Annotated in this window: 53 protein-coding genes and 1 tRNA gene (2 of these 54 only partly in view); 6 read left to right on the forward strand and 48 right to left on the reverse strand. The window is 44.6% G+C overall.

The window, feature by feature from the left end; translation table 11 throughout:
* Nucleotides 1-455, forward strand: the 3' portion of a protein-coding gene (locus E2R65_RS10010) for a rhomboid family intramembrane serine protease (RefSeq protein ID WP_308472293.1). Its footprint begins 151 nt before the window's first position; the window shows 455 of its 606 coding nt (coding positions 152-606); its start codon lies off the left edge, out of view; it ends in the stop codon at nucleotides 453-455.
* On the opposite strand, the gene E2R65_RS10015 is transcribed toward E2R65_RS10010, so the two are convergent.
* The gene (locus E2R65_RS10015) at nucleotides 452-1441 is read right to left on the reverse strand and encodes a hypothetical protein (protein ID WP_134336353.1); all 990 of its coding nucleotides are present in this window, start codon (nucleotides 1439-1441) and stop codon (nucleotides 452-454) included. The two genes, E2R65_RS10010 and E2R65_RS10015, sit on opposite strands and share 4 nt — an antisense overlap.
* Before the next feature lie 55 nt (nucleotides 1442-1496).
* On the opposite strand from E2R65_RS10015, the gene E2R65_RS10020 reads away from it, so the two are divergent.
* Nucleotides 1497-2507, forward strand: a complete 1011-nt coding sequence (locus E2R65_RS10020) for a dipeptide epimerase (protein WP_134336354.1) — start codon at nucleotides 1497-1499, stop codon at nucleotides 2505-2507.
* 70 nt (nucleotides 2508-2577) lie between these two features.
* Here the strand turns inward: E2R65_RS10020 and E2R65_RS10025 are convergent, their stop codons facing one another.
* Genes E2R65_RS10025 through E2R65_RS10035 form a run of 3 tightly spaced genes read right to left on the reverse strand, consistent with a single transcriptional unit; the run spans nucleotide 2578 to nucleotide 8616 of the window.
* A complete protein-coding gene (locus E2R65_RS10025; RefSeq protein ID WP_134336355.1) occupies nucleotides 2578-3756 on the reverse strand; it encodes a PepSY-associated TM helix domain-containing protein in 1179 nt (392 codons plus the stop codon).
* Between the two features lie 2 nt (nucleotides 3757-3758).
* Entirely contained in the window at nucleotides 3759-6224 is a 2466-nt protein-coding gene (locus tag E2R65_RS10030; RefSeq protein ID WP_134336356.1) for a TonB-dependent receptor, read from the reverse strand.
* Between the two features lie 25 nt (nucleotides 6225-6249).
* Nucleotides 6250-8616, reverse strand: a complete 2367-nt coding sequence (locus E2R65_RS10035; protein ID WP_229704633.1) for a TonB-dependent receptor — start codon at nucleotides 8614-8616, stop codon at nucleotides 6250-6252.
* A gap of 126 nt (nucleotides 8617-8742) precedes the next feature.
* Here E2R65_RS10035 and E2R65_RS10040 point away from each other — a divergent pair, with 126 nt between their 5' ends.
* Nucleotides 8743-9267: a 5' nucleotidase, NT5C type gene (locus tag E2R65_RS10040; RefSeq protein ID WP_134336357.1), complete on the forward strand. Its 525-nt coding sequence runs from the start codon at nucleotides 8743-8745 to the stop codon at nucleotides 9265-9267.
* On the opposite strand, the gene ruvC is transcribed toward E2R65_RS10040, so the two are convergent.
* From ruvC to E2R65_RS10065, 5 genes are read right to left on the reverse strand one after another with little or no spacing between them, the layout of a single operon-like run.
* Nucleotides 9268-9867, reverse strand: a complete 600-nt coding sequence (ruvC, locus tag E2R65_RS10045; RefSeq protein ID WP_134336358.1) for a crossover junction endodeoxyribonuclease RuvC — start codon at nucleotides 9865-9867, stop codon at nucleotides 9268-9270.
* A 19-nt stretch (nucleotides 9868-9886) separates the two neighbouring features.
* A complete protein-coding gene (gene aat / locus E2R65_RS10050) occupies nucleotides 9887-10525 on the reverse strand; it encodes a leucyl/phenylalanyl-tRNA--protein transferase (protein ID WP_134336359.1) in 639 nt (212 codons plus the stop codon).
* Nucleotides 10526-10535: 10 nt separating this feature from the next.
* Entirely contained in the window at nucleotides 10536-12479 is a 1944-nt protein-coding gene (locus E2R65_RS10055) for a DUF3857 domain-containing transglutaminase family protein (RefSeq protein ID WP_134336360.1), read from the reverse strand.
* Nucleotides 12479-14407: a DUF3857 domain-containing protein gene (locus tag E2R65_RS10060; protein ID WP_134336361.1), complete on the reverse strand. Its 1929-nt coding sequence runs from the start codon at nucleotides 14405-14407 to the stop codon at nucleotides 12479-12481. The genes E2R65_RS10055 and E2R65_RS10060 overlap by 1 nt, the downstream gene beginning before the upstream one ends.
* Nucleotides 14408-14459: 52 nt before the next feature.
* Entirely contained in the window at nucleotides 14460-16373 is a 1914-nt protein-coding gene (locus E2R65_RS10065; RefSeq protein WP_134336362.1) for a DUF3857 domain-containing protein, read from the reverse strand.
* A 104-nt stretch (nucleotides 16374-16477) separates the two neighbouring features.
* Here E2R65_RS10065 and E2R65_RS10070 point away from each other — a divergent pair, with 104 nt between their 5' ends.
* Both E2R65_RS10070 and E2R65_RS10075 read left to right on the forward strand, forming a co-directional pair.
* On the forward strand, nucleotides 16478-17857 hold the full coding sequence (locus E2R65_RS10070) for a DUF1800 domain-containing protein (RefSeq protein WP_134336363.1): 1380 nt from the start codon (nucleotides 16478-16480) through the stop codon (nucleotides 17855-17857).
* A 6-nt stretch (nucleotides 17858-17863) separates the two neighbouring features.
* On the forward strand, nucleotides 17864-19063 hold the full coding sequence (locus E2R65_RS10075) for a DUF1501 domain-containing protein (RefSeq protein ID WP_134336364.1): 1200 nt from the start codon (nucleotides 17864-17866) through the stop codon (nucleotides 19061-19063).
* A gap of 88 nt (nucleotides 19064-19151) precedes the next feature.
* Here E2R65_RS10075 and hisS read toward each other — a convergent pair whose 3' ends face one another.
* From hisS to E2R65_RS10170, 19 genes are all read right to left on the reverse strand, one after another.
* Nucleotides 19152-20522: a histidine--tRNA ligase gene (hisS, locus tag E2R65_RS10080; protein ID WP_134336365.1), complete on the reverse strand. Its 1371-nt coding sequence runs from the start codon at nucleotides 20520-20522 to the stop codon at nucleotides 19152-19154.
* A gap of 172 nt (nucleotides 20523-20694) precedes the next feature.
* Nucleotides 20695-21375 (reverse strand): OmpA family protein, encoded by a 681-nt coding sequence (locus tag E2R65_RS10085; RefSeq protein WP_134336366.1) that lies wholly within the window; start codon nucleotides 21373-21375, stop codon nucleotides 20695-20697.
* Between the two features lie 213 nt (nucleotides 21376-21588).
* Nucleotides 21589-22929, reverse strand: a complete 1341-nt coding sequence (locus E2R65_RS10090) for a sensor histidine kinase (RefSeq protein WP_134336367.1) — start codon at nucleotides 22927-22929, stop codon at nucleotides 21589-21591.
* A 4-nt stretch (nucleotides 22930-22933) separates the two neighbouring features.
* On the reverse strand, nucleotides 22934-23617 hold the full coding sequence (locus E2R65_RS10095) for a response regulator transcription factor (RefSeq protein ID WP_134336368.1): 684 nt from the start codon (nucleotides 23615-23617) through the stop codon (nucleotides 22934-22936).
* Nucleotides 23618-24496, reverse strand: coding sequence for a hypothetical protein (locus E2R65_RS10100; RefSeq protein ID WP_134336369.1), 879 nt, complete (start codon nucleotides 24494-24496; stop codon nucleotides 23618-23620).
* Nucleotides 24496-24798, reverse strand: a complete 303-nt coding sequence (locus tag E2R65_RS10105; RefSeq protein ID WP_134336370.1) for a hypothetical protein — start codon at nucleotides 24796-24798, stop codon at nucleotides 24496-24498. Before E2R65_RS10105 ends, E2R65_RS10100 begins: the two co-directional genes overlap by 1 nt.
* A gap of 196 nt (nucleotides 24799-24994) precedes the next feature.
* Nucleotides 24995-25945: an FAD:protein FMN transferase gene (locus tag E2R65_RS10110; RefSeq protein ID WP_134336371.1), complete on the reverse strand. Its 951-nt coding sequence runs from the start codon at nucleotides 25943-25945 to the stop codon at nucleotides 24995-24997.
* Nucleotides 25946-26102: 157 nt separating this feature from the next.
* Entirely contained in the window at nucleotides 26103-26471 is a 369-nt protein-coding gene (locus E2R65_RS10115; protein WP_134336372.1) for a type II toxin-antitoxin system VapC family toxin, read from the reverse strand.
* A gap of 11 nt (nucleotides 26472-26482) precedes the next feature.
* Nucleotides 26483-26701, reverse strand: coding sequence for a hypothetical protein (locus E2R65_RS10120; protein WP_134336373.1), 219 nt, complete (start codon nucleotides 26699-26701; stop codon nucleotides 26483-26485).
* A gap of 55 nt (nucleotides 26702-26756) precedes the next feature.
* Nucleotides 26757-27830, reverse strand: coding sequence for a peptide chain release factor 1 (gene prfA / locus E2R65_RS10125; RefSeq protein ID WP_134336374.1), 1074 nt, complete (start codon nucleotides 27828-27830; stop codon nucleotides 26757-26759).
* A gap of 292 nt (nucleotides 27831-28122) precedes the next feature.
* Nucleotides 28123-28881 (reverse strand): UDP-2,3-diacylglucosamine diphosphatase, encoded by a 759-nt coding sequence (locus E2R65_RS10130; RefSeq protein WP_134336574.1) that lies wholly within the window; start codon nucleotides 28879-28881, stop codon nucleotides 28123-28125.
* Nucleotides 28882-29035: 154 nt separating this feature from the next.
* On the reverse strand, nucleotides 29036-29593 hold the full coding sequence (locus tag E2R65_RS10135) for a DUF922 domain-containing protein (RefSeq protein WP_134336375.1): 558 nt from the start codon (nucleotides 29591-29593) through the stop codon (nucleotides 29036-29038).
* Between the two features lie 24 nt (nucleotides 29594-29617).
* Entirely contained in the window at nucleotides 29618-30559 is a 942-nt protein-coding gene (locus E2R65_RS10140) for an SPFH domain-containing protein (protein WP_134336376.1), read from the reverse strand.
* Between the two features lie 347 nt (nucleotides 30560-30906).
* Nucleotides 30907-31896, reverse strand: a complete 990-nt coding sequence (egtD, locus tag E2R65_RS10145) for an L-histidine N(alpha)-methyltransferase (RefSeq protein ID WP_134336377.1) — start codon at nucleotides 31894-31896, stop codon at nucleotides 30907-30909.
* 18 nt (nucleotides 31897-31914) lie between these two features.
* A complete protein-coding gene (gene egtB / locus E2R65_RS10150) occupies nucleotides 31915-33066 on the reverse strand; it encodes an ergothioneine biosynthesis protein EgtB (protein ID WP_134336378.1) in 1152 nt (383 codons plus the stop codon).
* 4 nt (nucleotides 33067-33070) lie between these two features.
* Nucleotides 33071-34642 carry an ABC transporter permease/substrate-binding protein gene (locus E2R65_RS10155; RefSeq protein WP_134336379.1) on the reverse strand — a complete coding sequence of 524 codons (1572 nt, stop codon included), beginning with the start codon at nucleotides 34640-34642 and terminating at the stop codon, nucleotides 33071-33073.
* Nucleotides 34635-35600, reverse strand: coding sequence for an ABC transporter ATP-binding protein (locus E2R65_RS10160; RefSeq protein WP_134336380.1), 966 nt, complete (start codon nucleotides 35598-35600; stop codon nucleotides 34635-34637). The genes E2R65_RS10155 and E2R65_RS10160 overlap by 8 nt, the downstream gene beginning before the upstream one ends.
* 8 nt (nucleotides 35601-35608) lie before the next feature.
* Nucleotides 35609-36997: a mercuric reductase gene (locus E2R65_RS10165; RefSeq protein ID WP_134336381.1), complete on the reverse strand. Its 1389-nt coding sequence runs from the start codon at nucleotides 36995-36997 to the stop codon at nucleotides 35609-35611.
* Between the two features lies 1 nt (nucleotide 36998).
* Entirely contained in the window at nucleotides 36999-37280 is a 282-nt protein-coding gene (locus E2R65_RS10170; protein ID WP_134336382.1) for a DUF427 domain-containing protein, read from the reverse strand.
* Between the two features lie 214 nt (nucleotides 37281-37494).
* On the opposite strand from E2R65_RS10170, the gene E2R65_RS10175 reads away from it, so the two are divergent.
* Nucleotides 37495-37566, forward strand: a tRNA-Glu gene (locus E2R65_RS10175).
* Here the strand turns inward: E2R65_RS10175 and E2R65_RS10180 are convergent.
* The 20 genes from E2R65_RS10180 to E2R65_RS10270 form a co-directional block, all read right to left on the reverse strand.
* Nucleotides 37529-39094 (reverse strand): recombinase family protein, encoded by a 1566-nt coding sequence (locus E2R65_RS10180; protein WP_134336575.1) that lies wholly within the window; start codon nucleotides 39092-39094, stop codon nucleotides 37529-37531. The two genes, E2R65_RS10175 and E2R65_RS10180, sit on opposite strands and share 38 nt — an antisense overlap.
* A 43-nt stretch (nucleotides 39095-39137) precedes the next feature.
* On the reverse strand, nucleotides 39138-39302 hold the full coding sequence (locus E2R65_RS19720) for a hypothetical protein (RefSeq protein ID WP_165852074.1): 165 nt from the start codon (nucleotides 39300-39302) through the stop codon (nucleotides 39138-39140).
* A 194-nt stretch (nucleotides 39303-39496) separates the two neighbouring features.
* Nucleotides 39497-40630, reverse strand: a complete 1134-nt coding sequence (locus E2R65_RS10185; protein WP_134336383.1) for a hypothetical protein — start codon at nucleotides 40628-40630, stop codon at nucleotides 39497-39499.
* Nucleotides 40631-40700: 70 nt separating this feature from the next.
* Nucleotides 40701-40883 carry a hypothetical protein gene (locus tag E2R65_RS10190; protein WP_117383595.1) on the reverse strand — a complete coding sequence of 61 codons (183 nt, stop codon included), beginning with the start codon at nucleotides 40881-40883 and terminating at the stop codon, nucleotides 40701-40703.
* A gap of 135 nt (nucleotides 40884-41018) precedes the next feature.
* Nucleotides 41019-41969 carry a hypothetical protein gene (locus tag E2R65_RS10195; RefSeq protein WP_117383594.1) on the reverse strand — a complete coding sequence of 317 codons (951 nt, stop codon included), beginning with the start codon at nucleotides 41967-41969 and terminating at the stop codon, nucleotides 41019-41021.
* A gap of 250 nt (nucleotides 41970-42219) precedes the next feature.
* Nucleotides 42220-42450: a hypothetical protein gene (locus E2R65_RS10200; RefSeq protein ID WP_117383593.1), complete on the reverse strand. Its 231-nt coding sequence runs from the start codon at nucleotides 42448-42450 to the stop codon at nucleotides 42220-42222.
* A gap of 52 nt (nucleotides 42451-42502) precedes the next feature.
* Complete coding sequence (locus E2R65_RS10205; protein ID WP_134336384.1) at nucleotides 42503-42958, reverse strand: PH domain-containing protein; 456 nt, start codon at nucleotides 42956-42958, stop codon at nucleotides 42503-42505.
* Nucleotides 42945-43538: a hypothetical protein gene (locus E2R65_RS10210; protein WP_134336385.1), complete on the reverse strand. Its 594-nt coding sequence runs from the start codon at nucleotides 43536-43538 to the stop codon at nucleotides 42945-42947. The genes E2R65_RS10205 and E2R65_RS10210 overlap by 14 nt, the downstream gene beginning before the upstream one ends.
* Nucleotides 43538-44314 (reverse strand): DUF4099 domain-containing protein, encoded by a 777-nt coding sequence (locus E2R65_RS10215; RefSeq protein ID WP_134336386.1) that lies wholly within the window; start codon nucleotides 44312-44314, stop codon nucleotides 43538-43540. Before E2R65_RS10215 ends, E2R65_RS10210 begins: the two co-directional genes overlap by 1 nt.
* A gap of 1 nt (nucleotide 44315) precedes the next feature.
* Entirely contained in the window at nucleotides 44316-45473 is a 1158-nt protein-coding gene (locus E2R65_RS10220) for an ArdC family protein (protein WP_134336387.1), read from the reverse strand.
* Nucleotides 45466-45894 (reverse strand): M23 family metallopeptidase, encoded by a 429-nt coding sequence (locus tag E2R65_RS10225; RefSeq protein ID WP_158285248.1) that lies wholly within the window; start codon nucleotides 45892-45894, stop codon nucleotides 45466-45468. The genes E2R65_RS10220 and E2R65_RS10225 overlap by 8 nt, the downstream gene beginning before the upstream one ends.
* Nucleotides 45891-46268, reverse strand: coding sequence for a hypothetical protein (locus E2R65_RS10230; RefSeq protein WP_134336389.1), 378 nt, complete (start codon nucleotides 46266-46268; stop codon nucleotides 45891-45893). Before E2R65_RS10230 ends, E2R65_RS10225 begins: the two co-directional genes overlap by 4 nt.
* Nucleotides 46269-46302: 34 nt before the next feature.
* Nucleotides 46303-48297 carry a type IV secretory system conjugative DNA transfer family protein gene (locus E2R65_RS10235; RefSeq protein ID WP_134336390.1) on the reverse strand — a complete coding sequence of 665 codons (1995 nt, stop codon included), beginning with the start codon at nucleotides 48295-48297 and terminating at the stop codon, nucleotides 46303-46305.
* A 93-nt stretch (nucleotides 48298-48390) separates the two neighbouring features.
* Nucleotides 48391-53856, reverse strand: a complete 5466-nt coding sequence (locus E2R65_RS10240) for a helicase-related protein (RefSeq protein WP_134336391.1) — start codon at nucleotides 53854-53856, stop codon at nucleotides 48391-48393.
* 1 nt (nucleotide 53857) lies between these two features.
* Nucleotides 53858-54073: a hypothetical protein gene (locus E2R65_RS10245; RefSeq protein WP_134336392.1), complete on the reverse strand. Its 216-nt coding sequence runs from the start codon at nucleotides 54071-54073 to the stop codon at nucleotides 53858-53860.
* 6 nt (nucleotides 54074-54079) lie between these two features.
* A complete protein-coding gene (locus E2R65_RS10250; RefSeq protein WP_134336393.1) occupies nucleotides 54080-54874 on the reverse strand; it encodes a DUF4138 domain-containing protein in 795 nt (264 codons plus the stop codon).
* Between the two features lie 39 nt (nucleotides 54875-54913).
* Nucleotides 54914-56065 (reverse strand): conjugative transposon protein TraM, encoded by a 1152-nt coding sequence (gene traM, locus E2R65_RS10255; protein ID WP_134336394.1) that lies wholly within the window; start codon nucleotides 56063-56065, stop codon nucleotides 54914-54916.
* A 6-nt stretch (nucleotides 56066-56071) separates the two neighbouring features.
* Complete coding sequence (locus E2R65_RS10260; protein WP_134336395.1) at nucleotides 56072-56488, reverse strand: hypothetical protein; 417 nt, start codon at nucleotides 56486-56488, stop codon at nucleotides 56072-56074.
* On the reverse strand, nucleotides 56466-57080 hold the full coding sequence (gene traK, locus E2R65_RS10265; RefSeq protein ID WP_134336396.1) for a conjugative transposon protein TraK: 615 nt from the start codon (nucleotides 57078-57080) through the stop codon (nucleotides 56466-56468). The genes E2R65_RS10260 and traK overlap by 23 nt, the downstream gene beginning before the upstream one ends.
* Nucleotides 57081-57147: 67 nt before the next feature.
* Nucleotides 57148-57671, reverse strand: the final stretch of a protein-coding gene (locus tag E2R65_RS10270) for a plasmid transfer protein (protein WP_134336397.1). It continues 634 nt past the right edge of the window; the window shows 524 of its 1158 coding nt (coding positions 635-1158); its start codon lies off the right edge, out of view — the gene reads right to left on this strand; the stop codon is at nucleotides 57148-57150.

Here is a 57671-nt window from a genome sequence, read left to right on the forward strand (position 1 = left end):
TTATTACCAGCGGGCTTATCCATAAAGACTGGAACCACCTGTTCTTCAACATGCTGTCCTACTACTTTTTTGCCTTTCAGCTGGAAGCATTGTTGGGGCACTGGCAGTTTGGGGTGCTGTATGTTTTAAGTTTGATACTGAGCGACCTGCCATCCATCCAAAAGCATAAAGAAGATATCTGGTATAACAGCCTGGGTGCATCGGGCGCTATCAGTGCCGTTATATTCAGCTTTATTATGTTTGCACCAACAGCAAGTATGGGCCTGATGTTTATCCCTATCCCCATCCCCGCATGGATCTTTGGCATCCTGTATCTGGTATATTGCCACTTTGCATCCAAACATGCCCGCGACAATGTTAATCACGACGCCCACTTGTATGGCGCCATCAGCGGTGTGGTGATCACCTTTGCGCTGCATCATGATATTATTAACGAATTTATCAGGCAGTTTTAACGCGGCAGTTCAATCGTGTTACCAGCTATTTTATCGCCGGCCCCGTCAAACAAAAAGCTTACCGGTTTCTCGGGGTTCTTGATGATCTCCAGCAGCAGGAAGCCCCAGTTTTTCCAGAAATTTTCCAGCACCTGGCCGTAGGTTTTGTTTTGCCATTCATCAAACAGGGGTTTGCTGCTGATACCGCGCAGGGGCATATCCTCTATGTAAACATCTTCGCCAACGGGTAAAATATTGTACTCGGGCAGGCGGTTAAACAGGTAGTTGCTGTAAAATACGCGGCCGCTAAATTCCTCAAACTGTATGGGGTGCAGCACATCATCCTTTATCTGCTGGTATATCTTATGATGATAGCTAAAATTGGCGTTATTATCCTGCAGGCAAAGTATCATCCCAAAATCTTTTATCCGCAGGGCGAAGGTTTGGGTGTTGATCTCATCGCGGTAGCCAAATTCTTCGGGTTTATTATCCACCTTAAAAATAAACAGGCTGTAGGGTTTAAACTCCTCAAAATGAATGGGCAGGTTGATGCTTTGCAGCATTAAATGCAGGTGGCTGAATTTATGGATAATAGCCTGCGAGATATTGAACTCCTCGCCCTGTGCATGCATCATTTTAATGCCCGACTGGATCTCGTTAAAAATAATGCCGTACAAAAGCTTGCTGGTCCACCGGAAAAGTTTTAGCTCGTTTAACGCCTTTACGCCTGCATAACCGCCTGCAAAAGCGGCGGCTATTTCGTTCTCCAGCGGCTCCAAAAACTCGTCGTTAATGGCTGCCGAGCAGGGGATCTTGAGATCTTTATAGGTGGCAATGCTTTCATCCAGCAGTTTAAAGGGCTGGTCTTCCAGGCCGTAAAGGCTCATGAGCCATTGCGGAAAAACCTGGATCTTTTCTTCTTCGCTTTGTAAAACATTGCCCGTTAAAAAACAGTTACGGTTACTAAAGTTAAATCGTTCGAACGGTGCATAAATTTGTGCCGGCATGGCCGCAAAGATAAGCAGGAATTTAACTTAATGTTTTAGCTTTGATATTATTGACATGCAGCTTACTTACCAACCCTTTCAGCTACTGCTTAAGCATACGTTCACCATTGCCAAATTTTCGCGTACCAGTACGCCGTTAATGCTGGTGCAGCTAACGCACGCGGGGCAAACCGGCTACGGCGAAGCATCTATGGTGCCCTACATGGGCGAAAGCCACCAAAGCGCAGCAGCTTTTTTAAGTAAGGTAGATGTAAGGCAGTTTAAATACCCGTTTAATTTTGCAGCCATCACCCACTACCTGGATAGCCTTGCCCCCGGCCAGCCGGCCATTAAAGCTGCCATAGATATTGCCCTGCATGATCTGGATGGCAAATTACAGGGCCGGCCCTGCTGGCAGCTTTTGGGCAGCGATGCTGCAAAAATGCCCGTAACCAGTTACACTATCGGTATAGATACAAAAGACGTTATGCTGCAAAAGGTAAAAGAAGCCGAAGGGTTAAAAGTGATCAAAGTAAAGCTTGGCCGCGATAGTGATAAGGAGTTGATAGAAACCATCCGCTCGGTTAGCGCGGTGCCGCTTTATGTGGATGCCAACCAGGGCTGGACCGACCGCCAACAAAGCCTGGACCTAATCTACTGGCTGCAGGAGCAAGGCGTACAACTGATAGAGCAGCCGATGCCAAAGGCAGATACCGATGGCAACGCCTGGATCACCGAACACAGCCCTATCCCCATCATAGGCGACGAGGCCGTACAACGCCTGGCCGATGTAGATGCAGCCAAAGGCGTTTATCACGGCATCAATATTAAGCTCATGAAATCTGCCGGGATGTACGAGGCCAAACAAATGATAAATAGGGCGCGGGAACTGGGCCTCAAAATATTGATAGGCTGCATGAGCGAAACCAGCTGCGCCACCCTGGCTGCCGCCGCCCTGGCCCCACAATGCGATTGGGCCGACCTGGACGGGCCTTTGTTAACAACCAATAACCCTTACCCAATGCCGCTAATGGCAGATGGTAAATGGGTGTTGCCTGCTGATGCCGGCCTGGGATTAACTGTTTAGTTGAGCAAACAAAAACGGCCGCCGGCAGGATCTCTCGGCGGCCATACCATCATGGTGGCTTTTATACATTCTAAGAAACCTGCACCTGCCGCTTATGCGTTTTATGGTGCACCGCGCCGCGGACCCTGCTTGTTTTAGATTTTGCCTTTTTACGTTTGCCCAGCCAGATGATGAGCCCGGTAACGGGCAGGCTGGCGCAGATGAGGCTGGCTAAAAAGGCGATGATCTTAGTAGTAAAGCCGCCTATTTGCCCTACATGGATATCGTAGTTCATCTCGTTAAGTTTAAGGCCCGGGCTTTTTTTATCGTAGATGTATGATTTTAGCAGCTTGCCGCTGTATTTATCAAACTCGAAACCGGTAGCGTGCGAATAGTGCATGGATTTTGCATAGCCCCCAACGCCGATAGCGCCGGAAACAGCCGGATCGTTATGGATCAAAAACATTTCGGCCTCGGGCACCTGCTTTAAAGCGTGGGCAAATGCCAGGTCGACCACCGGCTGGCTGGCAAGGCCGGCTTTTTTAAGCGAGTCGGACTTGGGCTCGGTCACTTCATCTGTGTAGGTAATTTTTTTACCGATGTTAGCGGTGTTGTAAATGGCCCTGCTTACGGGCTCGAATGCGATGGCCAGGCCGGTTACCGATAGTATGATGGCGATGGAAGTAGCATAAAAGCCCAGCACGTTATGCAGGTCATAATTAACCCTTCGCCAGCGGCCGCCCCATTTAATGGTAAAGCTGCGTTTGCGGTCGCTTTTACGTTTGGGCCACCACAGGATAAGCCCCGTTATCATGATCGCCATAAAGATTATAACCGATACGCCCACTATCCACTTGCCAATAGCCGGCGGCAGCAGCAGGTATAAATGTATATACTCTACAATAATAAAAAAGTTGGTTTGCGGCTTTTGTGTATAGGTGATAACGCCGGTGTATGGGTTTAGGTAAACATATTCCAGCCCGGCCTTACCAGAGTTGGCCAGCACGCCTGCGGGGCGGTTTTTACCGTAAAAAAAAATATAGTCGTTAGTAGCTTGGGGGTACTTTTGTTTAACTACATGAAGCAGCTCGGAGGGCTTTAAATAAGGCTTGTTTTGCACTGCCACATGGCGGTAATCATACAGCGCATCCTGTATCTCGTCCTGAAAGCAGAAGATACAGCCGGTGATACTCACTATAAACACCACAAGCCCGGAGATAAATCCGAGCCAGCGGTGGCAAAAAAGTAATACTTTTTTAAATGGGGTCATACTTATAATTTATACGATGCACTTAGTACAAACTGGCGTAAACGTTGCGGGTTAATGGTAGTATAACCTGTATAGTATTCTTTATTAGTAAGGTTATTAACGCTTAAGCCAAAACGGTATTTTGCCTTTGCATAAAACAGGTTACTATTTAATATGGTATAGGCCGGCAATTCAAAAGTACCCTGGCTTACGCTGTTAATGATTTTGTTTGCGCTGGCATAGTTACCACCAAACCCTATACCCAGGCCTTTAAGTGCCGTTTCGGGTAAACGATAGCTTGCATAAAAATTGGCCAGGTATGGTGAACCTGCCGTATTTGGGCGAAGGCCCTGTACATCTGCATCAGCTTTGGTGAATTTAGAATCATTATATGAAAAACCGGCAATGATGTTAACAGAAGCTATTGGGTTGGCAATAATTTCGGCTTCAAAACCTTTGCTCTGCTGTGTACCATCTTGCACCTGTATCGCTTGCGCCCCAGAGCCTGGCAGTGTACGTAATACATTGGTTAGGTTAATGCGGTAGTAGCTTAAGGTACCGTTTAATTTGCCATTAAATAAGGCCATTTTAACACCCCCTTCAATTTGCGTAGCATTTTGAATTTTAGGTGTAACCGTTTGGCCGGCAGCATCTGTATATGGTGTTAAGTTTTGGAAACCGTTCTGATAGTTTGCAAATAACGATAAAGCCTCTTTAATTGGTTGATAGATCAATCCGAATTTAGGAGAAAATGCAGTTTGGCTAAATGGTTCGGCTGTTTGTGTACCTGTAACGCTGTAGTTGCCTTTGTTCTCAAAACGGTCTACACGGATCCCGGCAGATGCAATTAACCTGTCGGTAATATTTACCACGTCAGACGCGTATGCGCTGTACGTATTGGTTTTGTAAATGTAAGGATAGGCCGCAGCAGGATTATAAACGTTGGCATCAACCAATATCTTGTTAAACGATCCGTAATCATAAGTAGGGTTGTTAATAGGGGCAACACCATACGCGCCGCCGTAATATATCTGGTTAGAGTTTTGGCGTTGAAAATCTAAACCAACCACAAAACGGTGGCGGGTGGTACCGATGTTAAAATCGCCGTTAATGTTTTCCTGGATCTCTATTGCATTAAGCTTGCTATGAAAGGTAGATTGGTCCATCAGGGCGACGTAGTTTGCTTCACCTGGCAGGTCTGGCGTACCCGGTGCATAAACAGCAGCCCTTGCATCAGTAACTAAATAAAAATAGGGGCTTGCACCATTAGAATAACTGTTTGAAGAAGAGAAAACAGTTTGTGATGTAAGCTTATCAGAGAATTTGTAGTTAACTGTTGCAAAATAGTTAGTGCTGCGGCTAAATGATTTGATATCATCATTTACATATGCGTTTTTGTAATTGATGTTTAAGTCGCTTACTTTACTAACACCCAATGCTTTTGGTGACGAAAGATAGTCAAAGAAGAAGAAAGGTTTAGCAGAATTACGCCCGACAAATACTTCACTTTCTAATAAGAAAGATAATTTATCATTGGCTTTAATAGCCAAACTTGGTGCAACAGCAAAATTGCGGCTTTGGCCGTAGTTTTGGAAACTGCCTTCGTAGTTGTAGGCAGAATTTAAACGTAATGCAACGTTTGTACCCAGCGGGGTGTTCAGATCAATAGTTGTGCGGCTAAGGTCATAGCTGCCCACCGTGTGGCCAACTTCTAAACCAAAACTGTCATAAGGTTTTTTGGTTACCCTGTTTATTAAACCACCAAATGAAGTTAAGGTACTGCCAAACAAGGTAGCAGAGGGGCCTTTTATCACTTCAATTTTATCGATGTTAACAGCATCAATGCCGCTGGTAATCAAGCCTGCAATGCCGTTACGTAAGCGGGTTTGGGTAACAAAACCACGTAAGGTAAAGTAACCGCCGCCATCGCCGGCACGGCCTGTTGCATCCCACATTTTTTGAATGCCGGGTGCATTTCTAAGGGCATCTTCAACATTAAAAACGTTTTGCTCCTTCAAAAGCTCGCTGGTAACCACACTGTAGCTTTGCGCATTTTCAAGGTTATTTAAGGGTATTTTAGCTACATCAACACTCATTTTACGGGTAAAGCGGTTTGCCCTGTTGGCAATTACATTCACCTCTATCAGTTGCGACTGGCTGGCGCGTACCGTAATTTGCGGTACGGTAACGGTTTGCCCGGCGGTTACGGTAACCGGCACTTCCACGCGCTCTACACCTACATAGGATATAATTATTTTATAAGAGCCTGCCGGGGCTTTAAAGGCATACTCGCCGTTGGCTTTGGTAACCGTGCCGTAGCTGGTGCCTTCCAGGCCGATAGAAACATTATCTGCCGGTTGGTTATTATTGGCAACAACCTTACCTTGTATAGTGCCTTTATTCTGGGCAAGCAGGCTTGCGGGGTTTAAAAGGGTAAGCAGTACCAAAACAGCTGCAAGTAGTTTAATTAAGGGTAGTGATCTTTTCATTATATATGATTTGATTAAGGGAATATTAAAATCTGTAGCCAAGGCTTACGCGAACGGTTGTTGGGGGTTCGGCCTGCCAGGTATAAACGGTGCGGCCTGTTGCGCTCAGGTAATCTTCGTGCCCGCCCGAATACAGGTAGGTGTTTAAAACGTTGTTTACGTTAACCGCAACGCTAACTTTTTTAAGCTGATAAGATGCACCGGCATCCAGGCGAAAATAGTTCGGCAGATCTGACGTGCCGGTACCCAGGCTCCAGGGGATGCGGTTTAACTGCCACTGATAACCGGTAGACAGGCCTAAGCCCTTTAACGTACCGCGCTGTAAACGGTAAGTAAGCCAGGTATTGGTAACGTGTTTGGCAAAACCGGGTACCGGGTTGCCTATGTTAGCCGGATCGGTATCTTTAGAGATCCTGGAATCGGTATAGGCATAATTGGCCATTAAACTTAAGCCGGGGATGATCTCGCCGCGGGCGTCAAATTCAATACCACGGGTTTTGGTTTGGCCCAATTGTACAACAAAATTGGTGTTTGGCCTGTCGGGATCTGCAACCAGCTGATTATTTTTAAGGATCTGGTAAGCAGATAAAGAAGTACTCCATTTGCCATCAAACCAATCGCGCTTTAAACCTAATTCCATATTGTTACCCGTAATTGGTTTAACATCCCCGCCGCCGAATATCGAACCGGTTTGCGGCACGAAAGATTGATCGTATAAAGCATATGCGCTGGTTGCCTTATCTATAGAATAGCTGATACCTACCCTTGGCGAAAACTTGTTTGCTGTTGTATCGTCAACTACGTGGGTATAGCGCGCAGCAATTGTTAAGCGCAACTTCTCATTAAAAAAGCCCAACTCATCCTGTATGTAGCCCGACTGGTATTTTTGCACTGATTCTGCATCCGCACCACGCTGGCTAAGTGGTGTTGTGCGGTCAAATGAAGGCAAAGTAACGGCTGCGTTGTTGGGATTATAAATATTGAAAGGTGTAACCGGATCAAGGGATGCAGATTGAAAATAATCTGCGATGTAATACTTGTAACCAACATCCAGGCCGCCTAAAATGCGGTGGTTAACTGCGCCTGTCTTCAATTCGCCGTTTACAAAAGCCTGGGCAAATTTATTTTTGTTAACCGCATCCCATAAACCCAAATTACGGGAGATATTGCCATTATCTTCAATATAATCTATCCAATAGCTGTACGCATTTTGGATGTATTTAAAATAAGCGCCCTGTACGGTAGCCTTCCATTTATTGCTGAATTTATGTTCGTAGGTTAAAAATGCGCTGTAGTCTTTTATATCTGATGAAGGTGAGTTAGCCGGTGCGTTGGTAAAATTGCGCGGCAGGCTTGCATAACCATCTGTAGAGAAAAGGTAGGCGGTGCCAAAAGCGTTCATCCGCTGCTGCTGATAAGTATATTCGGCTGTTAAGGTGTTGTTATCATCAAATTTATAACGCAGAACAGGGGCAATAGCCAGGCGGTTGGTAAAATCATACGGGCGGAAAGATTCAGAATTTTGGCCCATTAAGTTTAAACGGTATTGCAGTTTACCGTCGCCGGTTAGCTTACCGTCAAAATCGGCAGTGGCACGGTAGGTATTAAAACTGCCCGCCGTAAAACTGAACGCCTGGCTGGTTACACCTGTAGGCTTTTTAGTAACCACGTTATAAAAGCCCGATGGGTTACCATTAGCCAGCATAAAACCAGCAGGCCCTTTTACAAATTCTATCCGGTCTACAAAAGACATGTCTTCGGTCAGCGGCCCCCAGGTAGCCTCCACGTTCATCCCGTTACGGAAAGCGGCTAACCTGTCGCCGCGGGCGTTTACACGGGCATAGTTGCCCCAATGCTCCTGCATAGTTAAACCGCTTACATTGCGTGATACGCCCTCCAGCATGTTAAATATTTGCTGTTCTTTAATTTGCTCGTTGCTAATTACCTGTATGTTTTGCGGTATCTGCAGTAAAGGCTGATTAAGGCGCAGGCTTGGCGAAGGGTTGTCTATTTTAAATTTTTGCTTGTTACCGGCTATTATTACTTCCTTTAGCTCGCTGGCGTTTTCCTTCAGTATAAAGTTTAGGGTGATGACAGCGCCAGCGGTTACGGTAATGTTTTTTTCATCTTTCATCAGGCCTACCGCAGATACGCTGATGATGTAATTACCCGGTTTAACCTTAAACTGAAAGTTGCCGTAACCATCTGTCATGGTGCCTGCTGCTGTATTTTTTAACCCTACAGATACGGCTGCGGCCGGCTGCCCGTCGGATGTTTGGATATTACCCCTTACAGTGCCATTTTGTTGCGCTACAGCAACAGTTACCATAACCAAAAGCAGCAGTACACATAAAATAAGTTTGGAGCTAAAAAAGGTATTCCTTATCATCATTCTTATTAAGACCAATTATAAATAATGCCGCAAATGTACAATGCAGCTATTAGTTATGCAAGCTATTTAGAATAATTATAAACAATAAGCTGATAGAAGCTAATATTTGTGTATAATTGACACAATATGAAACGGATAGCTATTGACATGGATGAGGTTGTGGCTGATGCCATTGGCCGGTTTGCCGAGTGGTACAAGCGTGATTACGGGATAGAGTTTACCGCCAAACAGCTAAATACCACCCCATTTGAGAACTTGATAGACCCCACCCATAACGGGTTTATCAAGGCCGCCGTTTATCATGACGATTTTTTTAAAGACCTTGCCGTAATACCAGGCTGTAAAGAAGTGATCAAAGACCTTTATCAGCATTACGAGCTATTTTTTACCACAGCGGCCATGGAGTTCCCTAATTCGCTGTTGCCCAAACTGGCCTGGCTGGGTGAGCATTTCCCGTACATATTATGGACAAACATTGTTTTTTGCGGCGACAAAAGTATTATTAATGCCGATTACCTGATAGATGACAATGTAAAGCATTTTAAACGTTTTATAGGGCAGGGAATATTGTTTACAGCATCGCATAATCACGATGTGCAGTGGGATGTACGTGTAAATAACTGGCAGCAAATAAGGGAGCTGCTGCTGTAATTACTTTTTAGCCGGTGCGCTAACCCGGGCCGCATTATCCTTTACAAATGCCTCCCAGCCCGAATGGCTTTTTTTACTGGTTACCTTACCGCCCCTTGCAACCGGTATTTTTTGGAACGAATGGCAAACCGCTACGGCCAGGCCATCGGTAGCATCTAAAAATTCCGGGGTTTCGTTAAACTTCAGTATGGTTTGCAGCATGGCGGCAACCTGCTCTTTGGTGGCGCTGCCATTCCCGGTGATAGACTGCTTTATTTTACGCGGCGAATACTCTGTAATGATCACATTGCGGGATAAGGCTGCGGCCATACAAACCCCCTGCGCACGGCCCAGTTTTAACATCACCTGTATATTTTTACCATAAAAGGGCGCTTCTATCGCCAGGCAATCGGGTTTGTAGGTATCTATCAGGGCAACGGTTTTTTCAAATATGCGCTGCAGCTTTAGCATGTGGTCGTCAATCTTATCCATTTTAACCACGCCAAGGCTTATCAATTCAACCTTGGGGCCTTTCTCCAGCACCAGGCCATAACCCATTACAGAAGTGCCGGGGTCAATCCCTAAAATAATCCGCTCTGTATGGTTTGCCGGTTCTATCATTTGTTTACAAAACTAAGGTTTAGGCAATGGTTTTAGGCAGCATAGCCATATATTCTTTACGGGATACCATACCGGCACCCATGCTTTCCAGGTGTTCGGTATAAACCTGGCAGTCTATCAGTTGGTACCTGCCTGTATTGCAAAGCCATATCAGCGCCGTTTTTGAGGCGTTATTTACCAGGCTAAACATGCTTTCGCCACAAAAAATATTGCCGGCAGCTACGCCATACAAGCCGCCAACCAGGCTGCCGCCCTGCCATACTTCTATGGAGTTCGCATGCCCTTGCAGGTGTAAATTTAAATAGGCTGCTTTCATATCGGGGGTTATCCAGGTGCCATCCTGCCCGTTGCGTTGTACAGATGAACAGGCCGATACCACCTCGTTAAAGCAGGTATCCATCGTAACCGTAAACACGCCGCTCCGTAAGATCCTGTGCATAGATTTTGATATTTTTAGCTGTTGGGGATACAGCACAAACCGCTCATGCGGCGAATACCAGAGGATAGGTTCGCCCTCGCTATACCAGGGGAATATGCCATTATGGTAAGCCAGCAGCAGGCGTTGGGTACTCAGGTCGCCGCCTACGGCTAACAGCCCGTCATCTTCTGCAAGCGCCGGGTTCGGGAACAATAAACGCTCATCAAGCCGGAATATCATACCGGCAAAATTAAGCCTTACGGCGTATTACCAGCTTTTTATTTTGTGCTTTTGCTATGTTATCCAGGTATTGCTGCATCTCGGTGTATTTGGCAGCCGGTATAACCTGGTTGTTTAAAGTAAATTTAGCGGTGCTGGTTACCTGGTTCTTTACGGCATCATAAATATACTTAACATCGTAATTACCGTAAGTAAACTTAAGGCTTTGGTTGGCCGGCAGGGCATCCACTTCAAACCCTTCGGGCAGGTCGATAATAGTTTTGCAACTTTTTACCGTAGGCTGGTTAAAGTAAAAGTCTGTTTTTCTTTTCTCCAGGGCAGGCAGGGTATAACTCCATATATCAACCATCCTTGGGCGATAAAACTGCTTACTGCCGGCTATCACATCACAAAACTTATCATACTCCAGCTCAATACCTACTTCCTTCACACCATCCTTATCTACCAGGGGGGTATAAGCCATTACCGATGGCTGTTTCATATTCAGCATTCGTATCAACGCTTCTTTCTGCTCATCAAATTTATAGTTTATCAGCCCCAGGTAATCATCCCGGCATTCGCCGGTGCTTTTAATCTTTACACTGGCTTTTGCGCCGCCATCGGCATTCAGTGTAACATGTACCTCGCCGTTAAATTCATTATCTTCGGCCTTACTTGCGGGCGTGTTTACCAGTTTGCCGCCGGCATCGGTAATTAACAATGCACGGCGGTTTTCTGTAAAGGGGCTAAGTTTACCAAAGGCCTGCGTGCTGCTTGTACATTCCAGCCAGGTGGTATCGCCCTTTAGCGGCACGCACAGTATAGCGTGGTTAAAACCATATCGGGTAAAGCCGGGCTCGGCAGGTTCAGCATTTGCGCCTGCGTTAATTATAGCATAATTTGCGGGTATATCTACCGCTTTCAGCAAAGCATACATGTAGTTGGAAAGTGCCTTGCAATCGCCATATTTTTTCTGATCTACAAAATCTGCCGTAAATGGTTTCATGCCGCCAATACCCAGCTGCACACTTACATACCGCATGTTTTGCTGCATATATTCGTACAAAAATTTCGCCTTTTCTTTATCGGTTTTTAAACCGGCGGTCATTGCTTTAATTTCTGCAGCCCTTGCCGGGCTAAGTGTACATACATCGGCATTGAGCCCCTGTATCCATCTGCCAAAATTTTGCCAGGTGCTAAAATCTCCTTCCAGGCCATAAAACTCAAACTTGTTGGCTGCAAAATATATCCGTGGCATTACCCGCCATAATTGTGCACCTGTTTCCAGTTTTACAGCCTTAAGGTTTGCTACATGCCAGCTATAATTAGCTGTATTGCCATTACTGATGGTTTGGGGGCTGATGGCAATATTTTTAGAAAGATACCTGAACCCCGAACCCGTTTTTACGGCTACGTGGCAGTAAGAATCCTGTATGGATTGTTCCTCATCCTGTATATACCACGACTCGATATTCATCGAACTGCGATAGTTGGTTTCGTAAGTTATTTCAACGGTTGACGGGTAAGCGGCTATACTGTGTATAATTGCCAGGATCCGTTCATCGGTAATGATAGAACCGCTCGACACCGCAGACCTTTCATACATATCGCTTTTATGGTATTTTTTGATCACAACACCTGCAGCATTATAGATCTTCATCTCAAAAGAACCTATGGAATTATATTTTTTGCTGTAGCCTAAAATACGCCGCGCCTCATCATTCGCCTTCTCGTTTAAAACGGTAACTATCGAGTGTTCTTTTACAGAGATATCCCCCGGCCCGTCAACCGTAATATCTTTCATTTGGTAGCGCACAACAGCGTTGGCCCCCTCTTTTAACGAATCGGGGATGCCGGCAGCAATGTAAACACTTTTAGGGATAACAGGTTCCTGCGCACAGGCAGGGCCTGTAACGGCGCAGATAAAGGCCAGCATAAACAGCAGGCGCCAGGCAGTAGTATATCGTATATCCATTATGCTTTTTTAAGAACAATCTGCTCATTCAGCATCTCATACATTTTCTTAAAAAACGCATGAAAATCCTCATAATTCTCTTTAAAATAAATGCTTTGTTTTTGGTCGATTACAAAACGCACCACAATTACGCCGTTCTGTTCTGCCGTCATCCGCCTAAAAACAATGCTTTTGTCGGGCATGGTTAAGTTTATACTTGCAGGCAAAGCATCCACCTTGTAACCTGCGGGCATTTTAAAATTACAAATGATAGCATAATTACTGCGGTAACCAAAATCAATATCGGTAAAACGGCTTTCGCTTAAAAAGGGATTTGTTTTTACCCCGCTTAACATGTTGGGGTTAAAATAAATGTAATTATCATCAGAGCCCGTAAGTTCAAGTTCAAAGGCAACCTTATGGGTTAACGGCAGGGTATCTGTTTCCATACCCTCAAAATTGAGGGAAGAGATCTTCAGGTTATTATCGTTATTGATCAGATAATCGATAAATTTTTTTTCGCCGTCTGTTTTATAACGGCCAGCTTCATTTACCCTGTTGTAGCCAAAATTACTAACCTGCGCAGCCCCGGTCATTTTACCGGTTGCGGCAATAGCGCCATCTATCATCACTACCTGCCTTACCGGCTGGGTATTCTGAAGAAAAACTGTACTGTATTCCTTCTTATCCTTATCCATATAAAACCCAAACGAGTTTAACAGATTTGCCGGGATCTGGTTATAAATGTTGTATTTGTTAGAAGCATCAAGCACGTAAAACCGCGTACTGTCTACAGGTACATAGGCCGCGGTGCTGTTAAACTGGTAATAGTTGGGGTAAGCAGGGTTTACCCGGCCATTTTTACGTGTGCTGGTGATCATGGGGTAAACACTTATCCCCGATTTTTTTAGCAGATGATATACTATCATATTTATTTCGCCGGAGTTGCCTATTTTTTTATCCCATGCTTTGCTAATGCCGTCATCGCAATATTTACTGTAAACCCCGGTCCATTTCATTGCGCTTTTTACCTCGTTAAAAATATAAGCTATTTTGTCATCAGTATTGGCCATACTTTTAGCCTTGGCAATCAGCGCTTCTTCGCCTGCAATTTTATGATTTAACTGCAGGCCAAATGAGGTAGACTCCATCAATGTTTCGCCCACCTTTTGCCAGGTATCCGAAAAGCTGATAATTCGGCCGCCAAACGGCCTGATCGTCATCAATTGAAACAGGATGCGCTGGCAGTTGTCTTCCAGCGAGCTCATAAAGGGCTCATCCGGTATTGACGGTACATTGGCAAGCGCTTTAGTAACAGAGCCATCCCGGTTTTCTTTATTAACGGCATACGGCTGGTGTATAGATTCGAGGTTTTTATAATACAGTACGTCTGGCGTGTTGGTTGTTAATTCGCTGTAGCGTGTGGGGATGCTGGTTTGGAAATACCAATCAGGAAAATTGCCGATATTTTTACTTACAACGGAGTATTTATATTCAATCACCGAGCCGGGTTTAACATTAGGAAATGAAAAAACGGTGGCAGACTGGCTGCGGTCTATCGTTTCGTTAAAGATCTGCTTTTTATCAACCTTAACAATTTCGGGGCTGCCATTTACCAGGTTTATTGTTTCTGCCTGTAAGCCCGATAAGTATTCAGACCGGTCGCTGCCATAATAGGTTATGCGTATGTTTGCGTAGCCTTTGCCATTGTCGTTAAAAATTTTAACCCGTTTGTGTATTTCATTTACAATATCGTAGTTAGCGTTAAAGTAAACATTGCTTTTGTTGAACAGCACTTCGGCGTTAGCTCCCTTCTCAAAGTCGCAATCTTTTAATTCCAGGTCGGCAATATCAATTTTCCCGAAGGGTTGTGTGGTGGGTGATGCTGTTTGCGCCTTAACAGAAAGGATAATAGCACATAATAAAGTAATAAAATATAGTTTATGCATAAAAAAGGATAGGTGATATTAATACATGCCGATATATTGAAAAAACCTGGAATCAGGATTTTTTTAATACGATTTGCTCGTTGAGCATTTCATACATCTGTTTAGTAAACTCATGAAATTCCGGGTAATCCTCTTTAAAATAGATTGATTTTTTATGATCGATAGTGTACCGAACAATTATGGCCCCATTACTTTCTACCACAGTTCTTTTAAACAAAATACTTTTATCGGGCATAATTAAGCTTACACTTTTTGGTAAAATATCTACTTTATAACCAGTCGGAATTTTGTATGAACCTATAATTGAATAATTATCGCGATAGCCAAAATCAACGTCGGTTAGGCGGCGCGTATTTAAAAACGGGTTGGCTTTAATAGATGTAAGTATATTAGGGCAAAAATAGATGTAATTATTATCAGAACCGGTTAGGTCAAGCGTAAAGCTTACTTTGGTTTTTAAGGGCAGTGTATCAATATCCATGTCCTCAAACTCAAGCGATGATATTTTTAAATTGTTATCATCATGAGTAAGGTAACTGATAAATTTGCTCTCTCCATCTTTTTTGAATTTTTCGGTAGCAGTTATTTTATTGTAACTGTAATTATCAATTTCGGCTGTACCGGTAACTTTTCCATCGGTGGTAATATCACCGTTAACCAATATTACTTGCTTTACGGGATCTGGTTGTTCAAGAAACTGAATGCGGTAATTTTCTTTTTCTTTATCTATATATAAGCCAAAAGAATTTAACAAGTTAGCAGGTATTTGGTTATAAATATTGTATTTGTTGGTAGCATCAAGTACAAAAAATTTAGTGCTATCCACGGGTACAAAGGCTACTGTGCTGTTAAACTGAGACGAGTTGGGATAGGTTGGACTAACACGGCCATTATTACGGGTGCTAACAACCATGGGATATACTTTAACGCCCGATTTTTTTAGCAAACGGCATAATATCAAGTTTACCTCGGCAGAATTACCCGTTTTTTTGTTCCATGCTACATTAATTCCTTCATTGTAAGCATATATATTATATGCGCCATTCCACATTATATTTTTTTTAACCTCATTAAATAAGTAAGCTATTTTTTGTTCGTCTGTTTTCATAGCTTTTGCTACAGCAAGCAAAGCATTTTCTTTAGACAGACTAACATCTAACTGGCCAGATAACAATGTTCTTTTTGCGAACTCTTCACCTACGTTTGGCCACGATTTTGCAAAATTTACAACCTTTTGGCCAGGTATAGTAACTGAGGATAATTGAAATAAAAGGCGCTGGCTGTTATCTTCAATAGTTGTCATGTAAGCTTCATCAGATATTGACGGTATATTGGCAAGGGCTTTTATCTGAGCATCATTTTTGCCGAGTTTATTTACAGCATAAGGCATAGTAACGGCATCCAGCGTTTTGTAGTCAGCTATATCTGATACGAGGGTTGTTATCTCGCTGTATCGGGTTGGGATGCTGGTTTGAAAATACCAATTTGGATAGTTTGCAATATTTGTATTGATCAGGTATTTAAACTCGATAACAGAGCCCGGTTTTACGTTTGGAAAAGTAAAAACAGTAGCCGAAAGCCACTTGTCTATCTTTTCAGTATATATCTGGGTTTTATCCACTTTAATATATTCAACAGCCCCATGGTTAAGGTTAATTGTTTGAGCCTGCAGATTGGTTAATATATGCGAAGCATGTATAATTTTGATATTGGCATTGTCTTTCCCTTTATCAGTAAATATTTTAATACGCTTATGTATCTCAATATTTAAATCAAATTGATTGTAGTAAACATTCCCTTTGTTGAACAGCACTTCGGCGTTAGCTCCCTTCTCAAAGTCGCAATCTTTTAATTCCAGGTCGGCAATATCAATTTTCCCGAAGGGTTGTGTGGTGGGTGGTGCTGTTTGCGCCTTAACAGAAAGGGTAATAGCACATAATAAAGTAATAAAGTATAGTTTATGCATAAAAAGGGATAGGGACCACTAATATAAACAAATGCCGTATATTATTATAAATAAAACAGCGTTTGTATTAAACTTACTTGCAGATATTACGTCTTACTTAAGCTATGAGCGATATTAATAAAATAAAGCACCTATATGCACGGGCAGGTTTTGGACTGGGCTTTGCGGATTTAAAGCAGGTGCAAAATCTTACCATCGGCCAGGCGATCGACCGGGTGTTTCAGGCATCGGCAGCGGTAAAGCCGCTTACGCCGATTGCGTCCTACCTTGATTCTAACAATGTAGCCAAGGGCGATAAGATGGCCAAGCAGCAGTTTTTGCAGGAGGAACGCCAGCAGCAGGTACAGTTAAATGTAGGCTGGATAGAAAAAATGAGCACCGACGACAGCCAGTTAAGGGAGAAGATGACGCTTTTTTGGCATAATCATTTTGCATGCCGTACGCGCAGCCCATGGTATTCGCAGCAGCTTAACAATATACACCGGGCAAATGCCCTGGGCGATTTTAAGGTAATGCTTACCCAGGTATCGCAATCGCCGGCCATGCTGCAGTTTTTAAATAATCAGCTCAATAAAAAAGATCATCCCAACGAAAACTTTGCGCGCGAACTGATGGAGCTTTTTACCGTAGGCCGGGGCAATTATACCGAGCAGGACGTAAAAGAATCGGCACGTGCCTTTACCGGCTGGGGGTATAATAACCTGGGTAATTTTGTTGCCCGCGACGGCATACATGATACCGGGCAAAAAACTTTTTTAGGCAAAACGGGCAACTTTACCGGCGATGATATTATCACTATGTTGCTGGAGCGTAAAGAGACTGCACAGTTTATTTGCACCAAACTATATAAATACCTGGTGAACGAAAAGCCCAACGCTGCAAATATAAATGCCATGGCCGATGTGTTTTATACCAGCAACTATAACATACAAAAGGTTTTAAGCTTTGTATTTAAAAGCGATTGGTTTTATAACGATAGTAATACCGGCAATTTAATTAAGGCCCCGGTAGACCTTATTGTAGGCCTTAATCGCCAGTTTTATGTAAAGTATAATAATCCAAGCGTTTTAATGCAATTTGAACGGACGCTGGGGCAGGTTTTGTTTAATCCGCCAAATGTGGCAGGCTGGCCGGGTGGGCAAAACTGGATAGATAGTTCATTGCTGATGTACCGTTTAAAAACACCATCTATTTTACTAAATAACGGCATTATAGATTTTAGCGGCAAGCCCGACCCAGAGGATGAAGTATTTTTAGCAGGAAATGCTAAACGCAGCACCACTGCCAGCGCACAGGCGCAAACGGTGGCCGGTTGGGATAAGTTTTTGGCAGATATACCCGCAGGCACCTCTAAAACGCAGATTGCACAAACATTGCTTTCGCCAAAATTAAACACCTATGTTATGGCTGTAGTTAACAGGGCCAATGATGTTAAAGGAATGGTTTCAGAACTGGTTTCAACACCCGAATACCAGCTTTATTAAACAATCATGAAAAGAAGAGACTTTTTGCGTAACTCCACACTGGCATCGGGTGCTTTCCTGATACCATCCTTTTTAAAACCGCTTGAGGCTTTGGCGTCTGGCCAGTTAACGGGATATAAAAACCTGGTGGTTATCCAGCTATCGGGCGGTAACGACGGGCTGAACACCATTGTGCCTTACGGCAATGACATTTACTACCAAAAAAGGAACACCATAGCCATTAAACAGCCGGAGATCATTAAACTGAACGATATGCAGGGGCTAAACCCCAATCTATCGGCCCTTAAAGAAATTTATGACCAGGGCTGGATGAGCATCATCAATTCGGTTGGTTATCCCAATCCCGACAGGTCGCACTTCCGGTCGATGGATATCTGGCAAACCGGCAGCGATGCCAACCAGTTTTTAACTACCGGCTGGATAGGCCGGTACCTGGATGCCAACTGCACGGTGAATAAAGACCCCTATACGGCTATCGAGGTTGACGACAATCTGTCGCTTGCCATGAAGGGCATTAAAATGAAAGGGATTGCCGTAGAAAGCCCTGCCAAACTTTACCAGGCCACGCGCGAGCCCTTTTTTAAAGAACTGGTTAACGAGCACAGCAACGCCAACTTAAGCGAAGATAATCTGGGCTACCTGTATAAAACGATGATAGAAACATCTTCATCTGCCAGCTATATCCAGCAAACCAGCAAAACCTACACCACTACCGCCGAGTACCCTAATACCGCATTTGGCAAACACTTAAAGGGCGTAGCCAAATTCATTAATTCGGGCTTAAAAACAAGGGTTTATTATGTATCGTTAAGCGGTTTTGATACGCATGCATCGCAGTTAAACCTGCAAGGCAGCCAGTTAAAGGTTTATGGCGACGGTATTGCTGCCTTTGTTAAAGACCTTAAACAAACCGGCAAACTTGATGATACCCTGGTAATGACATTTTCTGAGTTTGGCCGCAGGGTTGAACAAAACGCCAGTAACGGTACAGACCATGGCACAGCCAACAATGTGATGTTGTTTGGCGGCAAACTAAATAAAGCCGGCATCTACAACAACGCCCCCGATCTATCGCAGTTGGATAATGGCGACCTGAAGTATGAAATAGATTTTAGAAGCGTATATGCAACCCTGCTTGATAAATGGCTGGATGTAAATAACAGCAGTGTGCTAAACCGTAACTTTGCCAAGCTTAACTTTGTATAATAGCCGATAACGTAGAAATGGCTTCTGTCTCATATGATGAGCATAGAAGCCATTTTATATACAATAGGCTTAAGCTATTCGGTCATAACTATTTTAGTCTGCTTAAAATATCCTTTACAGATAGCTTTTCCTGCTGACCGCTTTCCATATTTTTAAAGGTGAGCAAGCCGCTTTGCATCTCGTCGCTGCCAATCAATACCGTGTATGGGATCTGCTTGTTATTGGCATACTCCATTTGCTTTTTAATTTTGGCGCCTGCAGGGTAAAGCTCTGCGTTGGTGTTTTGGCTGCGCAGGCTTTGCAAGAGGGGAAGGCCGTATTTTTCACCTTGCTCGTCAAAGCAGCATATCAGCACCTGGGTAGTTTGCTCTGCCGATTGCGGGAACAGGTTTAATTCTTCCAACACATCATAGATCCTGTCGGCACCAAAAGAGATCCCTGCACCGGTAAGGCCCTTTAAGCCAAACATGCCCGTAAGGTCATCATACCGGCCGCCGCCGCCGATGCTTCCCATGGCAACTTCGTTGGTTTTTACTTCAAATATAGCGCCGGTGTAGTAATTTAAACCGCGGGCAAGGGTAATATCCAGTTCCAGTTTGGCAGTCAGCGGGGTGCAGGCGGCAACATAATCAAACACGGTTTGGATCTCGTTACAGCCCTGCAGGCCAATTGCAGAAGATTGCAGGGCGCTGCGCAGGCTGGCTAACTTAGTATCGTTAGTGCCTTCTAACAGGATGATCGGTTTTATTTGATCAATATCTGCCTCGGTAAAGCCACGCTCTAATAATTCTTTTACCACACCGTCAAAGCCTATTTTATCCAGCTTATCGATGGCAACGGTCATGTCAATAATGCTATCGTTTTTATCTATAACCTGCGCAATTCCCGATAGTATTTTTCTATTGTTTATTTTGATGCTAAAATCTTTTAAACCCAGCAAACTTAAAGCTTCATCATAGATCATGATAAACTCCGCCTCGTTTAGTAACGATGGTGAACCTACCACATCTGCATCGCACTGGTAAAACTCGCGGTAACGGCCTTTTTGCGGCCTGTCTGCCCGCCATACCGGCTGCACCTGGAAACGCTTGAAAGGAAAGGTTATCTCGTTTTGGTGTTGCACCACGTAACGTGCGAATGGTACGGTAAGATCGTAACGGAGGGCTTTTTCGGAGATGGACAAAGTGGCCTGGTTAGAGTTGCGGGTAGCTAATGCCTGTTCATCCGCCTTTGCTAAAAAATCTCCGCTGTTTAATATTTTAAATATCAGCTTATCCCCTTCATCACCATATTTACCGGTTAGTGTGCTTAAGTTCTCCATCGATGGGGTTTCTATCTGCTGGTAACCGTACTTGCGGAATACGCCTTTTATGGTATCAAAAATAAAATTACGTTTGGCCATTTCGGCGGGAGAAAAATCGCGGGTACCTTTTGGTACAGATGGTTTGATGGATGCCATGCGGCAAAGGTACAAAAAAGCAGATAAGCTTAAAGGGTGAGCCTAATTCAATGAAAGGCTCAAAAGTTTCTACTCCCTCTCCTTTGGAGAGGGCCGGGGAGAGGCCAAAAAGAAAGGCCCTTGCTATACAGCAAGGGTCTTGTCCTGATTAACTATTAACTGATCTTAAGTATTAATTAGTGGCGCTTTTAGCCTGGTTTTTCATGGCATCATTTGCAACAATAACAATCTCTACCCGGCGGTTTTGGCTGCGGCCTTCAACCGTATTGTTATCACCTATCGGCTCGCTTTCGCCTTTACCGCTGGTGCTTAAACGTGAACCTGCCACGCTGTTTGCTGCTATAAAAGCTTTAACAGACTCGGCCCTGCGCACAGATAGTGTTTGGTTATAGGTATCTGTACCGGTATTATCTGTATGGCCCACAATCAGGATGTTGGTTTGCGGGTTGTTTTGTAAAGATGTTGCCAGGTTAGCCAGGTTAGTACGTGCGGCACTTTTTAAATCTGATGAATTGGTATCAAAAAGAATCCCCGAATCAAACTTCACCAGGATACCTTCACCTTCGCGGGTTACGGTTGCACCGGGTACGGTTTGTTTGATCTCGGCAGCCTGCCTATCCATATTACGGCCGATGAATGCACCTGCAGTACCACCAACGGCACCGCCAATGATAGCACCTAAAGCAGTGTTACCGGCAGCTTTACCTATTAATGCACCAACAGTACCACCGGCACCTGCGCCAATAGCCGCTCCTTTTTGAGTTTTAGTAAGTGAATCGCAGCCAGAAGCTAATACGCCTAATGATGCCAATGCAATGCTGTAAGTAGCAATTTTTATTTTAAGTGTTTTCATGTTTGAAAAAAATGGGTATATATAATATAACAGACTATTTGCAAAGTGAGTGCCAAAAGTTGAAATGATATATTATTGAAATATTAATGATATTTAAATAAGCCCACATTTACAATTAAAACATATTTTTAATACCCGCGAAAATACCGGTGTATTCACAACCATACACCCATAATACGCTATGCAATGCTGCCTTTTTTTTAGTACAGCATTTTATATGGCCGGCGGGTTGCCGGTTACCTTTAGTGGGAACATCAGGGTAAATGTGCTGCCGGTACCTTTTTCGGAATTTACCTTTATCCCGATGTTATGAAACATGGCGATAGACATCACAATGGGCAGCCCCAGCCCAAAACTATCCTGCGAAAGCGATTGCTTTAGCTTTTTGAAGCGGTTAAATATGTAGGGCAGTTCTTCTTCGGCTATGCCTATGCCCGTATCGGTGATATGAATGGCGTAATAGTTTTTTAACCACTGGCCGGTAACCGTTATTTCGCCATCGGGGCGGTTATATTTTATAGCGTTGTTGATGAGGTTAAACAGCAGGTTAAACAGTAAATACTTATTTACATGGTTCAGCATCACATCATCCTCTATCATTAGCGCCATACGGAGGTTGCGTTCCTGCAGGCGGATAGAGATCTCTTCGTAAACATCCTCGATAAGTTGTTTGGCAGCAATGCTGTCTTCCTTTAAAAATTGTTCGTTCTCTATCTGCGAGATCAACAAGAGCGTTTTAGTGATGCTTTTGAGCCGGTTCAGGATCTTTTGCATCTCCAGCAGGCGCACTTTAAGCTCGTCGGCAATGTCATCCTGCTCAAACATATTCTCGATCTTTGATTGCAGGATGGATATCGGCGTCATCAGCTCATGCGAGGCATTGGAGATAAATTCCCGCTCTTTCTGAAAGGCAGTTTCGATAGTTTCTACCATCTTGTGGATGCTGAGATCCAGGTGCTGAAAATCTGAGGTGCTGGTTTTAACCTCTTTATATACCGTTAGCTTAGGGAATTTATTATTGATGAGCTTGGTACGGATAATCATACTTAACGGCCGCAGGATATAGCTGGAAAAGATCTGATCGGCCAGGATGGTGAGCAAGATCATCCCCAGCAGTATCTGGAAGGCGATATTTTGGAGCGGGCCGGTAGTTTCGCCGATAGTTTCGGTGCTTTTACCAATCTCTAAAAGGTAGTTACGGTTGCCGGCCCTAAAAGTATGGCTTAAAATACGGTAATCAATGGTATCCCTTTCTACCACACGCTGCTCATCTTTAATAGTATCTAAATAGTAACCCGGCTCTGCCTCGGCCAAACTCACATATTCTTCTTTTAGGGGGAGGTAACTGCCATAGCTTTCACCATCTTCAATGTAGTTTTTTATGCCCCTTTCATGTACAATTTGCAGTAGCTTATCCTTTTGCTTTACCAGGCGGCTATCTGTATAGCTTTTGTTGATGTTTTCGATAATGTTGGGCAGCAGCAATATAAAAAGGGTTACAATAACCAGTTTTGATATGGCATTAAACAGCGTTAATTTGGTTTGAAGTTTCAAATACTTAAACGTTTGTTTTTATGCGGTAACCCAGGCCGCGTACAGTTTCCAGCCAGTCTGCAGGGGCATAGGCGCTTAACTTTTTGCGGATGTTTTTGATGTGGGCATCAATAAAGTTCGAGTCGTAATCGTCATTGATCAAACTGCCCCAAATGTGTTCGCTTAATTGTGCACGGGTAAGGGTGCGGTTTTTATGCAGCAGCATATAAGCTATCAGGTCAAACTCTTTTTTGGTGATAGCGTTCACCGGGTCGGTATGATGCATAATGGTACGCTCGGTAAGGTTCACTAAAAAACCTTCCAGATCTATCACGTTTTGTGCTACGCCAAATTTTCTGCGGATGATGGCCTGCATACGGCTTTGCAGCTCTAAAAGCGAAAAGGGTTTTGCCAGGTAGTCGTCGGCACCCAGGTCGAGGCCCTTTACCCTGTCATTTACTTCCGCCCGGGCGGTCAGGATGATGCAGGCAGCCTCGGGATTTGCTTTTTTAGCCTCCTTCAACAGGTCGAGCCCGTCATAATCCGGCAGGCCGAGGTCAAGCAGGATAAAATCGTAAAGGTTAACGGCAATTTTTTCTGATGCGGATGCCCCGTTATAGCAGATCTCGCAGATATAATTATTTTTTACCAGGAACAGTTCCAGCTCGTGGGCAAGTGATTTTTCATCCTCTATGATCAATACATTCATCTAATAAAACACGTAATAAAAGGTGAAATTAAAAAATGATTCGCGCCTGTTTTTCAGGGCGCCTTCCACGTTTACCGGGATAGAGTATTTATAAGAAGCCTCTAATGTGTAATGGGGCATATTATAGGCCAGCGGCAGTTTAAAACTATAGTTTAACATGTTAAACTTAGCATTTGCCCTTGCGCGCTTGCCATTTTCAAATTGCGTATTAATATTATCTATCTCTGACCGGTACTGATGGTCGACCGAGTAACGCTGTACAAAGTTTTGTGTACCAAAAATAAGGCTTACCGATGGATTTATCGACAAAAAATCCTGATCGTTAAAGATATTAAAACTGCTCTCGTAGTACTTTGAGTTGGTAATGGTGGTGAATATGTCATACGATTTACCAAAAAGGTAATCAACCGTAGCGCTGGTTTTCAGCAATTTCCAGTCGAGCGTGTTCTTCCAGTTGATATCATTAGATGCGGATGATTTAATGATGTTGGCTTCTTTGTTAAAAATAAACCGGGTATAACTTAGGGTGCCTGTAAACTTTTTAGATAGCCGGTAGTAGTAGCCCCCACCCAGGTCTATTTCATCCACAAGGGGTTTATAACCCAACACTTTTAATGCCGAGCCATATACAAAAAAGCCGGATTTGGTGTTAAAAATTATATCGGTAGACATGAATGGATACCTGATAGGGCCCGTGCGGCCAAAGAAGAGGGCGTCGCTGCCATAAGTTATACCTGCCGAAACCGAATTTTTACGTACAAGGGTATCCGTATCGGCCACTGCATAGCTATCCCGGTATGCTACCCTGCCAGGCTTTGCGGCTGAAGCATTTAAAACACTGCAGGTAATTATCAATAACAGAAAGCCAAAGTATCTCATCAGTCGTTTCTCCTTGGTATTTCGGGCGGGCGTTCCAAACCCTCGGGCCTGCGCTGGCGTTTGGGCTTTGGTTTTGCCGGGTCAACAATTTCTATTTTTTCGGGTATTGGCTGTTTTTTAGCCCTGGCAACCTCTTTTATCTTTTTCTTTTCTTCATCAGATTGCCTCTGCCTGCCTTTTGTTACAGTTGTATCGCGTTGTTGTAACGTGTAAAATGTATTAAATGTATTGTTTATGCCTAAAGAACCACCATGCAGGCCAGAATTATTTTTAGCGTATGACAAGCGTGGTGCGAATATCATGAAGAGTACAATATACAAAAACCACTTTATCATTTTGGGGGCAGGAACGCTTAATATTTGCAAAGATACGCAGGTAACTGCCTTTGCAGGTATGAATTTATTGTTATTAAAAAAAATTGCGCTAAACACGATGGGTTTTTCCCGGTGTTTAGCGCGTTAATGGTAATAGGTTTATGGTGCCGGTATAAGCAGAAACTTATAGCAGTACGCTAATATCTTTTGACGTGTAAACACGTGCATGGTCGTCAATGATGATACAGGCCATTTGGTTTAACTTATTGATTAAGTATAAGCCCGCATTTATGCCCATTGCAATAACCGGTGAAGCCATGGCATCGGCCAGTTCGGCACCGGGTGTAATAATGCTTACGCTTTTAATTTTACTCACCGGGAAACCATTCTCCGGGTCGATATCGCTGTTTACCTTTTTATTCAGGCTGGGCTCTGCTTCGCTGTTGTAGGAAGTAGCCACTGCCATGTTGCTGATATTGATACCCGCATATGGCTGGTTAGCCTGTGCAGGGTCGGCAGATGCAATGGTCCAGGGGGTATTGTCGGGCTGCAAGCCCCAGGTAAGCAGATCGCCGCCGGCATTAATAACGCCGCTGCTAACGCCTTCCATCTGTAAAATATATTTTGCCCTATCTGCTGCGTAGCCACGGCTGATGGCGCCAAAGCCGATACGCATCCCTTTATTTTTTAAGAATACGGTTTGCGCGTTAAAATCCAACACCACATTGGTGTAATTGGTAAGGCTTATTTTTTTTCTGATCTTTTTTATAACGGTAACCGGGCCGTTAGCAGAATCGTCGGTGGCATTGTTATTGGCTGCTGCGTAGGTAATATCAAAAGTACCATAGGTAAGGGCCGATATTTGCAGGGCGCGGTCAACCAAACGAAAAATCTCTGCATCCACACGTACAGGCTTTATGCCGGCATTCCGGTTAATGTTATTAAGGGCACTGTCTTCCGGAAAAGCGCTTAACAGTTTTTCAACGCGGGTAATCTCGTTAAAGGCACTGTTAATACGGGCAAGCGCCCACACCGCATCATTAGCTACGATGCTAATCCCAAACCGGTTACCTAATAACCGTGTTTCGCGGTTAAAAATGGTTGATGAACCTGATAAATTTTCTACTGCCAGCATAATTTGCGTTTTATACAGTTAAGTAAGTTATATTCAACTATTACGCAGCGTAACGCCCGAATGCAACTTTACAAACGCTAAAATAACGGGGCATTATGAAATTGACATGAAAACAGGTTTTATAGGTAAGAAATAATAATTGCCAAAGAAGAGATATCTACAATAATTGTAAACCCGGCATAAAATTAAAATCTTTAATATTATACGTAAAAAGAGGTATTTGGTGAATTATTGCAGTAGCACCTATTATGGCATCAGGAATTTGGAGACCTTGGCTTAATCTAAACTTTTCGATAAGCTCAGTTGCTAAAACAGATGTTTGAATATCAATTTGAATAGAATCATAAAACCTAAGCTTCTTTTTCATCTGTAATAATTCTGCTTTATTACCCATGCCCTGGTAAAGCTCCATTACGGTTATATCAGATATCGCAATATTATCTAAGCCTATGTTATTAAGGCTTAAGCGTGTAGCTTCATTGCCATTGAATAAATTAATCAGAATATTAGTATCGCACAAAACCATTGGCTGTAACCTTATTTACGCTTCCAGGCGGCATTACGGATATCATCGAGGGTTTTGGGCTGTTTTGCCCATATCCCAAAAAGGGACGAAGGATCAATCGATTTATCGCCCCTGGTTATAGCGCTATTTTCATCAGCCACTAATTTAACCCGCTCTATTTTAAAAGTTTTAAAGAAGGCGGTAAGCTTTTCCAGCTCGCTTTTAGTATCAATTTCAATTGTTATTTTCATATCAATTATTATTAACTCCGGCTACTATCAAATATAACTACTTATAACAACAAGCTTACGCTGCGGTACCTTCTTTCAACCGTTCGGCGTTCTCTGCAAATTGCAGGGCTTCCATAATTTCCTGCAGGTCGCCGTTCATTACGCCGGTAAGGTTATAAATAGTTAAGCCTATGCGGTGCTCGGTTAAGCGGCCCTGCGGATAGTTATAGGTACGTACCTTAGCACTCCTGTCGCCGGTGGCCACCATGGTTTTACGTTTTTTAGATGTTTCTTCCAGGTGCTTTTGCAGCTCCATTTCGTAAACCCGAGATCTTAATACGCCTAAGGCTTTATCATAATTCTTCAACTGCGATTTTTGATCCTGGCACTGGGCAACAATACCGGTTGGAATGTGTGTTAAACGTACCGCAGAATAGGTAGTGTTTACTGACTGTCCGCCCGGACCAGACGCGCAAAACAGATCCTTACGGATATCGCTCACTTGCAGGTCGATATCAAACTCATCCACCTCGGGCAATACCACTACAGATGCAGCAGAGGTATGCACACGGCCCTGGGTTTCGGTATCAGGCACGCGCTGTACCCGGTGCACCCCGCTTTCGTATTTAAAGTTACCGTAAGCATCCTCTGCATTTACGTTAAATACAATCTCTTTATAACCGCCTGCAGTACCTTCGGTATAATCAACCAGTTCGGTTTTCCAGCCGCGGCGCTCGCAATAGCGCATATACATACGGTAAAGGTCGCCTGCAAAAAGTGCAGCTTCGTCGCCGCCCGTACCACCACGGATCTCAATAATGGCATTTTTAGAATCTTCCGGATCTTTTGGTATCAGCATCAAACGGATAACTTCTTCCATCTCATCCTGTTTAACCAGCAGTTCATCCAGTTCCATTTTAGCCATTTCACGAAATTCTTCGTCTTTTTCGGTAGCTAAAATTTCTTTGTTGCTTTCAATGTTGCTCATAATGTTTTTGTAAACATTATACTCGTCAACAATCTTGGCCAGGTCTTTATATTCTTTATTCAGCTGGGCAAAACGCTTCATATCAGCCATTGCTTCGGGGCTGCTTAATTCGCCTTCTACGGTTTTCCAGCGTTGGTATATTAATTCTAATTTTTCTAACATCTTCTTATTTGAAAATCAATTGCAGTAGGTTTTGGGTTACTGCAGCCCCGCTGTGCATTACAAGCTTTTTGCCCGTGCTTTTAAACTCCGCCACACCAAAGCTTTTCATTACCATCGGGTTTAGGTTTGTTATTGCCGTGCAAAAACATGCAAAAATACGCAATTATCGGCACATAATAAATTCAGTGTATTGTAAATAGATTTTTGGGGTAAAATATCGAATGTTGAACACTCAACATCAAATATTGAAATAAGAACACTTCATCATTCAAAATTCAGTATTCTATATTCGTTATTTTGTGGCCTTTTCAAACCACTTTAATTCCAGATTCTCACCGTCAAAAACCGCGTAGGTGTTATGGTTTACCCATTCGCCCAAGTTTACATACCGGCTATTACCGGGCAGGGCTATATCTAATGGCAAGTGCCTGTGGCCGAAAATAAAGTAATCGTAATGCTTGGTTTCTAAGATCTCTTTGGAATAAACCTCCAGCCATTCCTGCTGATGCTGTATCTTCTTAACGTCTTTAGCGCCCGCAATGCGGCTCTTTCTGGACCACGCATTGGCTATGCCCACACCCAGATTGGGGTGCAGCCGCGCAAAAAGCCACTGGCAAACCCCGCTGCGAAAAAACTTTTTCAAAAATTTATACAATTTATCGCCGGGGCCAAGGCCATCCCCATGGTGCAAGTAAAACGTTTTGCCGCCACGCACAATCGCTAATTCGTTGCTGATGATGCTTGCGCCAAGTTCTTCTGTAAAATAATTAAACATCCACATATCGTGGTTGCCTTTAAACAGGTAAAGCTTTACACCGGCATCTGTTAACTGCGCCAGTTTACCTAAAAACCTAACGTAACCTTTGGGCACCACCGTTTTATACTCAAACCAAAAATCAAATACATCGCCCATCAAAAACAGTTCGGCAACATCATTTTTGATCAGATCCAGCCAGCGGATGATGCGGTCTTCCCGCTCGCGCGAGGATGCATAGCTTTTAGCGCCTAAATGGAAATCAGAAGCAAAGTATAAGTTTTTACCGGTTGGCATACGAGGGTCAAAAGTACGGGAATAATTGGCAGATGACAAACCGGTGTTTTAAGGAAATGCACCACATACACACGATGTCAGTTTTTTCGAAAACTTAACGAAGTGGCTAATGGTTTGACAGGCTTACCACGACATATTTGATATTGAAAATCAATTATAAGCTCGCATTCTCCTGCGGCATATATTGCAGGCGTTTGGCGAAATAAATGTCCCAGCTATGCTGCTGCTGGCGGTTAACCATATGCTCGGTATCTTCGTCATAATCCTGGTTAAGCTGCTTGTATTTGGCATCTATCCGGTTAAAAAGGTTCATGGCCTCGGCCGTGTAATTGGCCGTAAAACGTGTGCGTTCTATGGCGCGTAATACCTCCTGCTGCTCCAGGTAGGCAATGGTATAATGGCCCTGTTCGTGCTTTAAAATTTCGGCAAGCTGTTCGGCACTGCTTATCCGCGACCGGTCTATCCATGATTTATAATTGTTCATAAACAGGCGCACATTAGCGTGGATAATATAATCATCGCCCCTGCGGCTGGCCTGGTATTTAAAATCAATAGTGCAGTTGGTGTAGGCAATTACGCCGCGCCCATTTGGCCGCGGCGTTCCCTGAAAATCATTAACAGACAACATCCGGTGCGGTTGCGCCCAGGCAGGTGCAAGCGTAAAACATAGCAGCGCTAAGGCGCAAAAAGCGCGCAGGTATTTAAATATCATTGATGCCAAGGGTAAAGTGAAACTTTACTTTTTGACTTTGTCTGACTGTAAAAGGTTTAAGGCCATCATTTCTTTCATGGTTTGCTGCATCCCATCGGTAGAACCATCCAGGAATATCACGTTGCCGTTCGAGTTCTCTGCAAAGTGTTTGATAGATTCCGTCCACATGGTGAACAGGATAACCGAGGTATCCATATTCGCTTCCTGCATCTCTTTGGCAGCAACCGTCATACCCTTGGCCACTTCCTCGCGGAAAAGGGCAATACCCTGGCCACGCAGTTGGGCCGCCTGGCGCTCGGCCTCGGCCGAGATCTTGATGGCATTCCCCTCAGCCTCAGCGGCTTTGGTTTTGGTGATCAGCAATGCCTGCCCCTCATTTTCTGCAGCAGCTTTTAGGTTGTTGGATGCCACCACCTGGCTCATCGATTTCATAATGATGTCATCAAAGGTAATATCGTTCAGTTGCAGATCCTGCAGGTGGTAACCCCAGCCCTCTAATATTGTATCTAACTGTTCCTTAACGTGTTCTACAATATCGCGGCGCAATATCAGCACTTCGCTTTGGCGTTTGGTGGCTACAAATGCACGGATCGAACCCTCTACGGTACGGATAAGCGCTTGCATCAGGTTACGTTCATCCACAAATTTAAAGGCCACGTTTTTGATGCTTTCTTCTTGCTGATCTAATACCGAATAAAGCAGCATGGCCTTGAAATAAACATTAGCCTGATCATAAGTAACAGCTTGAAATTCAAGCTCTACAGAACGGTTCTGGATAGATATTTTAGAGTAGATCTGCTCTACCAGCGGGATCTTAAAGTTAAGCCCCGGCGTTAGGATACGGCGGTATTTACCAAAAATGGTTACCACGGCTATGGTGCCCTGTTTAACGGTTACAAAGGATGATAATAATACAATGATGAGAAAGAATGCAACCAGGTAGGCTACAATTGTTGATGACGTCATTTTAGGCTTTATATTTTTATAAATATAGGTTTAATAATAACAGGTGCAATAGGTTCTTTTATTTGCAAGATAGGGGGCGTACCTACGGCACGCTGAAAAGCAATAAATATTTGCTACAAAGCGGTAGTGCCTAAGGCACATGCTTGGTAACAGGCAGCTAATGAAATTTATCTTTCAGTACCTCTTTAACAATTAATAAACTTTAGGCGCCATTAATAAAATACAGTTACTACTGTAAGTTGTATTTTTAGCTATTACTGAAACATAAATTTGCCCCATCGGGGCTACCGCTTTGTAGAACAAGAACAGGTTTTTTCTTGCTCCGTAGGAGCTACCCTTTGCCAATCTTATTCCGCCCTCCAAATGGCATCTACAAACCATTTTTTGTTATCAAAAAATTGATTTAAAGGTTTAAATTTTGCCTGGGTTGCCAATTCATTTACTTCCTGAGCGGCGTACTTCTGAGAGATCTCCATATAAATATATTCATCTCTTTCAAAAGAAATGGTTTGGTGCCCGATATTCACTTCCTGATCGGCCAGGCTGATCAGATAGCTTTTGCAGGAACCGGTTTCCGGGTCATACATGGCGTAATGATCAAACTGCGAGGTATTAAAATCGCCGCCCAGTTCGCGGTTAATGCGTTCCAGTAAATTCAGGTTAAAGCGTTTGGTGATGCCGCCTTTATCGTTATAAGCAGCTAATACAGTTGCGGGGTTTTTCTTTAGATCAATACCGATCAGCAGCATATCGCCGGCAGACAGGTTATTGCGTAACTCCTCGCAAAAACCTTTGGCCGCTTCTACAGGCATATTACCAATATTTGATCCCAGGAACAGCACAACTTTACGCCTGTTAGAAATAGCTGCGGCTTTTTTAAGCATTTGAAAATACTCACCGTTAAGTCCCTCAATTTTTATCCCCGGCAAAGTAACCGGCAAAGTGATGTTTAGATACGATATTACATTTTCTGAGATATCTATCGGCAGGTAAGTAAAATCGGCATTATTATCTATCAGGTACTTTAATAAGCGGGTAGATTTTGTGGCATCGCCTGCACCCAGTTCGATCAGGTCAAAAGCATCCCCATCTGCAATAATGGCTTTACAGATCTCTGCCGTTTGGGTGGTGAAGATCTCCATTTCGCAATTGGTAGGATAGTATTCTTCGCAGCTCATCAATTCCTGAAAAAGCTTATCGCCCTGCGCATCATAAAAATATTTAGAGTCGAGGCGTTTTGGGGTGGATGTTAAACCCGCGATAACGTCCTGATAAAACTGATCGTCTGTAAGGGTATTATCTGTGGTTTGTTGTGCTGCTGTAGTGGTAGATGCCATGGGTATGATATTGTGATATTATTTAGCAAGACGTATGCCAGTAAATTGCCAGCGTAACTCCGGCTGAAAGAAATTGCGGTAGGTAATGCGACTATGATCCGGCGAGGTTACTTCTGATGCCCCGCGCAATACCTTTTGGCCTACCATAAACTTGCCATTATATTCGCCTATGGCGCCGGGTGCCTTGGCAAAACCCGGATAAGGCAGATAAGCACTTTCCGTCCACTCCCAGCGCAAGCCCCAGCTAAATTGGGGGGCAGCTACCTCCCATTCAAACTCGGTAGGCAAGCGCAGGCCTTTCCAGGAAGCGTAGGCATAAGCCTCATAATAGCTAATGTGGGTTACCACATCATGCAAATGCAGTGTTTGCAGGCCCTGGTAGGTGTAATTATGCCATTGCCCATCCATATTGTGCCAGTACATCGGCGCTTGTACCTGGTTGGTGTTCACCCAATCCCAGCCGGCAGCGTGCCAATGCCTAAAATCGTGATAACCGCCTGCGTTAATAAACTCCAGATATTCGGCATTGGTAACCAGGTTAGGGCTTATCTCAAATTCGTTTAAATAAACTTTGTGGCGGTTCAGCTCATTATCAAAAGCAAATCCTTCGCCTTTAAAACCAACCTCGTAAATCCCTTCGTTTATCCGGATGAAACCACCATCGCTATGTTGCGCTTTTGGCGATACGTAATGATGATCATATGCGGGGAAAAGCGGGTTGTTACCCAGGATGTATTTAATATCTGTCAATAAAAGTTCCTGGTGCTGCTCCTCGTGGTTAAAGCCCAAAACCAGTAGTTCTTCAACATCGGGGCTGATGTTTCCACAGGCCAAAAAGTTGTACATGGCATCATCCACATACTTACGGTAACGCTTAACATCAATTACGGTAGGGCGGCTTAAGTTCCCCCTGTCTGTACGGATCACGCGGTTACCTACAGTTTCGTAATAGCTGTTAAAAACGTAATTATAATTGGGGTCGAATTCCTGGTATTCGGCAAAGTAAGGCTTTAAGATAAAGGTTTCAAAAAACCAGGTAGTGTGGCCTATATGCCATTTGGGCGGGCTAACATCAACTACAGGTTGTACTACGTAATCTTCTGTTTGCAGCGGCTCGCATATTGCATCTGTTCGCTGGCGTACTTTTTTATAACAGTCGGCTAAATCCATTGTATTATTTGCTATCCAAATAGCGTTTAAGATCTGAAATTGTTTTGACACCAAGTTGTTTTGCCTGTGCCTGGCGCATCATTAAAGCATACGCATTATTAAACCCAATTGGTTTTAACCATTTAATTTTATACCGTTTTTTAAACTCGCGCTGCACATAGTTATAAGTGCTATCCTTGCTAACCTGCAGCCGGGTAACTGTTTGCGGGGCCGCTTGTAATATGGCTAAAAGCCCTGTGCCGGTATATTCGGGGTAAACGTCTATCTGGTCATTAGTCATGGCATCAAATACTATTTTGGTGCCACCAAGGCCGGTTTTAGTGGCCACGTTGTAATTGGTATAACCCTTTATCAGCATAGTGTACATACTGGCTAAAATGTACTGCTCACCAAATATTTTTGAGCCAATACGTACCACACCTTCGTTGCCGCCACGATCCGGCTTATACAATTTTTTAGCTTCCAAAAAATCTTTTGCAACCCGCTCGGGCGTTTGGTGAAGATAGTCGGTACGATAATTTAATTCGGTCATTACCGAATCATTTATTAGGCCCGATAACTTATTCAGCGTTTGCTCCAGCTCCGGGAATTTTCGCAGGGCATCTTCCCTAACAATAGGCGCAGCATAATAAGGCGGGAAGATCTTTTTATCATCGCCCAACACCAGCAGGTCATAAGCCTTCAGGCGCCCATCGGTGCTGTAGCCGCTGATCACGTCCAGCTCCTTCTCCTGCGCGGCCTTATACATTACCGCATCGTTGATCACAATAGTGTGGATCTTTAAGCCATACTTACTGATGAGGCCCAGGTTACCATCCTGCCGGCCCATAAACTCGGGCGTAAAACCAGCGGTTAATTTACTGCCATAGGCCGATGGGATAAAGTACAGGCAAGAGAGTACCAGCAATACAACAGGTGCAACCTTTACCGCGCCCTTTACTTTTTTAAAGTTAAGGTTTTGCACCAGCGATAACAGGAAATCAAACAATACAGCTAATAGAGCCGCAGGTATGGCCCCGGCCAGGATCATGTTGGTATTATTAAGCGAAATACCGCCGAAGATGAATTCGCCCAGTCCACCGGCTGCAATATAGGATGCCAGGGTAGCCACACCTACGTTAATAACCGTAGCCGTACGGATCCCGGCCAGTATCACCGGCATGGCTAAAGGCAGTTCTACCTTAAAAAGCACCTGCCACTTATTCATCCCCATAGCTACAGCCGCCTCTTTAACGGTTGCATCCACCCCGGTTATGCCGGTATAGGTATTACGGATAATGGGCAAGAGCGCGTAGAGCAGCAAAGCTACAATAGCAGGCTTGGCGCCGATACCTAAAAGCGGGATCATAAAACCAAGTAAGGCAATACTGGGGATGGTTTGCAATACGCCTGCTATACCTAACACTAAGCCCGACAATTGCTTTTTACGGGTGATATAAATACCCAATGGTAAACCTATTAATACAGCTATAAAAAGCGAGATAAAGGTTAGCCCGATATGCTGCATGGTTTGTACCAGCAGCTTATCGCTTTGCTGCTGCATAAACTCCCATAAGGTTTGCTGATGCTCATTCATGCGGCTGGTGGTTTTTATAATGCGAGTAAGCGCTCATTAACTGGCTGAACGTTACCGAGCGCACCTCCTTACTTTGCTGGTTAAGGATGTTGATGTTTTCGCGAGGGTAAAACTTATAACTGTCCAGCGCATCCCAGATGCCTGCCGAGGCCGGTACCTGCGAAGTATTGATCTTTTTACCGGTATCCGGCAGGTACTGCCAGATATCGGTCAGTTTAATGGTTTTTAGCTCCAGTTGCAGGTGCTGCTCTTTCAAAAAATCTTTCACAAAATCATTAGCCGGGTAAAACAGTAATTCGGCAGGGGTGCCAATCTGCACAATCCTGCCTTTATCCATCAGGGCTATACGGTCGGCCAGTTCAAAAGCCTCCTGCACATCGTGCGTTACTATGATGATGGTTTTACGTTTTAGTTCATCCAGTTCTTTAAACTCGTGATGTATTTTAGTGCGGGTAACATTATCCAGCGCGCCAAAGGGCTCGTCCATCAGCAGTACGGGCGGGTCGGCAATTAAAGCCCTTGCCAGGCCAATGCGCTGCTGCTGGCCGCCGCTTAATTCGCCGGGGTAAGCGTTAAAATAATCTTTAAACAGGTGCAGTTTATCCAATAATTCTTTAATACGCTTGTCGGTTTTGGCTTTATCCCATTTAAGCAGGTTGGGTACAATGGCTATATTTTCGGCTACGGTATAATGCGGAAACAGGCCGTTATTTTGCAGCACATAACCAATGCTTCGGCGCAAGGCTTCCGGCTCCTGCTCCATCACATTTTTGCCGTTGATGGATATGGTGCCACTATCGGGCTCTATCAGCCTGTTCAGCATTTTAAGGGTGGTGGTTTTGCCACAACCGCTGGTACCCAGCAAGGCCAGTGTTTCGCCAGCGTTTACTTCAAAAGAAATATCATTAACAGCCTTGGTTGTGCCAAATGTTTTTACAAGCCGCTCAACTTTTATCATAAAAACACTTAATCCTCCAGGGTCATAAATAAATTATTGAGCGATTCTGAATAGGTTGGATGCGCAAATACGCAATACCTGATCCTATTATACGTAATACCGCCTTCCATAGCCATTTGCAATACACTCATGATCTCGCCACCTTCTGTACCCACAATGGCAACACCCAGTATCTTTTTTGTTTTAGCATCTACCACGGCCTTCATCAGCCCGCGGGTATCGCCGGTTTCTATGGCCCGGGCCACATGCGCCATCGGCAGCGTAGCCACCTTATAATTCAGGCCCTGCGCTTTGGCCTCTGCTTCGGTAATGCCTACGCGGCCCAGTTCGGGATCAGTAAACATGCAGTACGGTACCGGGCGGTTGCGCGTGCTCAGGTTTTGCTTTTCTATCAGGTTGCGGTAAACAATGGTATAATCGTTGTAAGAAATATGCGTAAATGCCGGGCCGCCTTTAACATCGCCCAGAGCATAAATGCCTTTTACATTAGTTTCCAGTTTGGCATTAACCTGTATAAAGCCTTTGTCATCAGTTTTCACACCGGTTTTATCTAACCCCAAAGTATCGGTTTGTGGCGCACGGCCAACCGCTATGAGCACATGGCTGCATTTTATTTTTTCTTCGGCATCGCCCACCTTAACTGTGGCGGTTATTTTACCTTTTTCCTTTTGCTTAAAACGGGCAGCCTTTGCGTTGGTATGTATAGTGATGTTTTCCTGCTGCAGAATTTTAGTTATCTCGGCAGATATATCCTCGTCTTCGCGTGCAAGTATATTTGCAGATCTTTCTATAATGGTTACCTTGCTGCCAAAGCGGGCAAACATCTGCCCAAATTCTAACCCGATGTAATTACCGCCAAGTATCATTAAGTGTTCGGGCACTTTTTCCAGCTCAAGTACACTGGTAGAAGTAAGGTAATCTATGCCATCCAATCCCTCAATATCATGCGGAATAATAGGTTTGCCACCCGTATTTATAAAAATAAGGTCGGCTTTAAATTGCTGCACACCATCCTTTGGCGTTTGCACGGCAATAGTTTTGATACCTGTAAACGAGGCATCACCAAAAAGTACATCCAGGTTTTTGGTTTCCTGCGCGGCCTTCAGGCTCCCGTTACGCGATTTAAGCAAAATATCATCCTTATGCTTTTTGATCTGCCGCATATCCACCTTATAACCTTTTATGGTTACACCCATATCATTGCATTTGCCCGCCAGGTAAGCAACACGGGCGCTGGCAACCATTGTTTTGGTAGGTGTGCAACCATCATTGATACAAGTACCGCCATAATAGCGTTTCTCAACGATCAGTGTTTTTTTGCCTGCAACGGCTAACTTTTTTGCCAGCGGCGCGCCTGCCTGGCCGGAACCAATAATTATTGCATCGTATTGCTTCATGTTAGTCGGTTATTTTTACGCCTTTCCAAAAAGCGATATAGTTAGCTATTTGTGAAGCGGCAGCCTTAGGCTCGGGATAGTACCATGCAGCATCAGGGTTTTGTTTGCCATCCACATCAAGCGTAAAGTAAGATGCCTTACCTTTCCACGGGCAGGTAGTATGCGTACTGCTTTCCTGCAACAACTCAGGCTTTACACTATCCTTGGGGAAGTAATGATTATTTTCAACTACGATGGTGTTGCTGCTTTCGGCAATTACCTGGTTATTCCAAATGGCTTTCATAAGGTTATGTGTTTGTTTAAAGGTACTTATATATACCGCATTTATAAATAGGCAAAGCCATTTTTTGTTTGATGTAACACACGCTTTTAAGCCGGATAAAAATTCGTTGAAAAAAAACTTAAAAAATATTTTTAATTTCTGATGAAAGATATATCTTTGCATTCCCAAAATAAGGGGAACTAAATCAAAAATACTTGATTTAGGCTAACAAAAAGGCCCGTTCGTCTAGGGGTTAGGACGTTAGATTTTCATTCTAGAAACAGGGGTTCGATTCCCCTACGGGCTACTTGGGGGGAAAGGTTGTAAAAAGACAACTTTTCCCCTCTTTTTTTGCCTTGTAAATTGCTGTTTATCAGCAAGATAAGAGAAAGTGGTTCACTCAAATAAGCGGTTCGATGTTGGGTTCCGTCAAAACATAGATTTTTGGGGTACATCGAACCAATAATTTTCCTCTTTTCCTCAACTGGCTGATTTTTATAGTGTTGCAGGATATTTGAATATCGGGCTATTACTACGTCTAAAAGCATCTCAATAGACTTTAACTCATTTGATTTAGCCGGAAGGTCCGCCAGTTTACTTTCTAATAGCCTTAATTCTTCATTACATTCGGCTTTTATCGCTTTAAAATCATCGGCATCAATCTCTTCTTTTAATAGCCTTTTCCTGGCCTTAGATAAGATTAATTCCTGCTCTTCAATCCTATTTGAGATAACTTTCTTTTCATCTAAATCATCCCTGCTGGTTGATCTGCATTCGTCCATAACCACCATTTTAAACAGTTCGCCAACACCCGGTGCTAAATTGAACTTGATCAGTTCATCCTCAAAGTATTGATTGACTGTTTCTGCCTTGAACCTGCATTTACAGGTAGTGCCGGTGCAATGGTAATAATAATAGCGTTCGTGCCTTCCTTTTGATGCGCTGCCTGTTAGCATCCGGTTACAATCCGGGCACTCTAAAAAGCCACGTAGCGGTAGCATATCCTTTGATACAACTTTGGTAGCTATAGGGCGCTTATTGCCATTTAAAATGTTTTGAACTTCATAAAAAAGTGTTTGCGATATCAGGGCCTCATGCTGAGATTTTACAAACTGCATTTCCTCGTTTTCAAATGGGGGAACTACGATGATACCCGCATACATCGGATTGCGGATGAGTTTCCAGAAATTATTGCGTTCACATTTGAGGCCTCTCTGACAAGCAATTTTGCGGACCTGTTCGGCAACAAGAATACCTTTAGACAATTCCTCAAATACCCATTTCATTAAAGCTGCTTCAGGATGTTTTGGGGCGATATACTTCCTTCCATCGGGATACACCAGGTTTTGGTAGCCTTTAGGTGCCGCGCCCATCCAGCGGCCTTCTTTCCTGGCCCTGCGCATACCACCGGAGGTGTTTAACGCTCGTCTTCCATTTTCAGCTTCAGGGATAGATAAATAAACCGCAAGCATTACCGTGCTCTCAGGAATGCTAAAATCAATCGGCTGGTCGATGGCCATCGCCTGCACATTGATCGCCCTTAAAATACCGATCATCTGGTAGGCAAATTCAATGTTCCTGCTAAACCTGTCCCATTTAATGAAAAGGATATTTTCCCGGTCTTTCTTTTTACGGTTTTTAACGACGGTCAACAATTTGTTCCATTCCGGCCTTTTGAAGTTTTTGGCAGAGTAGTCTTCCCGGAAAATACCTTTTACCTCGATGTTGTTAAATTCACAGTGGCGTAGTAAACGGTCTTCCTGTTCAGGCAGGGAGTAGCCTTTTCTTTTTTGCTCATCCGTACTTACACGGACGTATAAATAAGCAGAAGTCATAATAGTAAGAATTTGATAAAGAGAGCATTACAATACGACCGCGTTATGTGTCATTAAAGTATTGATTAACAGTCAATTTAGCCAAAATATATAAGAAATCCAAAATAATCTTCGCTTCTTTTTCGTCAGCAACTATTCCATTTTTGGCAAGCACTTTTACTGCCTGTTCGGGAGTGATATTTCTTTTATGAGGTAGGATCGGTTTCATTATCAAGCCTGTAAGGCTGCAATAATGCCGTGTTTTTTTAGATCAAATTGACAAGTGTTTCGGTACTACAGAACAATAATAATCTTTCTCAACCCTGCGGGAAATTAAGATAAGAGTATTGTTTATCAGCGGTTTCAAACCAGTAAAATCAATTCAACGAGAAAGATAATTAACCCTCGGGGTTCACCTATTAATCAGCGGTTGAACAACCCGAGAATATTCCCGAAAACACGCCGGAAAAACAATCTGATTTTATCCCAGAATGATAATGACTGCGGCACTGTTGAGCCCAAGGAAATAATGTAAGCTTGTATTTGTGTAATTGGAAGCCAATTAACTTTTAAGCCAGGCTGCCTTCTATTAATATAAATTTCAAAATCTTTTTTCAACTCTTCATAATTGCTTATCATGATATCAGCATGTCCCTTTCGCTGCATGTTTCCATTGTAAATACGGAATGAACTGCCCGAACCCTTTAAAAGCAGTGTAAGAATGTGCAATGCATAATATTGAATGTAAGCACTATGGATATAACTTGTATGAACAAAGTTATTCGACCAGCTGTTCAATGTTTTCATAAAGATCACGGGAAATGGCAATACGATCCGGGATGATGATTTTTTTTTGCATTCTTCTGCAATAAATTCCCAGGCTACCTGGGTGAATTTCTTTACCGGTATATCTTTTTTATCCACTATATCGGTATAACCAATGATCTGTCTTCCGAATATTTCTACCATCTGCCTGATTTGGAACATCACCATCGGTTTCAGGTCTCTCAGGTAAAGATCTTCGATTGTATCACGGTCTTCAATATAAAATAATTCCTTAGCTGCTGAAAATATATCGTTCGGACTCAGCACCGGTTTACGCCAGCTCGTCGGCGCAACCCGGTCAACGGATTTGCGGATCTGCACTTCATAGTTAACAAGAAGCTGTTCAAGGTCCACATCAAGGCTGCGGAGGGTATGATCATATCTTCGAACTGTTGCAGGCTTTATGTTTTCGATCAGGTGATTGCAATAATCTTTAGCGGCAAAAAGATGACAATTTAAAAATTCCCTGATTTGTTCTTTACGAATGGCTCCCACGATAAAAAGCTGAGGCACAAGCTGCTCATCTTTATATATCTTACCTTTTAAGATCCCGTCAATATATGCAACGTACCAACTCAGATGTGCCTTTGCAGCGTCGGAATAATCCGCGTCATAAAAGCTTGTCTTGAACTTTACAGCTTCCTCATAAGCTTTACTGTACGCTTCTTTAGAGTAAATTATCGGATAGTTCGTATTTGTTTCAGCTTCAAATTCAAAATCTACTTTAATCATTATTATATCGCAATATGGGATAAAGTTAAAGGCCCGTTCCCGAGCCTTTAACGCAATTACCTGAACTTACCTACAGATCAACAAGGCACTGACCGTATTCACGGGCAAATACCTGCCTGATACTTCGTTTACACCACCAGCCGTTAACTGATCTGATGATGATCGTTTCACCGGCTATAAAGTGTTCTGCTAAAGAGCCGTAAAAGGCAGTGACCATAAAGGGGTTGCCTGTAACTAAAATTTGCTTTGCCATCTTTTTGAATGGTTTTTAAGTGACCGATTTTGCGATGGATAGCGTATAAACGCTGAACGATTGGATAACAACAAATTTAATCATATCCTGCTTAGTAACCAAATACGTCGGTATTACCTAGCGGCCGGAGCCTGATCAGGTTCTGGACAATCCAAATCCTGCTGCAATTTCATCATAGTTCTTCCAATTAACATATAGTGTAAACTGATTTGGTAAACAAAGGATCTCAAACTGCCCGTCGATAAAACTTGGTGATACCATCCAGGATGATAAAATCCTGCCTTCGATCATTTCGGGATGCCCATCAATCATCAACCTGCGCTGCCCTTTGCTGTTAATGGTACCTGCCATAAATTTGCCGGCCACGTCGAAAGATATTGAGTAGGACGATAATATATCACTTTCAAAAAAAGGAAAGTGATGCAAACCGGTATAGGCGCTTAACATATCCGCTTTAAGTTGAACTTCCTGGTAATACCGGGCATGGTTTACGCCTTTCTGTATGAAAAGTTCATCGTAATGCTGCGCAAGCGAATTTTCGCCTTCCTTTTTCACCATATAACTTAACCAATGATTCATTGCAGAGATAGTTATTTTATTGGCGTTGGAACGGTAATGCCTTAATCCATCCGGCGTGATCAGATCTTCCGGCTTTAAATCAAATTCACTGGTCCAGTCAGTAGTATCAAAGTAGCTCGCTTTTATCACCTGCCTTATAGCATCGTCCGAGCTTTCATAATTTTCCAGCAAGATATTTTCAAAAGTCATCGATAGCGACCTTACCAGTACTGCAAGTTCTCTTGTGTGTATTACGGCACTATGGGCGTACGAACTTAAGCCGGCTTCAATCTTCCTGAGATCATCAGGATAATAGCTCATTGAGGAGAGCAGGCGTTGCCGGAATTTTTGAAGCCTTCTTTTATTAAAATACTCTAATGCGTCCAGTTCTGCATAGGCATCATCAGTAACCAGCGGCCCGTCTTCCGGCGTTTTTAGAAATTCCTGCGCATATTCAGATGCCTCTCCATTGGATTCCTTATGGCTTAACTTTTTCTGAAACCTGTTTTCTCTATTCTTTTTTTTCACAATGTTTACGTAAAAAAGACTTGATTTATTAGAAATTAAAGCCGCTTTAAACGGTAGTATTTTTGCATTGCCGATGCCCCGAATCGTTACTTAATCAATCAGAAAAATCACTAAAATGTGATATAATAACAAAATCCCCAGAGCGCTCGCCGCCTGGGGATTTTAACCTAAACCTTATCACAATTGTGAGCGGGTTGCCCACGATTTTAATAGCGTGCAACATACTAAAAAACGATTATATCAATAACAATTACCAGCGATTTGCATTACGATTTTTAGACCGCATATAGTCCTGGAACATTCGCTCGTGGAAACGTTTATCCGCTTCTCTTTTTGACCGCTGGTTATAACCCCATATGAAGAGCGCCCATATGCCGAAGCCTACGCCATAAAGCGGGAAAGGGTTTCTTGCTACCAATGCGCCCCAAAAAGCGAAAGTGGAGATGAAGCAGGAAGCGATAAAATAGAATATTGTTTTCATGATGTTTGATATCTAAATATACTAATTAGATTAGTAAAATCAAAGTTTTTATTCAATTAATTTCATAAATCCTGTTGTGTTTTCGTGCTTCCTGAACATAGTCCCGAATCGTGTCGATAACGTCAGATTCCGGTATGCCAACCATACAGATCACCGGATTTTCGGCATCAGTACTTTTTAAGTTCAGGTTCATCAAGCCCAAGAGCTGAAGGATAAAAGATTGCGTAATGACATAATCTTTAACGCGGTATATTTCCAGCATATCCGTTCTTTTAAAGAATATCCCCCGGCTGATCTTCACGACTTCCGGGGTAATGAGGTAAATGCTTTTTCGGATATATAGCAAACGATACCAGCCCGCAGCCAATGTCCCGATACTGAAAAATACAAATAAAGGCGACAGGTACCAGGCAAGCAGTAAAAAAAGGAGGGCCAAAAAGATGAGCGGTAGAATTTTCAGAACGGCAAAGCTTATTGCCGGTTTCAATAATATTTCATTGTTTTCCATTGTGTTTCAATTGATCTAAAAAGGTGTCGAACCGGATTGGTTTATGGGTGCGTATCCCGGAGCGGATGCCAAATGCTTTCTCAAAAACATTCAGTGAGAGGTTATCCATCGCAAATTCATGATGGCTGTTTTCGGTTTCTATACGAATATTGGGGCTGTTCCAGTACAGCCGGACCCGGCGATCAGCCAGTCCGGCAGCTACTTTAATATCGGCTAACCTTCCTAACAGGCCATTGCCAAATACGAGTGTATATTTTTTTTTCAGCCAGGCGGAGCGCATCCATTGTAACTGACCGTCATGGGGCAGGTTGCCGACGGCAACAAACGCCAGGGTATCAATCCGGGAATAGCGGTGTTTGTTAAGGGTTAAATACGCGATGGCCTCCATCGCGCTGTAAGTAATGACCACCTCCCTGGTGAGGTCATTACCGGCCATCCATACATTTGAGGTGGCAGGAATCCGGTGGAAGTCTTTATCGAAGTATTCGCTATCCGGCCCATAGCTGAATACGAGGTCGGTTACCTGAAAAAAAGCCTGGAGTTCTCCGGGAACTCCAAGCTCAGTTAAAATCGCATTCATTACCGTGAAAAACGGCTTTTACTGTCAAAACGGATGTGCTCATTCGTCGCCACGGGCCGCTGATCTTCTACATCAGCCATAGTGCTATAATAACCGGGGCTTAAAGTACCGGCTTCCTTTTCGTCCCGTTTCTCACCAAAGAGCGCATTCAGCCCTTTGTAAACCATATAAGAAAGCCCGCCGTCAATGACAATAGAAGCGATCAGGGCCAGCTTGTTAGACCGGATACCATTCAGGTCCGTACCGGAATAATTAAACTTGGTCCTGTCGGCCAGTTCTACTTCTTTGCCTTTGCGGTATTTTTCTTTCTGGGCCGGGGTAAGAAATTCATTGTTGACCATATCGGGTGCCATGATCTTTTCGGTGTCAGAAACAATAAACTCACGGGTTTCCGAATCGTATTCTACCAGGATCTCCTTTTTATTGCCCTTATTATCGGTGGTCGTTTTCAGGAAGTTCTCTACTTCGCCTTTTTCCAGTTGCCGGGCTTCGTTGTCATCCAAAAAATCCGGCGTGTCAGGTTTCCTGTAAATAGGATGGATCAACAGATCCGTTTTACCCTGTTCGTTTTGCCGGAGTGATACTTTGGCATCCATGGCTTTGATCTGAATGCCTTCTGCTTCCAGGTTTTCCAGGTGCATCAGGCCAGTCCTGCGACCTGAAAGCAGTGCTTTCAGGTCATTGACGTTCAATAAAAGCTGGCCGCCTGCCGCCAGACCGATGGTCTCCAATTCCCGGAACGGGAGATCCATTTCTTTAAAGCTGATCAGGTTCATCTTATCTTCCTATGCTATGTGAAACTTCCTCTTCCTGTACAATGAGCTGCTGCTCTGCAGGATTATTTTTAGCGTTAACTAAGGATTTAAAAAGGCCGTCATTGGGGCTGACCTTTGTTTTGCCGCCTTCCATATCTTCTACGGTGAAGGTTTTGCCTTTTTTATCCAGCACTTTATAAACGTTATTGTTGTAGGCGATCTCATCGCCCTTTTTCAGGGTCTGATCCTTTGACTTTTCTTCCTTTAACTCCACTTTCTGCCCGATATCCACCACATAATCAAATATTTTCTGGGCATCTGCAGAAGCGCGGAACAACTCAAAAGGCTCATCTTTGAGAATCTTTATCCAGTTATTTACATAAGCCGCGTGCTGCCCGAAATTATGGCCGATCTTCAGTTCGCTTCCCAGCATCAGGGAGGCAATTTCCGCACGCAGTTCCTCACGGGCATAAGCTTCAGAACCAAAACGGCCTTCCATCGGGCGGTCCAGGCGGGTTTGGTGGCCTGTCCAATGCCCGATCTCGTGCAGGGCAACAGCGTAATATTTGGTTTCATTCTCGAACTGCTCTTTTAACGGCAAGCGGATCTGGTCACTGGCTTTATTGTAGTACGCTTCGTTTCCCCCGTGGATAATGACCGCTTTACTGTCGCTGATCAATTGTTCAGCCCTTTCAATAGGGCTCCAGGTTTGCTCACCCTGCTTTTCTTTGAGGTATTCTGCCAGCGGCGGGATTCCCTTGATCTGTTCTGCATTAAACACCCAGGCATTGGTGATAACAGGCTTTTCATATTCGGTAGTGCGGGTTTGCGTTTTGCCATGCTCATCCAGGATCTTGTTACCATCCACATCCCTCATCGCCTCAATATTTGTTCTTTTGACAAAATTGATCAGGGTGGCTTTAGCACCTTTTTCCACCTCGTAACCTGCATAACCGGCTTGTTTGAGGGTCATCCACCGGGGATCAGTATGGCCCTGCATGGAAAGCCATAAGGAGTTCATGCCACGATAATTTTTGTTGGTAGTTGGATTGACAGGAATTGTAAAGGCCGGGGCGTCACTATCCGTCCAGGGTTTCTGGAATGGTGATGTTTCTGCCTGTAATTCCGCGATCAGTTTGTTTGCAATCTGTTCGTGGAGTGGTTTGAAGTTTTTACTCATGATTTCTGTTAATTAAATTTTGATAGAAAAAGTCCATCGGATCGATGTACTGTTGTTTAATGCGAATGCTGAAATGCAGGTGTTCACCCGTGACCTTACCTGTTCCGCCGGTAATGGCGATAGGCTGGCCGGCTTGTATGGATTCACCCTGCGTTACGAATAACTGACTTAGGTGACCATAGACAGAAGTCACATCACCATGGTCTAAAGCGACACTCACCCCAAGTGAACTATCATAGCCGGTATTGCTGACCACGCCATCCATGATTGCGTAAACGGTGTCTGATCTTGCCCGGAAGTCGATTCCGTTATGAAAGGCGTAGTTGCCTGTGAGTGGGTGCCTGCGATAGCCGAATGACGAGGTGATGTATAAATTTTTAAGGGGAAGGCAGATAAGGCAGAAGCAGGCCAGCATTTTCATCTGGAATAAGATTTTTGAAGTTCGATGGCTATACCTGGCTTTGCCGGTTCCAGTGCCGCATTTTTTATGCGTGGATTCTGCTGTACGATTTCCAGTGCCTGCCATTCGGCTTTAGCCGTTCCCCTGTCCTGAAGCATCGTGATCTTATACAGATCCTTATAATCGTTACCACGTATCTCCGAACCATTATCCATCAGTTCAGCAAGTATCTCTTCTTTACCTTTCAGGCGAAGCAGGGCATCAGGATGGTAGACAGCTTCCCGGCCGTCTTCAAAGGCCACATAAATTTCATTATCGTGCAGGCTTTCGTAGTTAACCAGCGCGATTTTTCCCTGTCCTCTTGCCGGATCGTTTTCCAGATCCGGACTGACCATGACGAGGGTGCCGTTTAAACTTTCATTTTTCATGTTATTTGGGTTTTGCTTTTGGTGAATTGGAAGGCAGCGAACGGAACTGAAGTACCAGGTCCTGTACTTCCTGGCTGATCTTGTTAAAGTTCTGTGTTAGTTTTTCGTTCCGCTGCCCGTTAAAATCGTAGAAGGCGGGTAGCGGGCGGTAGTTCTTTTCTTCTCCCGAGATGGCTGCCATATCCAGATTGATCCGGCAGTTGATTGCAGACGTTTCAAACTGCCCGGTAAATTTCTCCTGTGCATCTGCGGCGATAACACCCACCATTTCGCCCGCGTTGAGGGAGGCTATCTTCCCGGCCGGTATCAGCACTTCCAATTTTTCGTTGAGGGAGGTTGAGGTTTTATTGCGGTCAATGGAAAGCCCTTCTCCAATCTGCTTGGACTTACCCAGTATGCGTTCCAGCCATTCGAGTGTTTCTTTATTTCGCACAGAGCCAGACAGCACGTTCCCGATAACAGAAGTGATGGTTGCAGCGGTATCTTTTCCGTACTGCTGATTGAATTGCGGCAGTTCCTGTAAGCCCATCAATACCGCCACTTTATTGCTCCTGGCTGTAGCGATCAGGTTTTCCACCTTATGTACAAACAAAGTTGGTACCTCATCAATGATGAGTGCCGAAGGCAGGTTGCCTTTGGTGTTGATCAGCTTTGTCAGCCGGTTAATCACAATGGAATAGCAGGCCGAATTGATGTTCTGCGTATTGGGGTCGTTTGCCAGGACGAGTATGCCGGGGGTATTTTTATCTGATATTTTCAGGTTAAAATCATCGCCGGAAAACACCCAAAATGTTTCTTTGGTAGACAAGCGGCTGATAAAGATCTTCAGTGTTCCGACCTGTCCTTCGAGCTGGTCAAAGGCTTTCGCATGGTAGGCGCTCATGAACGGTGAGAGCAGCGAACGCAGTTCCGGTTCGGATACCAGTACGTTGAATATTTCCTCGTAGGTACAGTTAAGCAAGGCCAGAACATGCGGCAGGCTGGAATATTTACCGTTGGCGTATTTACTGAGAAAGTAAATGCAGGATGCCAGGAAGTTGATGGCCGACTGCGTAAAGAACTGATCGCTTCCGCCCGAGCGGTCTCCTTTCTTGAGGGCTTCCACCAGCCCTTCCGCGGTTTCCGCCGCGTCTGCCAGTGAACGTATATAATCTGCCCGCCAGGGATTGATGCGGCGGCTGTTTTCGGGGTCGTTAAGATTGAGCACATGAAAAGCATAGCCTTTCATTTTACCTTCTTGCTTTGCTTTCAGATAGTGGTAGTAAGCGATCTGCCCCAGGTCGGGAAACTTGAAGTCATACAGGCAAACTGCGAACTCTTTGGCGATCAGCTGCCGGATAAATGGGTTAACCACGGAAAAGCTTTTACCTGAACCTGGGGTTCCGATGACAATGGTACCCCGGAATACGTTACAGATATTGATCCATCCCTGACGTACTTTGCGTTGGTGGTAAAAGAGCATGGGGATGTTTACCGAATAGGGCGTTTCCACTTTTTTAACCGGCTGCATAAAGCTTTCCGCTTCGGTGTTCCACTTGTCCTTACCCAGCCCGGACTTAATCATTTTAGAGATATTGTCCATAGAAAGGCTGACCAGTATGGCCCCGATGAAAGAGCAGATCATGTAGATCAGGTCATACCATTTCGTGTATGCGCACGCAATGGGTGATGCCCTGCCCTGGCAAGCGATACTCCCGAAAAACAACAGCAAGCCAAGCACTAAGGGATAAACGATATGTTTTTGCGGGTCGAGATCCGTTTCCTTTTTTGACAGGGTTCCCACACTCACCAAGCATATTAAAGTAAATGTGGCCAGCTTGCTGTAGATCAGCCTGCTGTAAATAACGATATGGGCGAGCTTGTCCAGCGGGCTAAAAAAAACGCCCCAGAACGGGGCGTTGTGATAGACGAAGATCGCGGCTTCTAAAAGTATAGAAATATAAATACCACATTGCAGGAAGCCATGCAGCTTCTGCTGTTCGCGTGTTTCTTCCATAAGTTGATCGGTTTTGTAATGCAATGGAAGGAGCGCTTCGCGGTTCTTCCATAAGATTTGTTGGTGAAAGATTTAAGGACGAACCACTCAAGGTCAGCGCCCGGGTCCGTTAGCAGGGTAATCCCGATGCTCAAAAGTTTGTAAGCGCAGCGCTCTCAGGTTTTCCGAATGATCAAGCGTCTCCTCCGACTCCGTTTCCTGCTGCTTTTCAGCAATCTTCCGGCTGATCTCCTGTTCCAGATTTGCCAGTTCGACCTTTAAAGTGGCCAGCTTTGCTTCCTGCTCAAAAGGTTTTTGCGTCAGTTCACGGATAACCGGTATTTCCTTTTCCAATGCTGTCAACTTATCACGGTATTTGATCACCAGGGAACTCACATTATCGATGGCGTTCAAAAAGTACCTGGCAGCAGATTTTGGATTATCAGTATTCGGAATGCCGTTATTACGCATATACCTGATCCCGGTGGTATCACTTTCTGCATAGAGGCTGCTGACGTACTCGTATTTGCTACCCTGTTCAGTTTGGACCCAGGCCAATTGCCGGTTTACATACAGGCTGAACCCATATAATTCACCGAATTTATAAGTCGGATCTTCGGCGTTCCCAGGCTTCCATTTTTTGTAGAGGTCATTGATCTTTTTGCCGATAGCTACTGGGTCGGCATCTGTTTTATCCGGCATTTTTATGGGGTTCAGCTTATTGCCTTTTGCATCCTGCTTCAGTACTTTAAGATAGGCCGCTTCATCGGTTACGAGCTTTTCCAATGTGGAAGCTGTTTGCGCTTTCTTTTGCTCTGTGTCTTCCAGTAAGTAGCGGCTCCGCGACACATCTTTAAAATGGGAGGATTTATTCCCTTCTAATTCAGCTACCTTCTTTTCCACTTTGGTTTTTTCCAGCAGGGAAGTGTCACCGGAAAGGATAGCGATGTATTCAGAAAAATTCATGCCGTTTTGTTCATCCATGGCACCTTCATCCAGTGTGCGGACACTTAGCTCGCTTTTCTTCATCTGGCTGATAAAAGTCTGTTTGTTCTTCAGGAGGTTGAATTTATAGTTGTCCAGCGACTGCTCTACGGCATAGATGTAATTCCGGACTTTGTTGCCAAAAAACATTTTTGCCAGCCAGTTCCCCTGCCTCGCGCCGCGGCCATCCCGCTGCTCCAGTTCGGATGGTTTCCACGGGATATCCAGGTGGTGCATCGCGACAACGCGCTGTTGTACATTCAAGCCCGTACCTGCTTTTTCGGTACTGCCGACCAGTACGCGGATCAAGCCTGCGTTCATTTTTCGGAACAGTTCCGGCTTTTGCCTGTCTGTCCAGTCATGGATAAAGGTGATCTCAGCGGCGGGGATGTCAAAGTCCTTCACCAGCTTATCCTTAATCGCGTCATAAATATTAAAGCTATCCGGCTTTGGTGTCCCGATATCGCTGAATATGATCTGCGTACCCTTGTGTTCGTTGCTTTGGCGGTATTCCATCGCCACATTACGGGCACAGATACTGACCTTGTTTCCCGGATGGTCGCCATAGCGGCTATCGCTGACCAACCGCATATCCACCGCCATTTTTTTTGCGTAGTTGGTGGCGATCAGCATCCGCCCCAAGTCTTCTGTCGCGGTGAGCGGCTGCCTGCCGATCACGGTGGCATCACCTGTTTTGGCAAACTTCATCAGCCTGCGGGTAAAGTCCCGCTGTTCCGGTGTTGGCGGGATATTCACCAGCACTTCATCGATGACCGGTTTATCAAGGCTGATATGGACAGCCGTTTTATAATCTGTTATCTCGTTATAAAAGCGGGCCAGTTCCGGCACTTTGATAAAATAGCGGAAGCGTTCCTTTGCCCGGATCTCGTTGGTGACGCTGAACTCAAAATCGACCGTTTTACGGGCATATACCGCAGCCCAGGCATCAAAGTTGCTGATCTGCTGCCGGTCCATTTCATGAGGCCGGAGATACTTAAAGATCAGGTACATTTCGGTGAGGCTGTTGGAGATCGGCGTACCGGAAAGAAAGGTAACACAAAGGTCGGCGTTGAACTTCTCCTGCAATGTCCGGATGGCGAACAGCATATTAAGGGCTTTCTGGCTACCGGCCATATTACCCAGCCCGGCCACCCGGTTGTGCCTCGTGGTAAAAGTGAGGTTCTTGAACTTGTGCGACTCATCGATAAACAGGTGATCCACTTCCATTTCCTGAAAGTTGATACCGGTATCCTTGCGGTTATCAATCGCGTAAAGCACCGCATTGAGCTGCACGTTGAGGTTATTCTTTCGGATCTCCAGGCCTTTGAGCATGGACTTGTTGATAGCTACCCCCAATGTACCCAGCGTAAGCAAGTCACGGGTTACGTTATCCAGTTCCGTTTGAAATATCTCCCGCTGTATTTCGGGCGACTGCGGTATCATTCCAAACTGGTCATGGGTCAGGATAACACAGTCCCAGTTATTATTTTTGATCTCATGGAACAGCCGCTGTCGGCGGGCAGGCAGGTAATCATTTTCACCAGGTGCCAATATTCGCGCGTCCGGATAGGCTAAACGGAACGTATCCCTGATGGCGCTCACGTTGGCCTTTAAAGCGAGGATCATCGGTTTGTGAATGATGCCCAGCCGCTTCATTTCCATGGCGGCCACGATCATGGTCAATGTTTTACCCAGGCCTACTTCATGGTCAACCAGCGCGCCCCGGTTCTGAATGATGCGCCAGGCGGCATCCTTTTGTGAACTATAGAGATCCGGTATATCCAGCCCTTTGAGGTCGAGTCCCGGAAACTTCAGGTGGCTCCCGTCGTATTCGCGCAGTACATAGCAGTTAAAAGTGTCATTATATAATTTCTCTATGCGCTGCTTATCTTCCGGAGGGAGTTCCCGTAACCATTCCGTATAACGGTCACGGATACTTTCGATCTTCAGGTGTGCCGACTGTATGGCCTCCGTATCGGGGTAACGTTTGACCTTGCCGTCGATCTCGACCGGGTAAGTAATATGCGGGGCGGTGTTTTCCAGTGCGTGTTCCAGTAAAGTTCGGCCGGTCAGCTTGTCGCTTTGTTTCGGAATCACCGCGAATTCCTCATCGGTGGTGGTATTGCCTTTTCCGTAGCTTACTTTAAAAGTATCCACGGATGGGAAATAGTTGATCTCCGTATCCAGCTTAAACAGGTCGGTTGCGAAACGCTCATAATAACTGACCGGGAGCCAGCGCTCACCGAGGTTGAAATCCAGCAATTCAAACGGGATCTTGTCCGGCTGCACCCTGCGGATAGCCGTCAAGCTGCGCAGGAGCTGAAAATTCTCCGGCTCATCTTTTACGGCCTGCTCCGCGACCTGCAATTTGGCAACCACATTCCCGGACAAATAATGATCGGTGGTTTCCCATACATTACGCTCAGGGTTAAACAGGATCTGTTTCTCCAGCTGATAAATAGCATCCTCTTCGGATAAACCTGTTATTTCGGTGATCAGATCCAGGTCGACCCTGCCCAGATCATTTAAGCAACGGGCAAGGGCATCCGCCGGGTCGCTTGTTTTAAAAGCAGCCTCCTGTGGAAATACCGGGCCGTGAAAGATATCCGAACGTATGAATTTGTCATTCTCCTTCAATTCCAGCGAGGCGGCCACCTTAAAGCCAAAAGCGGCATCTGCCAGGATACGGGAACGGTTAAAGGCCCTGTTCAGCTCACCATTCTTTTCGATAAAGGTGTCATAATGCTGATTGAGCGCTTTACGCAATTCCGGGTACTGAACCCGATGCTCCGCTTCCAGTACAGAAAGTTGCAGATAGGTATCTCGTAATAAAATATAATTGCGGTAAAAAGCCAGGTTATCCTGAACATCCAATGGCTTAAATTCCGCTTCACCACTATTGGGTTCCGCGATCAGGCCTGCCCGGCCTTCAAAAAGTACCAATGTGCCTTTTTCATAAAAGGGCTTCAGGTCGGTAAAGGCCTTGGGGCGATCAGGTGTGAGTTTAAAAGAAGCTTCCAGGCTGGTATCGCCTTCATATCGGAAATCGTAAGCGAAATATTTAAGTTTTGCAGCCAGTGTATCCAGTTCATTACCCAGAGACTGCCCGGTCAGCCATTTGACAGATACCGAGATCTCCGCTACGTTACTGTATAATTTATACAGGTAACGATTGCTGGCTTTAGCCCTCGCGGTGAGCATGATGATGCTGTCGTGCGCTGGTTTAGCCGTTGTTCTTATAGTGCTGATCAGGCGGGCAGTGCTGCCGTCCACCGTGAACCGGTCATTATCATCCAGATAAGATTGCGCCTTGTTATTATTGGCCACCGGGGGAGCATCAAATAAACCTAACTGGCCGACCGCGTTACTTTCCGTTACTTCAGGTACCGGTAAAAAGGTGAATTTACGCCCGGCTGATTGCTGCCGGCTGAAACTGATGGCCTGCCATTTGGCATGGTCGAAATTCTCCTGGAGGCCCCGGTGAACCTGTAATTTCAGTTCCCTGTCAATATCAGCCATATCACCATTGTGCCAGATGGTTAGATTAGCCTGCCCATAGGCATTGGTATCTTCAATGACCTCATCGCCCAATACCAGTTCGGGGTGCTTTAATAAATAAGCATTGATGTTATACTTGCCTTTGCTGCCGGTTTGCTCAACGGTATCGATGAGCTGGCTTTCCGCTTCGGTTAATGTTTGCTTAGCATCGTTTTTCTGCACAATGATCAGGTGCGTACCGACTTCCACATTAGCGTTTTCCTTCATCAGGTTAGCGGGCAATACCGATACGCTGACCAGATCCGCCGAAGTAAACAGGTATTTACGGGCGGTATCATTGGAGGGGCTGTTTAAAAAACCATCGGTAACCAGGTAAGCCAAGATCCCGCCATCTGCCAGCTTGTCCAGCCCTTTGGCAAAAAAGTAATTATGGATGCGGGAGGAGATCCCGCTGCTGTTAAACGCGGGGTCATGAACGGAAAAATTACCGAAAGGGATATTACTGATCACCAGGTCGGATTGTCCTTTTTCATTCGGGGCCGTTTCTTCCAGCCCTTTTACCTGCACCGCTATCTTGTTGCTGATGGCTTGGGCCAGTACAGTTAATATCTTACCGGTGAGGATATCCTTTTCTACCGCATTTACTGCTTCCAGGTTTGGGAACGTCCTGACAGCTTCCGTAACAAAAACACCTGCCCCTGCACTGGTTTCATAAATCCTGCGGGGAAAAACGCTATTTTCTTTTAAGGCGTTGTAAATAACATCGGGGATAAATTCAGGCGTGTAAAAAGCGGTATTGACACTATTGATCAGCGACTCAAACGCCCGTTTATAGTCATTTTCCGAAAGCTTTTCCCGGAGCAGCTCATGGAGCTGCATCACCTGCGGCCAGAGTTTGAGGTCGGCCTGTGATATATCAAATTTCTGCCAGTCGTCCTCCCGGCCTGCCGGAAAAAGTATCGCTTTAATGCCGCCAAACCCCGCGTAATTTTTTAACACTTTTATTTCGTCCCCGGACAATTGCTGCCCGATATAATTCAGGGCGATGCTGATGGCGGAGATATTATCGGCCAGTTTTTTACTGCTGTTAAATGCCATTTCATACCTCCTCTAAATAATTCGCTAACGTTCCTATTACCTCATATTTGAGAAACCTGTCGTCCTCATCCAGCCCCTTCAGCAGGGGGGCGCATACCTCGATGATATTGGTCAGCTCGTAGTGCAGTATGCCGTGATTGATAAAGCGCAGATAGGCTGCGAGGAACTCTTCCTCCAGGATCAGCCTAACGTAGTCATAGGCTATCAGGTATGTCATAAGAAATCAGTTAGGTAGGGTATCCGCATCCAGGATGTCCCGGTAAGAGATCTTCAGGGTCAATACGCGCCCTGATATTTGCTTTTCACCCATTTCTGCCAGCAGTACTTTATTGCCGGGGAAACTCATCTTTTTGAATACGAAGATGTTCCGGTAGGTTTTGGTAAAAGCAGGGATATCAAAGAGGACATACTCCGGGTTGAGTTCGACCGTTTGGGCGTTGGCCGCTTTGGTGACTTTTTTATCATCAATTTTAAACCGTATATCCGAAATATCATATCTCAGATTGGTCCTGTTACGATAACTGATATCGAGAAAGATGTAGTTGCCCATCGTATAGATATGGTTTAACTTTCCTTCTATCCCGAACGCCTTTACCTTTTCCATATGTTTGTCCGGCTTTCGGGCGATCAGACTCAAAGCCATTGCCTTCAGCTGATTGTTTGAAAATCCGATGCCGGCAATATCCAGCGGGCGGGTTTCGGCCGGTGTAATAGCTATTTCTGTAGGGGTATTCCCGTTACCGGGTACCAGGCGGTATTGTGCAATAAATTTTTCACCGGCGATTGTCAGAACGGCATCCTCAAATTTTGATGATGAATCTTTTAAACGAATGCGGAATACGTTTTTCAGGGGCAGGTCGCCGGTCAGTTGCTTACTGGAAATATCCACATACTGAATGGGCTCCGGTGATACGAAATGAATGGTCAGGTTTGCAGGGAGTGCCACAACCGGCAGATCTTTTTGCGCATAAACTGCGGGGGAGATCAGCATCCCCAAGTATATTAAAAGCTTTTTCATGATGATTATTGATTTTAAGAAAATGAGTGAACGACTGCCTTAATAGGATTTCTGCGTGTTCAACAATGCGTCGCCGTCAATCAGGTAGATGAAAGAATTGTATTTCATTTTTGCCTTGTTTTTGCGGATGAGCCCGGCAATGGCGGAAGAAGTAGATTGGAATATTTTATCAACCGAACTCATGATAAACTGGTTGCCGGTGGAGTTACCGTCGATGGTTACGCCCTGAACCGCATTACTGCCGAGATCCCTGGTAAATTCCCGGAACGCTGATGCAGGGACATACAATCCGGGCATACCGTCCAGGTCGTAGATCTCCAGTTTGACAGGAAGTATTTTCCCCCCGGATAAAATGGAATTGATGGAGAGCGTTACGCGCTGTTCTGAAAAGCCGCTGATCTGGGCAAAAATATAGGTGCCTTTTTTGATCAGGTTATTACCTGCCCTGATATCTTCCAGGAGCTTTAGCCGCAACCGGGAACCGGCGTATCCTGTCACATTTTCATCTATTACGGCAGTGATGAATTTATCCTCGCCCGGTGGTTTGATGGTGTTGAAGTCCTCGGAAGCGGCATCGGCTTTAACAACTTTAAGTTTTAATTCGCTGGCTTTTTGCAGAGCGGCTTTATCATTGGCCAGTTTTTTAAGCTGTTCGGCTTTATAGGCTGGATCATTTTGTTTATTGATACTGTCCATGTAGGCCATTTGCTGTTTGAAAACATCCATCGGATCTTTTTCTTTCGACTCTACCGGCGCAGATGCGGCTCTTTGTTTCTGCTGGTGTACCAGGGCTGGCAGGGCAGCGGCTATTGCCCGATCGTGGTTCCCGGTTGGTGGCAGGTTGTATTTTGCCTTCATCGCCCTGTCGATAGAGTCAAGGGTTTGTTTTTCTTTACTGCTGTAACGATCCCGAAAAGAAGCATTGCTGGATGCCTCTTTGGGAATGACGTTAACGGCAGAATAGCCGTTGGCCTCTTTGTAGGTGTTACGGTACGCATCCAGTTTACCTGCCAGGTTTTTCTTACGGACATCTGCGGATACATTACCAACGTTTCCGTTTAAGCCGGCTTCCTGCTTTATTTCGGGCTTCGGCTTGGAGAAGCCGCTATGCCAGGCATAAAAGAAAAGGCATAAAAATGGCAAAGCGAGTGCCGGCAGCAAATATTTGGGCTGTTTAAAATTGATTTTCATGATGATTTATTTAAGGGTGTGATGGATCTGCTGCAGGCGGTCGAGCGCGCTGTCCAGCAGGAGTGTATCCGCTTTTGATAATTGCTTTTTGGCGGTTAAGCTGTCGACAAGGCCCTTTAGCCTGATTGTTTCCCGCATTTTTGCGGTTGCCTGCATGATCTGATCAAAGCCGTCGGATGCCGGATTTGCACGCGGTTCTGAAACAGACGTGACCAACTTATCGGGTTGACGGAAAACCGTAAAGGAAAGCGCAAGGGAAATGAGCAGCGCGACGATCATGCCTGCAAAAAACAAACGCGGATAGGTAGCAGCGGCTGACCGGAAGCGGGCGGCTCCTTTTACAACATAAGGCTGAAACTCTTTTTTGAGCTCACTGAACAGCGTATCCCTGGGATCGCGGTTAGAATGTATTTTTCTCCACATCTTCGAGGTCTTTGTTTTCCAATGTTTTCCATGCGGTGATCAGTACGCCATGTGGATTATTATCGCTTCGCGGGATATCTTTAAGATAACCCTCCGTGATCAGCGAGCGCACGACTGTCGAACTCCGGCGGTCGATCTTCAGCTTACCATAATACCTGAAGTATTTTTTGGGAATATCAAGCGCTATAGAATCTGTTTCAAGGGTCAGCACGGAACTTGAAGACAGGATAGAATTGAAAAACCCCTTTTCCTTCAGGTCATTATATTGCTGCATCCCCGTTTCATCGATCAGGTACATGGCCTTTTTCATCTGGTATTCCATGTAATTATCATCCGGTGTAAGGGAAAAGAAAAGAGAATGGAAAAGGTCGACGTGGGCACGGTATTCTGCGGGCCGGTTGAGTTGCATATCCGTTTGCCGGGCCAGAATGGGTACATTGTTATCCAGCAGGTAAATACTCTTCTGCGCGTTGGATACCATTCGGTAGGCATACAGGCAATTGATACCAACAATAACCAGCGATGTCAGGAGGCTGCCAACAGATACGATGGTGGCGAGCCTGATCTTGGCTTCTATATTTTTTATGATCATGTTAATGGAATAAAAAAGCCCCTATGGTAAATAGGGGCTCAATGGAAATGAATGAATAAACAGTGCATTAAAAGAAACTGCCGGAGGCTTTTCGGGCAACGCTCATCACGGTGCCGGCACTTCTTCCGAAGGTAGATGCCGCTGAGCTGATGCCCGATGTGGAGATGATCCAGGTGGAGATACTGGGAACGGTAAACATACAGATGGCACCGATAATAAAAACAATGATCACCGTACCGAAGGAGAGAATCCCGTTACCGGCGAACACCGCCATTTTACCAAGATCCGCACTTAAACCGTCTTTGCCGACTAATTCCTGGTACTTGCTGATTTCAGAGGTGAGCGCATATTCCTGCATAAGCCCCGTGAGGTACATGATCAGGTAGGCGATCCCGGAATACAGGTTCACCGAAACAAAGCGTGCGATCCAGGTGCTGAAACTGTCCCGGAAAGCGGGAAGGATACTTACCGCTACGGCAAAGGGGCCGAGAATGATCAGGATGCTCGAATAAATGATCTGCAGCATGAACATGATATAAACAGCAACGCGGAGAATCCATATCCCCATCAACTCCAGCAGTTGGGTAAGCA

This window comes from Mucilaginibacter phyllosphaerae, assembly GCF_004378255.1.
GTDB lineage: Bacteria > Bacteroidota > Bacteroidia > Sphingobacteriales > Sphingobacteriaceae > Mucilaginibacter > Mucilaginibacter phyllosphaerae.

Bases quoted from the DNA above. Each gene is read 5' to 3' on its own strand.
- E2R65_RS10015 (WP_134336353.1), bottom strand. From the start codon at position 1,441: ATGCCGGCACAAATTTATGCACCGTTCGAACGATTTAACTTTAGTAAC.
- E2R65_RS10020 (WP_134336354.1), top strand. From the start codon at position 1,497: ATGCAGCTTACTTACCAACCCTTTCAGCTACTGCTTAAGCATACGTTC.
- E2R65_RS10025 (WP_134336355.1), bottom strand. From the start codon at position 3,756: ATGACCCCATTTAAAAAAGTATTACTTTTTTGCCACCGCTGGCTCGGA.
- E2R65_RS10030 (WP_134336356.1), bottom strand. From the start codon at position 6,224: ATGAAAAGATCACTACCCTTAATTAAACTACTTGCAGCTGTTTTGGTA.
- E2R65_RS10035 (WP_229704633.1), bottom strand. From the start codon at position 8,616: ATGATGATAAGGAATACCTTTTTTAGCTCCAAACTTATTTTATGTGTA.
- E2R65_RS10040 (WP_134336357.1), top strand. From the start codon at position 8,743: ATGAAACGGATAGCTATTGACATGGATGAGGTTGTGGCTGATGCCATT.
- ruvC (WP_134336358.1), bottom strand. From the start codon at position 9,867: ATGATAGAACCGGCAAACCATACAGAGCGGATTATTTTAGGGATTGAC.
- aat (WP_134336359.1), bottom strand. From the start codon at position 10,525: ATGATATTCCGGCTTGATGAGCGTTTATTGTTCCCGAACCCGGCGCTT.
- E2R65_RS10055 (WP_134336360.1), bottom strand. From the start codon at position 12,479: ATGGATATACGATATACTACTGCCTGGCGCCTGCTGTTTATGCTGGCC.
- E2R65_RS10060 (WP_134336361.1), bottom strand. From the start codon at position 14,407: ATGCATAAACTATATTTTATTACTTTATTATGTGCTATTATCCTTTCT.
- E2R65_RS10065 (WP_134336362.1), bottom strand. From the start codon at position 16,373: ATGCATAAACTATACTTTATTACTTTATTATGTGCTATTACCCTTTCT.
- E2R65_RS10070 (WP_134336363.1), top strand. From the start codon at position 16,478: ATGAGCGATATTAATAAAATAAAGCACCTATATGCACGGGCAGGTTTT.
- E2R65_RS10075 (WP_134336364.1), top strand. From the start codon at position 17,864: ATGAAAAGAAGAGACTTTTTGCGTAACTCCACACTGGCATCGGGTGCT.
- hisS (WP_134336365.1), bottom strand. From the start codon at position 20,522: ATGGCATCCATCAAACCATCTGTACCAAAAGGTACCCGCGATTTTTCT.
- E2R65_RS10085 (WP_134336366.1), bottom strand. From the start codon at position 21,375: ATGAAAACACTTAAAATAAAAATTGCTACTTACAGCATTGCATTGGCA.
- E2R65_RS10095 (WP_134336368.1), bottom strand. From the start codon at position 23,617: ATGAATGTATTGATCATAGAGGATGAAAAATCACTTGCCCACGAGCTG.
- E2R65_RS10100 (WP_134336369.1), bottom strand. From the start codon at position 24,496: ATGAGATACTTTGGCTTTCTGTTATTGATAATTACCTGCAGTGTTTTA.
- E2R65_RS10105 (WP_134336370.1), bottom strand. From the start codon at position 24,798: ATGATATTCGCACCACGCTTGTCATACGCTAAAAATAATTCTGGCCTG.
- E2R65_RS10110 (WP_134336371.1), bottom strand. From the start codon at position 25,945: ATGCTGGCAGTAGAAAATTTATCAGGTTCATCAACCATTTTTAACCGC.
- E2R65_RS10115 (WP_134336372.1), bottom strand. From the start codon at position 26,471: ATGGTTTTGTGCGATACTAATATTCTGATTAATTTATTCAATGGCAAT.
- E2R65_RS10120 (WP_134336373.1), bottom strand. From the start codon at position 26,701: ATGAAAATAACAATTGAAATTGATACTAAAAGCGAGCTGGAAAAGCTT.
- prfA (WP_134336374.1), bottom strand. From the start codon at position 27,830: ATGTTAGAAAAATTAGAATTAATATACCAACGCTGGAAAACCGTAGAA.
- E2R65_RS10130 (WP_134336574.1), bottom strand. From the start codon at position 28,881: ATGCCAACCGGTAAAAACTTATACTTTGCTTCTGATTTCCATTTAGGC.
- E2R65_RS10135 (WP_134336375.1), bottom strand. From the start codon at position 29,593: ATGATATTTAAATACCTGCGCGCTTTTTGCGCCTTAGCGCTGCTATGT.
- E2R65_RS10140 (WP_134336376.1), bottom strand. From the start codon at position 30,559: ATGACGTCATCAACAATTGTAGCCTACCTGGTTGCATTCTTTCTCATC.
- egtD (WP_134336377.1), bottom strand. From the start codon at position 31,896: ATGGCATCTACCACTACAGCAGCACAACAAACCACAGATAATACCCTT.
- egtB (WP_134336378.1), bottom strand. From the start codon at position 33,066: ATGGATTTAGCCGACTGTTATAAAAAAGTACGCCAGCGAACAGATGCA.
- E2R65_RS10155 (WP_134336379.1), bottom strand. From the start codon at position 34,642: ATGAATGAGCATCAGCAAACCTTATGGGAGTTTATGCAGCAGCAAAGC.
- E2R65_RS10160 (WP_134336380.1), bottom strand. From the start codon at position 35,600: ATGATAAAAGTTGAGCGGCTTGTAAAAACATTTGGCACAACCAAGGCT.
- E2R65_RS10165 (WP_134336381.1), bottom strand. From the start codon at position 36,997: ATGAAGCAATACGATGCAATAATTATTGGTTCCGGCCAGGCAGGCGCG.
- E2R65_RS10170 (WP_134336382.1), bottom strand. From the start codon at position 37,280: ATGAAAGCCATTTGGAATAACCAGGTAATTGCCGAAAGCAGCAACACC.
- E2R65_RS10180 (WP_134336575.1), bottom strand. From the start codon at position 39,094: ATGACTTCTGCTTATTTATACGTCCGTGTAAGTACGGATGAGCAAAAA.
- E2R65_RS19720 (WP_165852074.1), bottom strand. From the start codon at position 39,302: ATGAAACCGATCCTACCTCATAAAAGAAATATCACTCCCGAACAGGCA.
- E2R65_RS10185 (WP_134336383.1), bottom strand. From the start codon at position 40,630: ATGATTAAAGTAGATTTTGAATTTGAAGCTGAAACAAATACGAACTAT.
- E2R65_RS10190 (WP_117383595.1), bottom strand. From the start codon at position 40,883: ATGGCAAAGCAAATTTTAGTTACAGGCAACCCCTTTATGGTCACTGCC.
- E2R65_RS10200 (WP_117383593.1), bottom strand. From the start codon at position 42,450: ATGAAAACAATATTCTATTTTATCGCTTCCTGCTTCATCTCCACTTTC.
- E2R65_RS10205 (WP_134336384.1), bottom strand. From the start codon at position 42,958: ATGGAAAACAATGAAATATTATTGAAACCGGCAATAAGCTTTGCCGTT.
- E2R65_RS10210 (WP_134336385.1), bottom strand. From the start codon at position 43,538: ATGAATGCGATTTTAACTGAGCTTGGAGTTCCCGGAGAACTCCAGGCT.
- E2R65_RS10215 (WP_134336386.1), bottom strand. From the start codon at position 44,314: ATGAACCTGATCAGCTTTAAAGAAATGGATCTCCCGTTCCGGGAATTG.
- E2R65_RS10220 (WP_134336387.1), bottom strand. From the start codon at position 45,473: ATGAGTAAAAACTTCAAACCACTCCACGAACAGATTGCAAACAAACTG.
- E2R65_RS10225 (WP_158285248.1), bottom strand. From the start codon at position 45,894: ATGAAAATGCTGGCCTGCTTCTGCCTTATCTGCCTTCCCCTTAAAAAT.
- E2R65_RS10230 (WP_134336389.1), bottom strand. From the start codon at position 46,268: ATGGTCAGTCCGGATCTGGAAAACGATCCGGCAAGAGGACAGGGAAAA.
- E2R65_RS10235 (WP_134336390.1), bottom strand. From the start codon at position 48,297: ATGGAAGAAACACGCGAACAGCAGAAGCTGCATGGCTTCCTGCAATGT.
- E2R65_RS10240 (WP_134336391.1), bottom strand. From the start codon at position 53,856: ATGGCATTTAACAGCAGTAAAAAACTGGCCGATAATATCTCCGCCATC.
- E2R65_RS10245 (WP_134336392.1), bottom strand. From the start codon at position 54,073: ATGACATACCTGATAGCCTATGACTACGTTAGGCTGATCCTGGAGGAA.
- E2R65_RS10250 (WP_134336393.1), bottom strand. From the start codon at position 54,874: ATGAAAAAGCTTTTAATATACTTGGGGATGCTGATCTCCCCCGCAGTT.
- traM (WP_134336394.1), bottom strand. From the start codon at position 56,065: ATGAAAATCAATTTTAAACAGCCCAAATATTTGCTGCCGGCACTCGCT.
- E2R65_RS10260 (WP_134336395.1), bottom strand. From the start codon at position 56,488: ATGTGGAGAAAAATACATTCTAACCGCGATCCCAGGGATACGCTGTTC.
- traK (WP_134336396.1), bottom strand. From the start codon at position 57,080: ATGATCATAAAAAATATAGAAGCCAAGATCAGGCTCGCCACCATCGTA.